Origin of the sequence: Nocardia vulneris (genome assembly GCF_001613425.1) — a bacterium.
Taxonomy (GTDB): Bacteria; Actinomycetota; Actinomycetes; order Mycobacteriales; family Mycobacteriaceae; genus Nocardia; species Nocardia vulneris.
Window position 1 is genome coordinate 1 of record NZ_BDCI01000010.1, and the last position, 55877, is coordinate 55877.

52 protein-coding genes and 2 pseudogenes (1 of these 54 running past the window's edge) are annotated in these 55877 nt (G+C 69.2%); 22 read left to right on the forward strand and 32 right to left on the reverse strand.

From position 1 onward, the window contains the following. Positions 1–283: 283 nt before the first annotated feature. Positions 284–721 (forward strand): DUF6968 family protein, encoded by a 438-nt coding sequence (locus NVU01S_RS13360; RefSeq protein ID WP_373864199.1) that lies wholly within the window; start codon positions 284–286, stop codon positions 719–721. Positions 722–1205: 484 nt separating this feature from the next. Further along, on the forward strand, positions 1206–1673 hold the full coding sequence (locus NVU01S_RS44180) for a hypothetical protein (RefSeq protein ID WP_063048116.1): 468 nt from the start codon (positions 1206–1208) through the stop codon (positions 1671–1673). A gap of 383 nt (positions 1674–2056) precedes the next feature. Here NVU01S_RS44180 and NVU01S_RS44815 read toward each other — a convergent pair. Continuing rightward, a pseudogene (locus tag NVU01S_RS44815) lies at positions 2057–2293 on the reverse strand (TetR/AcrR family transcriptional regulator C-terminal domain-containing protein); the annotation flags it as partial. Between NVU01S_RS44815 and NVU01S_RS44820 the strand changes: the two are divergent. Further along, positions 2201–2497, forward strand: coding sequence for a hypothetical protein (locus NVU01S_RS44820; protein ID WP_244896309.1), 297 nt, complete (start codon positions 2201–2203; stop codon positions 2495–2497). The pseudogene NVU01S_RS44815 and the gene NVU01S_RS44820 overlap by 93 nt on opposite strands. Before the next feature lie 79 nt (positions 2498–2576). Continuing rightward, the gene (locus tag NVU01S_RS13380; RefSeq protein WP_043671206.1) at positions 2577–3194 is read left to right on the forward strand and encodes an NAD(P)-dependent oxidoreductase; all 618 of its coding nucleotides are present in this window, start codon (positions 2577–2579) and stop codon (positions 3192–3194) included. Between the two features lie 6 nt (positions 3195–3200). Here NVU01S_RS13380 and NVU01S_RS13385 read toward each other — a convergent pair whose 3' ends face one another. Continuing rightward, complete coding sequence (locus NVU01S_RS13385) at positions 3201–4460, reverse strand: MFS transporter (protein WP_043671209.1); 1260 nt, start codon at positions 4458–4460, stop codon at positions 3201–3203. A 195-nt stretch (positions 4461–4655) separates the two neighbouring features. Between NVU01S_RS13385 and NVU01S_RS13390 the strand changes: the two genes are divergently transcribed. Then, on the forward strand, positions 4656–5459 hold the full coding sequence (locus NVU01S_RS13390) for a VOC family protein (protein ID WP_043671519.1): 804 nt from the start codon (positions 4656–4658) through the stop codon (positions 5457–5459). Here NVU01S_RS13390 and NVU01S_RS13395 read toward each other — a convergent pair. The 3 genes from NVU01S_RS13395 to NVU01S_RS13405 all read right to left on the reverse strand — a co-directional run bounded on the left by NVU01S_RS13395 (position 5456) and on the right by NVU01S_RS13405 (position 7846). Beyond that, a complete protein-coding gene (locus NVU01S_RS13395; RefSeq protein ID WP_043671212.1) occupies positions 5456–5923 on the reverse strand; it encodes a hypothetical protein in 468 nt (155 codons plus the stop codon). The two genes, NVU01S_RS13390 and NVU01S_RS13395, sit on opposite strands and share 4 nt — an antisense overlap. A 100-nt stretch (positions 5924–6023) precedes the next feature. Next, entirely contained in the window at positions 6024–6686 is a 663-nt protein-coding gene (locus NVU01S_RS13400) for a response regulator (protein ID WP_082032068.1), read from the reverse strand. Next, positions 6683–7846 (reverse strand): sensor histidine kinase, encoded by a 1164-nt coding sequence (locus tag NVU01S_RS13405; RefSeq protein WP_244467260.1) that lies wholly within the window; start codon positions 7844–7846, stop codon positions 6683–6685. The genes NVU01S_RS13400 and NVU01S_RS13405 overlap by 4 nt, the downstream gene beginning before the upstream one ends. 246 nt (positions 7847–8092) lie before the next feature. On the opposite strand from NVU01S_RS13405, the gene NVU01S_RS13410 reads away from it, so the two are divergent. Beyond that, the gene (locus NVU01S_RS13410; protein ID WP_307681869.1) at positions 8093–8992 is read left to right on the forward strand and encodes a sterol desaturase family protein; all 900 of its coding nucleotides are present in this window, start codon (positions 8093–8095) and stop codon (positions 8990–8992) included. Between the two features lie 6 nt (positions 8993–8998). On the opposite strand, the gene NVU01S_RS13415 is transcribed toward NVU01S_RS13410, so the two are convergent. Beyond that, positions 8999–9805 carry a nuclear transport factor 2 family protein gene (locus NVU01S_RS13415; protein ID WP_043671218.1) on the reverse strand — a complete coding sequence of 269 codons (807 nt, stop codon included), beginning with the start codon at positions 9803–9805 and terminating at the stop codon, positions 8999–9001. A gap of 240 nt (positions 9806–10045) precedes the next feature. Between NVU01S_RS13415 and NVU01S_RS13420 the strand changes: the two genes are divergently transcribed. After that, positions 10046–11389, forward strand: coding sequence for a TIGR01777 family oxidoreductase (locus NVU01S_RS13420; protein WP_043671221.1), 1344 nt, complete (start codon positions 10046–10048; stop codon positions 11387–11389). Positions 11390–11402: 13 nt separating this feature from the next. Here the strand turns inward: NVU01S_RS13420 and NVU01S_RS13425 are convergent, their stop codons facing one another. The 3 genes from NVU01S_RS13425 to NVU01S_RS13430 all read right to left on the reverse strand — a co-directional run bounded on the left by NVU01S_RS13425 (position 11403) and on the right by NVU01S_RS13430 (position 14145). Continuing rightward, positions 11403–12671, reverse strand: coding sequence for an SAM-dependent methyltransferase (locus tag NVU01S_RS13425; RefSeq protein ID WP_043671223.1), 1269 nt, complete (start codon positions 12669–12671; stop codon positions 11403–11405). Continuing rightward, the gene (locus tag NVU01S_RS45435; RefSeq protein ID WP_373864200.1) at positions 12668–12844 is read right to left on the reverse strand and encodes a hypothetical protein; all 177 of its coding nucleotides are present in this window, start codon (positions 12842–12844) and stop codon (positions 12668–12670) included. The genes NVU01S_RS13425 and NVU01S_RS45435 overlap by 4 nt, the downstream gene beginning before the upstream one ends. A 455-nt stretch (positions 12845–13299) precedes the next feature. Then, on the reverse strand, positions 13300–14145 hold the full coding sequence (locus NVU01S_RS13430) for a MerR family transcriptional regulator (RefSeq protein ID WP_043671226.1): 846 nt from the start codon (positions 14143–14145) through the stop codon (positions 13300–13302). 580 nt (positions 14146–14725) lie between these two features. Here NVU01S_RS13430 and NVU01S_RS13435 point away from each other — a divergent pair. The 3 genes from NVU01S_RS13435 to NVU01S_RS13445 all read left to right on the forward strand — a co-directional run bounded on the left by NVU01S_RS13435 (position 14726) and on the right by NVU01S_RS13445 (position 17748). Continuing rightward, positions 14726–15298, forward strand: a complete 573-nt coding sequence (locus tag NVU01S_RS13435) for a lipocalin family protein (RefSeq protein WP_043671229.1) — start codon at positions 14726–14728, stop codon at positions 15296–15298. Positions 15299–15419: 121 nt separating this feature from the next. After that, complete coding sequence (locus NVU01S_RS13440) at positions 15420–16745, forward strand: cryptochrome/photolyase family protein (protein WP_043671232.1); 1326 nt, start codon at positions 15420–15422, stop codon at positions 16743–16745. A gap of 217 nt (positions 16746–16962) precedes the next feature. Beyond that, entirely contained in the window at positions 16963–17748 is a 786-nt protein-coding gene (locus NVU01S_RS13445; RefSeq protein WP_043671235.1) for a PIG-L deacetylase family protein, read from the forward strand. A gap of 22 nt (positions 17749–17770) precedes the next feature. On the opposite strand, the gene NVU01S_RS13450 is transcribed toward NVU01S_RS13445, so the two are convergent. Then, positions 17771–19279, reverse strand: a complete 1509-nt coding sequence (locus NVU01S_RS13450; protein ID WP_052280657.1) for a sensor histidine kinase — start codon at positions 19277–19279, stop codon at positions 17771–17773. A gap of 197 nt (positions 19280–19476) precedes the next feature. Between NVU01S_RS13450 and NVU01S_RS13455 the strand changes: the two genes are divergently transcribed. Next, positions 19477–20256, forward strand: coding sequence for an alpha/beta fold hydrolase (locus NVU01S_RS13455; RefSeq protein ID WP_043671241.1), 780 nt, complete (start codon positions 19477–19479; stop codon positions 20254–20256). Positions 20257–20375: 119 nt separating this feature from the next. On the opposite strand, the gene NVU01S_RS13460 is transcribed toward NVU01S_RS13455, so the two are convergent. Continuing rightward, positions 20376–20921: a peptide deformylase gene (locus tag NVU01S_RS13460; protein WP_043671244.1), complete on the reverse strand. Its 546-nt coding sequence runs from the start codon at positions 20919–20921 to the stop codon at positions 20376–20378. Between the two features lie 46 nt (positions 20922–20967). Between NVU01S_RS13460 and NVU01S_RS13465 the strand changes: the two genes are divergently transcribed. Beyond that, on the forward strand, positions 20968–21513 hold the full coding sequence (locus NVU01S_RS13465) for a PadR family transcriptional regulator (protein WP_014987692.1): 546 nt from the start codon (positions 20968–20970) through the stop codon (positions 21511–21513). 14 nt (positions 21514–21527) lie between these two features. Here the strand turns inward: NVU01S_RS13465 and NVU01S_RS13470 are convergent, their stop codons facing one another. The 3 genes from NVU01S_RS13470 to NVU01S_RS13480 form a co-directional block, all read right to left on the reverse strand. Beyond that, a complete protein-coding gene (locus NVU01S_RS13470) occupies positions 21528–22187 on the reverse strand; it encodes a class I SAM-dependent methyltransferase (protein ID WP_043671528.1) in 660 nt (219 codons plus the stop codon). 61 nt (positions 22188–22248) lie between these two features. Then, on the reverse strand, positions 22249–24024 hold the full coding sequence (gene ctaD / locus NVU01S_RS13475) for an aa3-type cytochrome oxidase subunit I (RefSeq protein ID WP_209444806.1): 1776 nt from the start codon (positions 24022–24024) through the stop codon (positions 22249–22251). 216 nt (positions 24025–24240) lie between these two features. Beyond that, a complete protein-coding gene (locus tag NVU01S_RS13480) occupies positions 24241–24474 on the reverse strand; it encodes a hypothetical protein (RefSeq protein ID WP_156161591.1) in 234 nt (77 codons plus the stop codon). A gap of 233 nt (positions 24475–24707) precedes the next feature. On the opposite strand from NVU01S_RS13480, the gene NVU01S_RS13485 reads away from it, so the two are divergent. Together NVU01S_RS13485 and NVU01S_RS13490 are read left to right on the forward strand one after the other, a co-directional pair. After that, a complete protein-coding gene (locus NVU01S_RS13485) occupies positions 24708–25538 on the forward strand; it encodes a mycofactocin-coupled SDR family oxidoreductase (RefSeq protein WP_043671249.1) in 831 nt (276 codons plus the stop codon). A gap of 120 nt (positions 25539–25658) precedes the next feature. Further along, positions 25659–27638, forward strand: coding sequence for a bifunctional copper resistance protein CopD/cytochrome c oxidase assembly protein (locus NVU01S_RS13490; protein ID WP_043671251.1), 1980 nt, complete (start codon positions 25659–25661; stop codon positions 27636–27638). Positions 27639–27660: 22 nt separating this feature from the next. On the opposite strand, the gene NVU01S_RS13495 is transcribed toward NVU01S_RS13490, so the two are convergent. Both NVU01S_RS13495 and NVU01S_RS13500 read right to left on the reverse strand, forming a co-directional pair. After that, a complete protein-coding gene (locus NVU01S_RS13495) occupies positions 27661–29943 on the reverse strand; it encodes a heavy metal translocating P-type ATPase (protein ID WP_043671254.1) in 2283 nt (760 codons plus the stop codon). 10 nt (positions 29944–29953) lie between these two features. Then, a complete protein-coding gene (locus tag NVU01S_RS13500) occupies positions 29954–30805 on the reverse strand; it encodes a zf-HC2 domain-containing protein (protein WP_052280644.1) in 852 nt (283 codons plus the stop codon). Positions 30806–30808: 3 nt separating this feature from the next. On the opposite strand from NVU01S_RS13500, the gene sigC reads away from it, so the two are divergent. Together sigC and NVU01S_RS13510 are read left to right on the forward strand one after the other, a co-directional pair. Continuing rightward, positions 30809–31375: an RNA polymerase sigma factor SigC gene (sigC, locus tag NVU01S_RS13505; protein ID WP_014987684.1), complete on the forward strand. Its 567-nt coding sequence runs from the start codon at positions 30809–30811 to the stop codon at positions 31373–31375. A 124-nt stretch (positions 31376–31499) separates the two neighbouring features. Then, positions 31500–32228, forward strand: coding sequence for a DUF1206 domain-containing protein (locus NVU01S_RS13510; RefSeq protein ID WP_043671537.1), 729 nt, complete (start codon positions 31500–31502; stop codon positions 32226–32228). Between the two features lie 18 nt (positions 32229–32246). Here the strand turns inward: NVU01S_RS13510 and NVU01S_RS13515 are convergent, their stop codons facing one another. Next, complete coding sequence (locus tag NVU01S_RS13515; protein ID WP_043671258.1) at positions 32247–33098, reverse strand: helix-turn-helix transcriptional regulator; 852 nt, start codon at positions 33096–33098, stop codon at positions 32247–32249. A gap of 87 nt (positions 33099–33185) precedes the next feature. Between NVU01S_RS13515 and NVU01S_RS13520 the strand changes: the two genes are divergently transcribed. Then, complete coding sequence (locus NVU01S_RS13520; RefSeq protein ID WP_043671261.1) at positions 33186–33968, forward strand: SDR family NAD(P)-dependent oxidoreductase; 783 nt, start codon at positions 33186–33188, stop codon at positions 33966–33968. 13 nt (positions 33969–33981) lie between these two features. On the opposite strand, the gene NVU01S_RS13525 is transcribed toward NVU01S_RS13520, so the two are convergent. The 8 genes from NVU01S_RS13525 to scoE are packed head-to-tail and all read right to left on the reverse strand — an operon-like array spanning position 33982 to position 44451. After that, on the reverse strand, positions 33982–34776 hold the full coding sequence (locus NVU01S_RS13525) for an ABC transporter ATP-binding protein (RefSeq protein ID WP_043671264.1): 795 nt from the start codon (positions 34774–34776) through the stop codon (positions 33982–33984). Next, positions 34773–35819, reverse strand: a complete 1047-nt coding sequence (locus tag NVU01S_RS13530; RefSeq protein ID WP_082032070.1) for a FecCD family ABC transporter permease — start codon at positions 35817–35819, stop codon at positions 34773–34775. Before NVU01S_RS13530 ends, NVU01S_RS13525 begins: the two co-directional genes overlap by 4 nt. Then, entirely contained in the window at positions 35816–36871 is a 1056-nt protein-coding gene (locus NVU01S_RS13535; protein ID WP_043671267.1) for an ABC transporter substrate-binding protein, read from the reverse strand. Before NVU01S_RS13535 ends, NVU01S_RS13530 begins: the two co-directional genes overlap by 4 nt. Further along, entirely contained in the window at positions 36865–41304 is a 4440-nt protein-coding gene (locus NVU01S_RS13540; RefSeq protein WP_052280645.1) for a non-ribosomal peptide synthetase, read from the reverse strand. Before NVU01S_RS13540 ends, NVU01S_RS13535 begins: the two co-directional genes overlap by 7 nt. Continuing rightward, complete coding sequence (locus NVU01S_RS13545) at positions 41268–41504, reverse strand: phosphopantetheine-binding protein (protein ID WP_043671270.1); 237 nt, start codon at positions 41502–41504, stop codon at positions 41268–41270. The genes NVU01S_RS13540 and NVU01S_RS13545 overlap by 37 nt, the downstream gene beginning before the upstream one ends. After that, a complete protein-coding gene (locus NVU01S_RS13550) occupies positions 41505–43043 on the reverse strand; it encodes a long-chain-fatty-acid--CoA ligase (RefSeq protein ID WP_043671273.1) in 1539 nt (512 codons plus the stop codon). Further along, positions 43040–43573: an FcoT family thioesterase gene (locus NVU01S_RS13555; protein ID WP_043671276.1), complete on the reverse strand. Its 534-nt coding sequence runs from the start codon at positions 43571–43573 to the stop codon at positions 43040–43042. The genes NVU01S_RS13550 and NVU01S_RS13555 overlap by 4 nt, the downstream gene beginning before the upstream one ends. After that, positions 43570–44451 carry a (3R)-3-[(carboxymethyl)amino]fatty acid oxygenase/decarboxylase gene (gene scoE, locus NVU01S_RS13560; protein ID WP_244467261.1) on the reverse strand — a complete coding sequence of 294 codons (882 nt, stop codon included), beginning with the start codon at positions 44449–44451 and terminating at the stop codon, positions 43570–43572. The genes NVU01S_RS13555 and scoE overlap by 4 nt, the downstream gene beginning before the upstream one ends. A 296-nt stretch (positions 44452–44747) precedes the next feature. Between scoE and NVU01S_RS13565 the strand changes: the two genes are divergently transcribed. Together NVU01S_RS13565 and NVU01S_RS13570 are read left to right on the forward strand one after the other, a co-directional pair. Then, positions 44748–45425, forward strand: a complete 678-nt coding sequence (locus NVU01S_RS13565) for a DUF8020 domain-containing protein (protein WP_052280646.1) — start codon at positions 44748–44750, stop codon at positions 45423–45425. A gap of 190 nt (positions 45426–45615) precedes the next feature. Beyond that, positions 45616–46044 (forward strand): STAS domain-containing protein, encoded by a 429-nt coding sequence (locus NVU01S_RS13570; RefSeq protein ID WP_052280647.1) that lies wholly within the window; start codon positions 45616–45618, stop codon positions 46042–46044. A 24-nt stretch (positions 46045–46068) separates the two neighbouring features. On the opposite strand, the gene NVU01S_RS13575 is transcribed toward NVU01S_RS13570, so the two are convergent. Beyond that, positions 46069–47100 carry a DoxX family protein gene (locus NVU01S_RS13575; protein WP_043671285.1) on the reverse strand — a complete coding sequence of 344 codons (1032 nt, stop codon included), beginning with the start codon at positions 47098–47100 and terminating at the stop codon, positions 46069–46071. A 202-nt stretch (positions 47101–47302) separates the two neighbouring features. Here NVU01S_RS13575 and NVU01S_RS13580 point away from each other — a divergent pair, with 202 nt between their 5' ends. Continuing rightward, entirely contained in the window at positions 47303–47587 is a 285-nt protein-coding gene (locus NVU01S_RS13580) for a hypothetical protein (protein ID WP_029897507.1), read from the forward strand. 10 nt (positions 47588–47597) lie between these two features. On the opposite strand, the gene NVU01S_RS13585 is transcribed toward NVU01S_RS13580, so the two are convergent. From NVU01S_RS13585 to NVU01S_RS13605, 5 genes and pseudogenes are all read right to left on the reverse strand, one after another. After that, the gene (locus NVU01S_RS13585) at positions 47598–48455 is read right to left on the reverse strand and encodes an alpha/beta fold hydrolase (protein ID WP_063775973.1); all 858 of its coding nucleotides are present in this window, start codon (positions 48453–48455) and stop codon (positions 47598–47600) included. Between the two features lie 122 nt (positions 48456–48577). Beyond that, positions 48578–50227, reverse strand: a complete 1650-nt coding sequence (gene casG / locus NVU01S_RS13590) for a steroid-24-oyl-CoA synthetase (RefSeq protein WP_043671288.1) — start codon at positions 50225–50227, stop codon at positions 48578–48580. 17 nt (positions 50228–50244) lie between these two features. Next, positions 50245–51032, reverse strand: a pseudogene (locus tag NVU01S_RS13595) (alcohol dehydrogenase catalytic domain-containing protein). After that, entirely contained in the window at positions 51032–52201 is a 1170-nt protein-coding gene (locus tag NVU01S_RS13600) for an EstA family serine hydrolase (RefSeq protein ID WP_043671291.1), read from the reverse strand. Before NVU01S_RS13600 ends, NVU01S_RS13595 begins: the two are co-directional and overlap by 1 nt. Continuing rightward, positions 52198–53565, reverse strand: coding sequence for a flavin-containing monooxygenase (locus NVU01S_RS13605; protein WP_043671294.1), 1368 nt, complete (start codon positions 53563–53565; stop codon positions 52198–52200). Before NVU01S_RS13605 ends, NVU01S_RS13600 begins: the two co-directional genes overlap by 4 nt. 232 nt (positions 53566–53797) lie before the next feature. Between NVU01S_RS13605 and NVU01S_RS13610 the strand changes: the two genes are divergently transcribed. Both NVU01S_RS13610 and NVU01S_RS13615 read left to right on the forward strand, forming a co-directional pair. After that, the gene (locus NVU01S_RS13610; RefSeq protein ID WP_043671297.1) at positions 53798–54427 is read left to right on the forward strand and encodes a TetR/AcrR family transcriptional regulator; all 630 of its coding nucleotides are present in this window, start codon (positions 53798–53800) and stop codon (positions 54425–54427) included. A 184-nt stretch (positions 54428–54611) separates the two neighbouring features. Beyond that, a complete protein-coding gene (locus NVU01S_RS13615; RefSeq protein WP_043671300.1) occupies positions 54612–55388 on the forward strand; it encodes a DUF6319 family protein in 777 nt (258 codons plus the stop codon). Positions 55389–55418: 30 nt separating this feature from the next. Here the strand turns inward: NVU01S_RS13615 and NVU01S_RS13620 are convergent, their stop codons facing one another. After that, positions 55419–55877, reverse strand: partial view of a GGDEF domain-containing protein gene (locus tag NVU01S_RS13620; RefSeq protein WP_043671303.1) — the end only. It continues 1020 nt past the right edge of the window; only the last 459 of its 1479 coding nucleotides appear in the window; its start codon lies off the right edge, out of view; it ends in the stop codon at positions 55419–55421.

A 55877-nucleotide genomic window follows, 5' to 3' on the forward strand; every position in this document is an offset into this window, starting at 1 on the left:
ACGCCGAAGCGGGTGCGAGAACATGGAAATGGTGCGGGAAGCCATACGCGGAGCGGGCGGCGCTTGCGTGGTGCGTGACGTCGAGTTGTAAGGAGTTGGTGCAGTGGACTTTCGGGTGCCCGTGCGGCGCCGACGCGCCGCAGTTTTGCTGGACGGGTGATCACCAGGTAATCCTGGCGGCATCGTGCGAGAGGCCTGCAACACCATTACCTGGTGATCAATCGTCCAGTAGTAATCGCGAGTCGGTGTCCGGGACCGGGCCTGGTGCATAGGATCGGTGATCGTGGCGAGTGCTGGATCCGCACCCTCTGCCTTGATCGGTAGCCGCAAGTTCGATGACCGCAACGGGGTGCCCGTGACGGTCGAAGTCGATCAGCCCGTCTACGACGACGTCAACGGATGCTGGCGTTGCGTCTGGCGGATCGGTGGACTGGGGCGCAGCGTCGAACCGTTCGACGGATTCGGCCTGGGCGAGGACTCGATGGAAGCCCTGATGTGCGGGCTGTGGGGTGTGGAAGCGGTTCTGAGCAGCCCGAACAACAACCCGCCGATTACCCGGCACGGCAGTACCGACTTGGGGCTGCCGCGCCACTCGACCCCGCCGCTGTCCGACGAACAACGCAGCCTGTTCGAAGGCCTGCTGCTCCCCGCAAGTGATACGAGGCCGGGTCTTCGGCACCCTCTCTGGCGGAACTCCCGCTCGGTATCTCGGTGTCATTGAGGCAGTGGCAGATTCCGCGGTGACGGCTGCTCTACCCTGGCCGTCAGCCGCAACTACGGACGCAGACCTCGACGCGCCGACGGCGTCCCGCCGCAGTCTTGCTGGACGATTGATCACCAGGTAATCCTGGCGGCATCGTGCGAGAGGCCTGCAACACCATTACCTGGTGATCAATCGTCCAGTCGACCCGAAACTGCTTGGGTGGCAAGGCTATGTGGGCGGAGGAGTGGCGAGCAGGCCGTCGATGATCACGCGGAGTTTCCAGGTGGCGCGGTTGGGGCCGCCGGTGGTGAGGAGGGGGCCAAGGGCGTGGATGGTGGAGTACTCGTCGGCGGGGAGGGCGGCGTAGGTCGCATCGAGATGAGCCCTGGTTTTCTCTTCAGAGCCAGAGCCAGAGCCAGAGCCAGAGCCAGAGCCAGAGCCAGAGCCAGAGCCCGAGCCCGAGCCCGAGCCCGAACCCGAACTTGAGCCGGAGCCCGCGTAGATGTTCGAGCTCGGGCTGGGGCCGGAGTGCATGTCGGCGCTCGAGGCGGAGCCGTTGTCGGAGTTGGAGGCCGGGTCGACGTTTGAGCCGGGGCCGGACATGGAGCTTGCGCCGGAACTCGCGCCCTCGCTCGCGTCTGAGCCCTCCCTCGTGCCTGCGCCGAAGTTTGAGCTCGTGCCGGTGTTCGAGCCGGAGCTCGCGCTGAGTGGGGAGTTTACGCTGGCGCTTGCGCCGGAGCCCTTAACGGACATGGAGCCGGAGTCGGAGTCCCGGCCGGTGTTTGAGCCGGGGCTGGACAATGAGCCCGCGCCGGAACTCGTGTCCTCGCTCGCGTCTGAGCCCGCGCGTGTTCCGGAGCTGGAGTTTGAGCTCGTGCCGGTGTTCGCGCCCGAGTTCGCGCTGAGGGGGGAGTTCGCGCTGGCGCTCGAGGCGGAGCCGTGGTCGGACTTAGAGCCCGAGTCGGAGTAGGAGTCCGGGCCGGTGTTCGAGCCGGGGCTGGACAATGAGCCCGCTCCGGAACTAGCGCCCTCGCTCGCGTCTGAGCCCGCGCGTGTTCCGGAACCGGAGTTTGAGCTCGTGCCGGTGTTCGCGCCCGAGCTCGCGCTGAGGGAGGAGTTCACGCTGGCGCTCGAGCCCGAGCCGTGGTCGGACTTAGAGCCAGAGTCGGAGCCCGGGCCGGAGTCGGGGTCCGGGCCGGAGTCGGGGTTCGGGCCGGGGTTTGAGCCGGGGCCGGGCAGTGGGTCCGCGCCCGAACTCGAACTTGAGTAGGAACTAAAGTCCGAGCCTCCTTCCGTGCGGAACCCTGCTTCCAAAGCGGCGGAGGCTATGTATTGGGCCAGGAGGTCTACCGCCCAGGCGCAGGAGGGGTCGGGGAGGGCTTGGCGGAGTAGGCGGAGCATTTCTTCGATGAGGCGGAGGAAGTGGGGGCCGGTGGGGGCTTCGGTGAAGCCGAGGGCGGCTAGGTCGCGGTGGATGGCGAGGGCGGCGATGGTGCGTTGGACGAGGAGTTCGAGGCGGGCGCGCCAATCGCCGTCGGCTTCGGTGGGGAGTTCGACGGCGGCGACGGCCAGATCGTGGGCGAGCAGCATCAGCTCACGTCGGTCGTGCACGTAGACGTAGAGGGACGCCGACCCGGTGTCGAGGGCTTGCGCGACCCGGCGCATGCTCACGGCGTCGCAACCCGATTCGTCGATCAGCGTGAGGGTGGCCCGCACGACTGCGTCGAGGCTGAGCGGTGCCTTGGCGGGGCTGGTGCGCGGGTTGAGGCGGGGCATGCGCGAATCCTAGCTTGACAAACAGTGCTCGCGACGACCATCGTTCTGAACGATCAGTGATCGTTACGATCGGTGATCGCGATACGAGAGGTCGAACATGAGCAATGTGGTGGTATTCGGCGCCGCTGGCCGGGCGGGACAGCACATCGCGACGGAGGCACACAACGCCGGGCACACGGTGACCGCCGCCGTGCGAAATCCCGCAAAGCTGTCGGGACCGTTCCGGGTGGTGCGCGCCGACATCCGCGACCCGGACAGTGTGCGGGCCGCGGTGGCGGGCAACGACGTCGTGGTCAGCGCGATCGGACCGTCCGGCCGGCACGCCGACGGCTTGTATTCGGCGGGCGCCCGCGCCCTGGTGTCGGCGATGCGCGAGACGGACGTGCACCGCCTCATCGCCATCACCTCCAGCGGTGTCCGCGGTGACGATCTGAACCAACCGCTCTGGTATCGCCTCGTGGCGAGAACCTTGATGCGCGAGCTCTACGGCGACATGCGCCTGATGGAAACGATCGTCCGGGACAGCGGCCTCGACTGGACTTTCGTGCGCCCTGCCCGTCTCACCGATGCTCTGCCGACCGGCACCTGTCGCGTCCAGGATGGCGAAAACCCCAGCGACGGTCGGCAACTCTCGCGCACCGACCTGGCCCGGTTCATCACCGCCGAACTGGACGCACCGCAGTGGATTCGCCGAACCCCTACGCTCGCACAGTGATCGGCGCTAATCGTCCAACGCGTGCCTGCCGGTGAGCGGCCCCCACACCCCGACCAGGGTGACCATCGCGAGCAGGGCCACGGTGATCACCGAGAAGACCAGGCCGGGCCCGCCCGGACGATCGAGCAGCGGCAGCAGCAGGAAAGGCAGCAGCGCCGTGCTGACTTTGGACAGCGAGTAGGTCGCGCCGGATGCGGTGCCGCGCACCGCGGTGGGGAACGATTCGGGTAGGTAGGCGTGGATGGCGTCGGAGAAGACGTTGCTGGTGATGGTGAACAGCGCGCCGGAGAGCAGGATCAGCGGCACGCTGGTGGCGAAGCCGAAGACCAACCCGAACACCGCCATCAGGGTGGCGGTGCCCATCACCAGATGTTTTCGTTCGAATCGCTCCATCAGCGGGATGGCGAGCAGTGAACCCAGCGGATAGCCGAGATAGGTGATGGCCAGGTAGCTCAGCGAGGTCACCACCTCGAATCCCTTGCGGTCCAACACGAGTACGGCCAGCGTGCCGAAACCGTAGTACCCGAAGACCTGCAGGATCATCACCGCCGAAAACAGCGTGGTGCGTGCGCGATACGGCGGCCGCAGGATCGCGCGGAAGGGCAGCGCGCCCTCCTTCTGTTCTTGCCGGGCCAGCCAGCGTGGCGATTCGGGCATGTTCCGGCGCGCGACGACCACCACCGCGGCGCCGAGCCCGCCGATCACGAACAGCCAGCGCCAGCCGTCGACGCCGAAGGGCTGCAACGGAACCAGCCATTTGGCGAGGAATCCGACGGTGGGCACGGCGCAGAAGCCGATGGTGTAGGCCGTGGCGATCATGCGGCCACGCACCTGTGGCGGAACGACTTCGGACAAATAGGTATCGGAGACCGTCATCTCGGCGCCGATACCGAGCCCGGCCAGGAACCGGGTCGCCATCAGGAAGGCGACGTTCGGGCTGAACGCGCCGAGCAGGGTGAAGCCGGAGTACAGCGCGATGTTGATCATGAACATCCGGCGCCGGCCGAACACGTCGGACAACCGGCCGATCACCAGCGCACCCAGGAACTGTCCCGCGAACGCCGACCCGACGATGCCGCTGAGCTGGAAGGTGGACAGATGCAGTTCTTGCTTCAGCACGCCGGTGATGGTCCCCGCGAGGAACAGCTCGTAGAGGTCGAAGAACAACCCCGCGCCGACGAGGACAACCAGTTTGCGATGGATGGGACGAACCGGCAGTTCGTCGAGACGCAGCCGCTCGCGCCCGACATCGGAAGCAGTTGTCATGCCGCCATACTCCTGATCAACCCCCCTTGCGGCAACTAATCCGCGTCATATCAGGGATTTGTGCCGTTTGTACTCCGACAGTGGGTGCACAACAGCGGATTCCGCTGCCCGGCGGGGCGGCCTGGTGGTTGACTTGCCGTGCGCCGGGCCGCCCCGGCCACGTCGCAGCAACCCGAGGTCAAGGAGGCCACGGACATGCCCACTCATGAAGGAAGCTGGCCGCAGGGAACGCCGTGTTGGGTCGACAGTCAGGTCGACGACACCGCAGCCGCCCGCGAATTCTATGGCGATCTGTTCGGCTGGGAAGTCGTGGACAGCCCGCCGGACGCGGGCGGATATCTGATGGCGCTACGTCACGGCAAGCCCGCCGCGGCCATCGGACCCAAGCCTGCGGGCATGGCGATGCCCTCGGTGTGGACCACCTACTTCGCCGCGGACAGCGCCGACGAGATCGCCGAAAAGATCACCGCGGCAGGCGGTTCGGTGGTCATGCCGCCGTTCGATGTGCTGGATGCCGGCCGGATGTGTATCGCCGCGGATCTGGTGGGCGCGGTCTTCGGCGTGTGGGAAGCCAAGGCGCACAACGGCGCCGAGATCTGCAACGAAGACGGCGCCTACTGCTGGAACGAGCTGCACACCGACCGCTATAAGCAGTCGCAGGAGTTCTACGCGGCCGTATTCGGTTGGCATTACACCGAAATCGGTGACGGCAACTTCGTCTACTCCACCTTCGGCCTGACGCCGGAAGGCGATCCGGTCGGTGGGGTCAACGACGCGAGTAAGACGCCCGGTGATGCTCCGTCGTTCTGGCTGACCTGGTTCCAGGTCGACAACACCGACGCGACCCTGGCCAAAGCGACCGAATTGGGCGCCACGGTCCTGATGGGGCCCGATGACAGCCAGTTCGGGCGGATGAGTGTGCTGCAGGGTCCGCAGGGCGAGGCGTTCGGTGTCATCGATCCCGCGACGACGGCGGCCGCACCGCCGACGGGTGCTTAGCGCCGGCGCAATCCGGTCGCCGCGGTCGCGGTGAATTCCGCGGCCGTGGCGGCTCGGGCCAGGTCGACGTCATCGGGTGCGGCGGCCGCCCGCTCCGCCGCGCGCACCGCTCGCTCGGCTTCGAGCACGCCGAGGAGGCTGTCGGTGGCCTTCTCGGCGGCGAGGATGGCGGTGTAGGCGGCCTTGGCGGCGTCCGCCGCGGCGCGCGCCGCTTCGACGGTGGTCGTCGCGGTGTCACTGTGCAGGCCGGGTTTCGCCTTCGGCGCCGCCGCGGCCCCGCCGGGACGGACCGCTCGCTCCCGGGCCTGAGCACTGTCGGTGCGTTGCTGCGCCTGCTCGATCAGGGCGTTGCGGGTGGTCGCGTCGGTGGCACCGCGGTCCTGGGCGAGCGCGACACCGGCTCCCGGCAGGAGCAGCGCGGCACCGATGACCGTGGCGACAATCCGGGCGCGAACACAACGCATTGCGGCTCCATCCATCGAAGTAGACCAAGCAGTCTGCTAAACGGTACTGTCCCCCTGCCTGATTTGCGGAGATCTCGGACGGGCGTGCCGGAAACGGCAGTCACCGCGGGTGCCGCGGGACCAGGCCGTGCTGATGGGCGTAGACCACCGCGTGGATGCGGTCGCGCACCCCGAGCTTGGCCAGCACCCGCGAGACGTGCGTCTTGACCGTCTCGTCGCCGACCCCGAGCGTGCTCGCGATCTCGGCGTTGCTGCGCGCGTCGGCGAGCAAGAGCAGCACCTCGAGCTCGCGCGCGGTCAGCTGCGCCACCTCCGGCGGGGTCTGCGGGGGAGCGATGCTGTGCGCGAACCGGGCGACCAGGCGCTTGGTCATCGAGGGATCGATCAGCGCGTCGCCGCGGGCGGCGATGCGGATGGCCGCGAGGAGTTCTTCCGGCGGCAGGCTCTTCAAGAGAAAGCCACTCGCGCCCGCCTGTAGCGCCCGGTAGAGGTTGGCGTCGCTGTCGTAGGTGGTGAGCACCAAGACGTAGGTGCCGCCCGCCGCCACGATGGCCTCGGTCGCCGCGAGGCCGTCCAGCTTGGGCATCCGGACGTCGAGGATCGCGACATCCGGTCGCAGCCGGGCGGTTTCGGCGATGGCGGTGCGGCCGTCACTCACCTCGGCGACACAGTCGAGGTCGTCCTGGCTGTCGACCACGGCGCGCAGGCCCGAGCGGAACATGCTGTGGTCGTCGGCGATCAACACGCGGATCTGGTTGTTCACGATCCTCCGATCGCCACGGAAACCTCGGTGTGCCAGTGCGTTCCGTCCTGGTCCGGGCCGTACTCCAGTTTGCCGTCGAAAAGCTCCGCGCGCCTGCGCATGCCACCGAGGCCGCGAGGCGCCGCGTTGTCGGAGATCGCAGGCGGGTGCGGCAGCGGGTTGCTCGCGCGGATGGTGACTCGTTTGGGACGGTAGCTCACCTCCAGTCGCGCCTGTGCGCCGTCGCCGTGGCGCAGCGCGTTGGTCAGCATCTCCTGCACGATGCGGTAGAGCGTGATGTCGAGCGAATCCGGTAGTGCGACAACAGGACCGGTCACGCTCACCGCGACGGTCAACCCGGCCGCGCGGACGTGCTCGACGAGCCGGTCGACATCGGCCAGCCCCGGTTGCCGCTGGCCGTCGTCGTCGCGGCCGTGCAGCAGATCCAGTTGGCGGCGCAGGTCCTCCATCGCCGCACGGCTACTCGACTCCACGGCCGTGAGCGAGCGGGTCGCGGCCGTATTCGTGGTGCCCGCCAAGGCCATTCGGGCTGCGCCCGCGTGAATACCGATGGCGCTGACGTGGTGCGAGATCACGTCGTGCAGGTCGCGCGCGATGGCGGCGCGTTCCTCGGTCACCACGCGTTCCAGCGCGACCTGATGCTCCTGCTGACGCAGTTTCGCGCGCTGCTCCAGATCGGCGATATACGCGCCGCGCGCCGCCGTGTACCGGCCGACCAGCCAGGGCACGCACCCGGCCGAAATCGTTCCGGCGAGTAGCAGGAGCCAATCGACGGAAGCGCCGCCGCGCGCCAGCAGGCGTGCGACAGTGACGCCCGCGCACAGGGCGAGCATGGTGAGCACCGATGTCGAACCGGCCAGCCAGGCGCCCGCCCGATACCCGGCGACCAGGAAGCCGACATCGGCGAAGCGCGGTCCGAACCCGTGATGGATCAGCAGCAGCGTGGCGAGCAACCGCACCACGACGTGGACCAGCGCGACCACGCCCGCGGTGCGCGGTGGCGCGGCCAGGGCGAGGTCGGCCGCGACGATGCAGGTCACCGCGGCGGCGGTCTGCCACGGCGCGACCGCGAACACGCCGCCGAACCCGAGCACCGTCGCGTCGACCACCGCGGCCGCCACGGCGACGATGACCGATTGGCGGGCGAGTGACCTGCTCACATCCAACAGTTCGCCACCGCCTTCGTGTTGATCCAGCGTCCGATCGTAGCCAGGCCCGCCGCTGTGCCTACGCAACTGTGCCCGCGAAACGGCCACGTCGCGTCCCCCGCGGGAGGGATCTCGCCTCCCTCGTCGGCGCGATGTTTACGCAGGCCAGCGGTCGTATCGTCGAAAAGCGACAGCAGACGGTGAAGGAGATCTCATGATCGAGCGTCGAGTGTGGCCGAGGGTCGGCGAGGTGGCGTCGTGAATTCTGTGGAGTTGCTCAGCTATGCCATTCCGGCATTCGCGATATTGATGGCGGTGGAGTGGATCGCATATCGCCGTGATCCCGACCGTGCCGAGAACGCCGGGGCGGGCCGGGACACCGTGTCCAACGTGGCGACGTTCACGCTCGGCAGGCTGGTGAAGCCACTGATGCAGTACGTGCTGCCGTTCTCGGCCGTGGTCGGCGCGGCCGCGATCACGCCGCTGCACCTGTCTCCGAAGTCCTGGTGGGTGTGGGTGCTCGGCCTGGTCGTCACCGACTTCTGCTACTACTGGGCGCACCGTGCCGATCACCGGGTCCGAATCATGTGGACCGCGCACAGCGTGCACCATTCCAGCGAGTACTTCAATCTCTCCACGGCGATCCGCCTGCCGTGGCTGCACCCGGCGGCCACCCTGCTGCGCGGATTGGCTTGGGTCCCCGCGGCGTTGCTCGGTTTTCCGGCCTGGATGATCTTCGTGCTGCAGAGCATCGGCCTGCTCTACCAGTTCCCGATCCACACCCAGCGCATCAAGACCCTGCCGCGCCCGATCGAGTTCCTGTTCAACACCCCGGCGCACCACCGCATCCATCACGGCTCCAACCAGCCGTATATCGACAAGAACTACGGCGGCATCCTCATCGTCTGGGACCGCATGTTCGGCAGTTTCGCCGCCGAGTCCGAGCCGATCCGCTACGGCCTCACCAAGAACATCGGCACCGACAATCCGCTGAAGGTCAACTATCACGAGCTGGCCGGGCTGGTTCGTGATGTCCGCGGCGCTCGCACCTGGCGTGGCCGCCTCGGTTACATCTTCGGGCCGCCCGGCTGGACCGAGTTCCCCGCTGCCGCCGAACCCGTTGCGGCGCAACCGGAGAAGTCGATCCAGCTCGCCTGACGCGAGTCAGTGCTGATCGAGGAAGAAGCGCACGGACGCGATATGCGGTGAGCCCGCGGTGAAGTCGACGAACACGACACCGCGGGCTTCGCCGATCCGGACGCTCGCGCTGACGGTGCGGCCCGCCGCGATCAGCTTGCTCCACCGCATGTTTCGCGCCCGGTTCGTGAACTCCTCGAGCGAAACCGGTGTGCCCGCAGGCAATTCGACGACGGCGTAATGGCCGAGCAGACCGCGGACGCGGGCGATATCGGTGCTGCCCGCGGCGGCGAAAAGGCGTGCCGCCGTGCGCTTGCCCGCCGTGCCGACGCCGCCGAGTGCCCGCATCATGCCGAGCGCTCCGGTGACTCCCTGGTTGGTGATCAGTTGCGGTCCGAGTTGCAGCCCCGCGCCCACTCCGCGCGGCCCGGTGCGCAGGAGTTGCCCGATCATCGGGCCGAGTTCCCAGTGCGCGGCGAGGTGCGCGATCTTCCACTCGCCGTGCTGCTCGGTGAGCTGGTAGCGCAGGTGCATCGGCACCGACACCCGGGCGCCGGTCGCCATCGTGGTCTGGATGGTCAGATCGCGGACCACCGTCGGCGGCGCCACGATATCGCGATCGACAAGGAAGGCAATGGAATTCGGCCCGATGAAGGTGTCGTAGAACCGTTCGATGGCAGGCCGGCCGACATGTGGACTCGACCCGACGGGATCGTTGACCTCGGCGTCGTCCGCGAAAAGCGCGACCCACCCGGACTTGTCGTGCGCGGCCACCGCGCGCGGTGACGCCTGCACGGCCGTCAACAGCTCCGCGGCCGCGGGTTCCAACGGCATGGCGATTCCTCCGATGTCGGCATTGACTCGACCCATGGTAGAACAAGTTCCAATTCTGGCGCCCGGTTCCGGCCGGGCGGTCGAACCGGGCGCCGCCGAAGCCGGGGTTCGAGGCCGCCGGCGCCGCAGTGCTCCCGACCGATCGCATCGGTCATGGCGCGATTGTTCTGTCTGCTCGAAAGTTTGCGATCAACGATGCATGAACGTTGCAATGCGGCAGGACCTCGTTAGAGTCGAGGCATGGGCATCGAGTGTTCGACCGTCGTTGCGGCACCCCGCTCCGAAGTCTTCGCGTGGCATGCCCGACCAGGTGCGTTCGCCCGGCTGGCACCGCCGTGGCAGCCGGCCTCGGTGCTGACCGAGGCCGATTCGCTGGCGAGCGGCCAGGCCGTGCTCGGCTTGCCGGGCGGATTGCGCTGGGTGGCCCGGCACGACCCGGACGGCTATGACCCACCGCAGCGGTTCGTCGACCGGATCGCCGTCGCCGGGATCGCGTCCTGGCCGGCGGGCCTGCTGCTGCGCTGGCGGCACACGCACGATTTCGAGGTCGTCGACGAGACGCACACCAGGGTGGTGGACCGTGTCGCGACGCCGGTCCCGGCCTTCGCGCTGCGGCCGATGTTCGACTACCGCTACCGGCAGCTGACCGACGACCTGGCCGCGCACGGCGAGGCGGCGCGCGCGGGATTCACGGCCCGCACGATCGCGGTGACCGGCGCCTCCGGCCTGGTCGGTACGGCGCTCACCGCCTTCTTGTCCACCGGCGGTCATACCGTGGTGCGTTTGGTCCGGCACTCACCCGGGCCGGGTGAAAGGCAATGGGAACCGGACGATCCCGCGCCGGATCTGCTCGACGGTGTGGATGCGGTGATCCATCTGGCGGGCGCCTCGATCGCGGGCCGGTTCACCGACGAGCACAAGAAGGCCATCGTCGAAAGCCGCATCGGGCCCACCGAGCGGCTGGCGGCGCTGGCGGCTCGGGCCGGCGTCCCGGCCTTCGTCAGCGCGTCCGCGATCGGCTACTACGGCTACGACCGCGGAGACGAGCGATTGACCGAAACCGCCTCGCGCGGTGGCGGTTTCCTCGCCGACGTGGTCGAGAACTGGGAGGCGGCCACGCGCGCCGCGAGCGAGGGCGGGGTCCGCGTCGTCACCGTGCGCACCGGGATCGTGCAGTCGCCGCGCGGCGGGACGCTGCGGCTGCTGCGGCCCCTGTTCGCGACCGGCCTCGGCGGCCGGATCGGCGACGGTGAACAGTGGTTGTCCTGGATCGGCATCGACGACCTGGTGGACATCTACCACCGCGCCCTCTGGGACGACACCTTGTCCGGGCCGGTGAATGCCGTTGCGCCACAGCCGGTGCGCAACAGTGAATACACCCACGTGCTGGCGGCGGTACTGCACCGGCCCGCGTTGCTCCCGGTACCCGAGTTCGGCCCGGCGCTGCTGCTCGGTGAGCAGGGTGCGCGCGAACTGGCCGCCGCGAGTCAGCGCGTGCTGCCCGCCGCGCTGGAGCGGGCCGGACATCGCTTCCGCACACCGGATCTCGGGACCGCGCTGCGACATCTACTCGGCCGTAGCTGAATTCGCCCGCGCGTCACACCGCGGCGTCGCGGGTCAGCAGGATCTGGTGCACATCGAGGTAGCCGCAGCGGAACCCGGCCTCGGCATGCGCCAGATACAGCCGCCACATCCGCCGGAAGACCGGATCGAAGCCCAATTCGGCGACCCGCTCGGTGCGTGCGTTGAACCGCTGCTGCCACAGCCGCAACGTGTGCGCGTAGTGCTCGCCCATCGAGAGTTGTTCGCGCACAACCAGTGTGGTGCGGCGAGCGGCGACGTCGGCGAGCAGCCGGGTGGACGGCAGGAAGCCGCCGGGAAAGATGTACTTCTGCACCCAGGTGTAGGTGTGACGGGTGGCGAGCATGCGGTGGTGCGGCATGGTGATCGCCTGGATCACCGCGCGTCCGTGCGGCGCGAGCACCCGGTCGATGGCCTCGAAGAAGGTTTCCAGGTATTCGTAGCCGACGGCCTCGATCATCTCGACCGACACCACCGCGTCGTATTCGCCGTGCACCCGGCGGTAGTCGAGCAGATCGATGGTGACGCGCTCGGAAAGCCCCGCGGCCGCGATCCGGTCCAGTGCGAGCGCGCGCTGCTCGGTCGAGAGGGTCACCGAGCGCACCGTCGCCCCGCGGGCGGCCGCGCGCAGCGCCAATTCGCCCCAGCCGGTGCCGATTTCGAGCAGCCGGGTGCCCGGGCCGACTCCGGCGCAATCGAGGATCCGATCGATCTTGGCGCGTTGAGCGGCGGCGAGATCGGCCCAGCGTGGTGGTGGCGCGGTGGCCGGGAACAGCGCGCTGGAGTAGGTCAGGGTCTCGTCGAGGAACAGTTCGAAGAGATTGTTCGACAGGTCGTAGTGCCTGGCGATGTTGCCGCGGGTGTTCGACTCGCTGTTGCGTTCGGCGGCCGGAGGTCTGGCCACGTAGCAGCGGCGTAACGCGCGCAGCGGCGCCGGGACGAGGGTGTCGATGTGCGCGGCGAACACTGCCAGCGTCGCGGCCGGATCGGGCGCGGACCAGTCGCCGGCCATATAGGCCTCGCCGAAACCGATCAGGCCGCCGACACCGAGCCGCGTGGCGAAATCATCGGGGCGGTGCAGGATCAGCCGGGGCGCGTCCGGGCCGCCCCGGCCGAGCGTGCGCCCGTCCGGATACTCGACAAGGAGCGGCAGCGCGCGCACTGCGCGCCGGAACAGCTTGTCCGCCACCGCCGCGGCGAGCGCGGCGCGGGTGCCGGCGGGTACCCGCTCGATATCGGGCCATGCGGTCGCGGGGAGTGCCGCGACGTGGGATCGGATGCTCACCGCGAATACTCCTCGAGGTGCTCGGCGGGCTGAGGGACGAGTGGCAGGCCACGTGCCCAGAGCTGCACGCCGTGCCTACGCATGCGCACCGAGACCACAAGTGCGGCAAAGGGTATTGCCACTGTCGCGCGCAGGATGATACGGACGGTGGCCGAATGGCAACGCCCGGTCATCGAGGCGGCGAAGATCGGCCGGTTACCAGCAGCTGAATTCGTGACGCCGCGGGAACCGGCGAACGCCGTGAATCCGGGTGCGGACAACCTGCGCGGTCATCTTGTCCGCGTCGCCAGGGTGGGTCCGGAGCCTGCGCCGTTCGGCGCCGCAGAACGGACAAAATGGACGCGAGGATGTATCGCGGCCGGGGGTTGCCTGCAGTTGTCCACCGCATGTCGCGGCAATCGTATTTGCGTCGTTTATGCATCGTTTAGTCCGACGTGCACCCCAGGGCTCAGTGGATGAAGCGCCAGCGCGGCACGCGCGGTCGGGGCATGGGCGCACCCGAAGGATTCGCTTCGGAGCGCCCCGCGGATGGGTGGTGAGTTCGGCACGGGTCGCGCCGCCCAGTCAGTCCCGTTGTTCGGCGGCGCGGCACGCGCGGTCGACGGGTTGGCGAGGGCGCGGCGGCCGCTCAGCTCAGTTTTTCGACGGCGTCGAGGAGGCTGGCGACGCGGTGGGCGGAGTCGGGCAGGATTACGGCGTCCCAGCCGGGGCCGCCGACGAAGACTCGGGCGCCGGCCTCGCGGCAGGCTCGGACCGCCGAGGTCAGTGCGGTCGATTCCTGTTGGGACCAGAGCACCACGGCGGCGGGGTGGGTGTGCCTGGCGAGGCTGTCGACCAGTGCGCCGGTGGGTACGTCCGCGCCGAGCATGTGGGCGCCGATTTCGCGTTCGGCCAGTGCCGCGCGCAGCACCTCGAGCGGGAGCGCGTGTGTTTCGCCGCTGGTGCAGGCCAGCACCACCGGCGTGGTAGCGGGCGCGACCGGCGGCGGGTTGGTGCGATGCAGCACCGAGGTGATGCACCAGGAGAGCAGGTGCTCGACATCGATGCAGCGCTCGCCCGCGCCCTGCCGGTCGACGATGTCGGCGAAAGCGGGCCGGCACAAGCGATCCCAGGTATCGGCGACGCCGTAGGCGCGGAAGTGGGCCTCCAGGTGATCCGATACCGCGCGGGTCTCGAGCATGAAGGCTGCGGCGAGCAACGGATAGCGATCGCCCAGGCGCGGGGCCGGACCGCGCACCGCCGCGGCCGCCCCCGCCGGAGTCGCGCCGTCCTGGATGAGCGTCAGCATGCGGCCGAGCTGGGCGATATCGGCTTCGGTGTAGAGGCGGTGCTTGCCCGGCCGGTGTTGCGGCGGGCCGATGTTGTAGCGCCGGTTCCAGCTCCGCAAGGTCGCCGTCGGGATGCCGAGTCGCTCGGCTACCGCGCGGACCGTGTAGCCGGCCGCGTCGGAAGCGTGAGCAGAACCGGCGGTCATCGCCTCATTCTGCCTCCCCCGCCGCACCCGATTCACCACGCCCGGCCGTCGCGCCGTCGCGCGGAGTGTCCGGCGGCTCGCCCACCGTGCTCACCGCCATACGGCGGCGACGGTCGCCACCCCCGCAGCCCCAGCTCGCGGCACTCGCGACGGCTTCGTCACGCTGCGCCTGCCCAACGCTGCCAAGGGGGTGTTGCCGGTTAGATCGGCGAACACTCGAGCGGCGCGGCCCAGGCTCTGATAGACCTCGGCGAGGGAACACTCGACAACGGACCCGGCGTCTCGCCGGGGGTTCATCCTGGCGACAGCCCGCGGGCTCGATCGCCGACTGCCGCACACCCCGCCCATCACGGCGGGACCTCGCGGCCGCCACGCCGTATCCGGCCGTCGGGCCGGAGGCGGCAGCGGACCGGCACGTCCGCGTGGACCTGCCGCGGGACAGGCGAGCACGACCCCTCTCGACGCGATCGGGGGATAGTGAATCGGTTTTGCATCGTTATGCGATAGGATGGCGGATATCGTCGATAACCGAGGAGTTCGTGTGACATCTCGAAGTAAGCGGCATTCGGTACGTCTTTCCATGGTTCTGGCCGGTTTCGCGGCCGCGGTTCTTTCGGTGGGTAGTGCGCAGGCCGCGCCGGTCGCGGGGCCGGCGCCGGTGCCTTCGCTGGATCTGAATCAGTACCTCGGTACCTGGCATCAACTCGCGGCGGTCCCGCAGTACTTCAATCTCGCCTGCGCCCGCGACACCAAGGCGAACTATTCGCTCGACGCGCAAGGCAACGTCGCGGTGCGCAACACGTGCACCACCTGGACGAACGGGAACAACGAGATCGCGGGCACCGCGACGGTCAACGACCGTGCCACCAACGCGCAACTGCACGTGAGCTTTCCGGGCGTGCCCACCCAGGATCGGCTCGACGGACCCACCAACTATATCGTGACGGCGCTCGCCTCGGACTACTCGTGGGCGGTGGTCACCGACCCGAGCCGGCTGTCCGGCTTCGTGCTCGCGCGTGACACCCGGCTCGACCCCGCGGCTTGGTCCGGGGTGCGCGCGGGAATCGTTGCGGCAGGCCAGGATCCGTGCCTATACCTGACCTCGCCGAGCACCGGTGGTTTCACCGGAATCGTTCCGCTCTGCACAGTGTGACCTCCGGTCCGGCGCTCGTGAGGGTCGCGTCGAGGGTCGCAGGCCTGAGCCGCCCGTCGCACCGCGGCGCCACCCTTCCGGGCGCCGGACCGCATTCGTTTCAGCACTCGAAGAGGAGCAGATGACCGTCACCATCGCTTTGTTCACGCGCGACCTGCGGGTGCGCGACAACCCGGTGCTCACCGCGGCACATCGCGAAGGTGCCTCGGTGGTACCGCTTTTCGTGATTGACGAGGCGATCGCCGGCGGCCGGTTCGCGGCCCCGAATCGGGCGCGTTTCCTGGCCGCCGCGCTGGGCGAACTGGACGCCGAATTGCGGGCGATCGGCGGCAAGCTGGTGGTGCGGCGCGGTGATGTCGTCGAACAGGTGGCCGCGGTGGCCGAGGAGGTGCATGCCGACAGCGTGCACATCGCCGCCGATGTCAGCGGTTACAGCCGCAGGCGGGAACAGGCGCTGCGGGATCGGTTGGCGCAGCGCAGTTGTCTGTTGCACAGCCACGCCGCCTCGATCACCGCCGCCGATCCCGAGGTGCTCGTCCCGTCCACCGGGCGCGACCACTTCGCCGTCTTCACACCGTATTTCCGCCGCTGGACCGAGGCACACCAGCGCAAACCGCTCGGCAAGCCGCGCGAACTCACCATGCCGCCGGTGCGCAGCGATCCGCTGCCCGAACCCGAGGACCTCTGCGCGGGCCCGACCTCCCCGCAGCTCGCCGTCGGCGGCGAGACGACGGGGCGAAAGATCGTGCGGGACTGGCTGTCCGGTCCGATCGAGAACTACGAGGAGCGCAACGACGACCTCGCCGCCGATGCCACCTCCCGGCTCTCGCCGTATCTGCACTTCGGCTGCGTCTCGCCGGTCGAGCTGGTGCACCGGGTCGATATGTCCACCCCGGGCGGCCACGCCTTCGCCAGGCAGCTGTCCTGGCGCGACTTCCATCACCAATTGCTCGCGGCCAGGCCGGATATCGCGTGGTCGGACTATCGGCCCCGCCCGGGCGAGTGGCGTGAGGATCCGCAGGCCGCCGCGGCGTGGCGGGACGGCCGCACCGGGTTCCCGATCGTCGACGCACCCATGCGCCAGTTGCAGGCCGAAGGCTGGATGCCCGGCCGGGCCAGGCTCATCACCGCCAGCTTCCTGGCCAAATCGCTGCGCATCGACTGGCGCGTCGGCGCCGCACACTTCCTGCACTGGCTGGTGGACGCGGATCTGGCGAACAACCAGCTCAACTGGCAGTGGGTCGCCGGTACCGGCACCGACACCAGGCCCAATCGCGTGCTCAACCCCCTCCGGCAGGCCAAACGCTACGACGAGAACGGTGATTACGTCCGGCGTTGGCTGCCTGAACTCGCCCATCTTTCCGGTGCCGCGATCCACACTCCGTGGCGCGAGAACATCGATCCCGCCGACTATCCCGCGCCGATCATCGAGTGTGTCGGCATGTAGCGCACCGATTCCGCGGCAGATACACCCGTACCCCTTCCTAATTCGCGACGCCAGGTCTTGAATTGGTACATCGAGGCTTGTTCGTCCCTGCGGAAAGGGAGCCTGTGATGATGGGTACCGTCGATATCGCGATCACCGTCGCCCGGATCTTCGACACGGTGCAGAAGGCGCTGTTGCTGCTCATCCTGCGCTGACCGATTGCTGCCAGACTGGTCCGATGGCGACCGTCGTGGCATTGCACGCACACCCGGATGACGAAACCCTGCTCACCGGAGGCACACTGGCGAAGCTGGCCGCGGCGGGGCACCGCACCGTGCTCGTCGTCGCGACCGATGGACATCTGGCCACGCTCGACGGACCCGCGCCGCGGCTGGCCGAATTGTCCGCCAGCGCAGCCGTATTGGGGGTCGAGCGGGTCGTGCACCTGGGTTACGCCGACAGCGGGCACGGCGCGGTGCTCTACGCGGACCCGGCCGACCGAACCCGCTTCGTCCGAGCCGATCCCGAGGAGGCCGCCGCGCGGCTTGCCGCGATCCTGCGCGAAGAAGCGGCGGAGGTCCTGTTCAGCTACGACCGCAACGGTGGCTACGGCCACCGAGATCATGTGCGGGTGAGCGAGGTAGGCAGCCGGGCGGCGGAACTGGCGGGCGTGCGGGTGTTGCAAGCCACCATGCCGCGCGAAAACGCGCTGCGGATAGCGCGTTTGCTCACCGCACTGCGCATCCGGAGCAACCTCGGCCGATGGGGTGCCGTGTACAGTCCGGCCGCCGAGATCACCCACCGCATCGATGTGCGCCGCTTCGCGGGGCAGCGCCAGACCGCGCTCGCGGCGCACCGCTCGGTGCTCGCGGGCACGAGTGGTTTCGCCACCATCGCCAAGCTGCTGCTGCGGATGCCGACCTGGATGCTGGGCCGGATCATGCGGTGGGAGTGGTTCATCGAGGAGGGCGCGGTGCCGCAGAGCCCGCCGCTCGACGACGTGCTCGTCGCGGCTCGGCGATGAAACCCATTGTGCGCGGGCCGATCTAGGGGGCCGACGGCCTGCGCGGTAAGAACACGGTGAACGTGGCCCCTTCTCCCGGACTGCTGTCCAAGCTCACGCGCCCGCCGTGCGCGGCGACCAGCGCATGCACGATCGATAAACCGAGACCGGTGCCCCCGCTCGCTCGCGTCCGGGAGGCGTCGGTGCGATAGAAGCGCTCGAACACCCGCGCGGCCGCCTCGGGGGAAAGGCCGGGCCCGGAATCGATCACGTCGAGACGCACCTCGTCGATGCAAGGCGTGAGCCGGACGACGACGGCGGCGGCGGGCGGGGTGTGGGTCAGGGCGTTGCCGAGCAGATTGGCCAGCACCTGGCGTAGTCGCGGCTCGTCGCCCAGCACATCGAGGGTGCCCTCGCCCGGTTCGATCACCAGGCCGATGCGGCGCTGCGGTGTGTCCGGCGCGTGCTGGCGGGCAGCCATGGCCTGCGCGCTGTGCACCGCGTCGCCCGCGAGCGCGAGCAGATCCACCGGTTGGCGCGCCAGCGGCCGTTTCTCGTCGAGCCGAGCCAGCAGGAGCAGGTCCTCCACCAGCAGCCCCATCCGCTCGGCCTCCGATTCGATCCGGCCGACCACCATGGTGGCGTCCTTGCTCGCGCCCTGCCGATACAGTTCGGCGAAGCCGCGGATGGTGGTCAGCGGCGTGCGCAGCTCGTGACTCGCGTCTGCGATGAAGCGGCGCATCCTGGCCTCGGAGCGCCGCGCCGCCTCCTCCGACGCCTCGGTGGCGGCGACGCCGTACTGGATCTGTGCCAGCATCTCGTTCAACGAGCGCGCCAGATGATCGACCTCGGTGTCCACGTTCTGCACCGGAACCCGCCGGTGCAGGTCGCCGCCCGCGATCGCCGCGGCCGTGTCCTCCACCGCGCGCAGCGGCCGCAGGCTGCGCTGGATCACCAGGTAGCCGAGCACGCCGAGCGCGACCAAAGCCGTTGTCCCGATGGCCAGTTCGAAGAAGATCAGTCGGGAAACGGTCTCCTGGTTGTCAGTCAGCGGCAAGGCGATGATGGTCGAGCCGTATTCGTTCGAAACGGACAGGACCCGCCAACGCACCGACGACCCACCGGTCGATCCCACGGTGGTCGGCGTGTCACCGAGCTGAGTCGGCAGCTCCGGCGCGCCGGAATTGGTCCCGCCGCCATCGGGTTTCGTGTAAATCTGTCCCCCGGCGCCCTTGCGCAACTCGAAGAACCGGCGCGGCTGATCGCCGATCGAGCGGGGCGCCGGCAGTTGCGCCGGCGCGTCGGCCGGAATCCATTGCACCGCACCTTGATCGGAGAGCACCACCTTCATCGGCCGTGGCTCGGCCCAGGAATGCGCCGCGTCGAGCAGTTGCTCGTCGGTGCGCTCGGTCAACGAGCGGCTCAGCCCCGAGGTCACCGCCACACCGGAGGCGAGCAACGCGGTGGTCGTCAGCAGCAGCACCGCGACTACCAAGCCGATCCGCAACGGTACGGCGGACAGCCGCCGGGTCAGGTGCGCGCGCAGCTTCACGAGTGCCACGCCGAGCGCTGCGCCCGCGTGCTCCGGGCACGGGTATCACCCATCATGGCCACCAGGATGACCGCCGAAATCCAGTCCGAGCTGCGAGCTCGCTGAGTATCTGCTGTGTACCGCGGACTGAGCGGCCCGCCGGGTACCTGCCTGATTGCCGGTTCCCCGCAGGCGCGCCGTCCGTGCGAGACTCGCTCATGGCCTCCAGCAAGTCACCGCTCGTCCTGCTTCACGGCGTCACCATGTCGGCGCGGGTGTGGGACGAGGTCATCCCGCTGGTCACACCCCACCACGAGGTCTTCGCGCTGACGGCGCTCGGGCACCGGGGCGGCCCACCCGCGCGGCGGCGGCCCGCCACCGTCGCCGATCTCGTCGACGGCGCCGAGCGCATGCTGGACGAGTTCGGGTTGGACCGGCCGCACCTGGCCGGGAACTCGCTCGGCGGCTGGATGGCGATCGAACTCGCCCGGCGTGGCCGGGCGGCCAGTGTGTGCGCGTTGTCGCCGGCCGGGTTCTGGACGGCGGGCACGCACGCGCAATCCGCGGGCGTGACGAAGTTGCGCAGGCTGGCCGCGCTCACCCGGCTCACCCGCACGGTGCAACCACTGGCTTTCCAGGTGCCGCTGGTCCGCCGCTTGGGGATGCGCGACATCGCTTGCCGCGCAGACCGTTTGACGCCGAGTGCGGCCGTGCAGACGGCCCGTGACCTGCTCGACTGCGCGGTCACCGACGATCTGCTGGGCACGGGCGAGCAGGTCGCCCCGCTGGATCCGCTGCCGTGCCCGGTCACCCTGGCGTGGTCGAGCCGCGACGTCATCCTGCCGCCCGAGGTCAACGGCAAGATCGCCCGGGAACGCCTGCCCCAGGCCGACTTCGAGCTGCTCCCCGCGGTCGGCCACGTCCCGATGATCGACGACCCGGCCCTGGTCGCCCGGACGATTCTCGCCACCACGCGAACCCACGCGCCCGACGCCTAGGCCTGACTCGAAGTCGCCTCCGGCGCCGCCACGGCCCAGCTCGCCGCCGGGCTCCTGCTCCGCCTTGCCAGGCGACGAGCTGAACCGCGGAGGCATCCGACCGGATTGCGAGCCAGGACCTATCCCGGCAGCCAACTCCGTCCAGGCCGAACCCACTTGCGGTCCTTGATCATTCGTCGCGCCGCCCGCTGATTCCGGCCGATGAGCCGGTCGAGGTAGAGGTGTCCGGCGAGGTGGTCGGTCTCGTGCTGGAGGCACCGTGCCAGGTAGCCGGTCGCCTCGACGGTGACCGGTGCGCCGTCGATATCCGCTCCGGTGACGCGAGCCCAGTGCGCCCGCCCGGTCGGAAACCATTCGCCGGGCACGGAGAGGCAACCCTCCAGATCGTCGTCGGGATCGGGCATCGTCTCCGGGATCGCCGAGGTCTCCAGCACCGGATTCACGACGCACCCTCGATACCGCGTCGAGCCGTCCACCAGGTCGTAGACGAATACCGCCCGGGGATCGCCGACCTGATTCGCGGCCAGCCCCGCGCCGTTGGCGGCGGTATTGGTCGCGAACAGGTCGTCGACGAAGGCGGCAAGTTCCGCGTCGAAGGTGGCCACCGGCCGGGCCGGTGTGGTCAGTCGCGGGTCACCGGCAATCAGGATCGGTCGAACAGCCATGTCGATCAGAGTACTCAAATACGAGTAGTCGTGACAGACTAGAAGGGTGAACGAGACTCGTCTGTTCGTGCTTGCCGCGCTGGCCAAGAGCGGCCCGATGCACGGTCATCAGTTGCGCCGCGATGCCCGGCTGGATCGCGCGGAACTGTGGTCGCGGGTCAAGCCGGGCTCGCTGTATGGGGCGCTGCATCGAATGGCGGACGAGAACCTGATCCGTCCGCTGCGGACCGAGCAACCCGGCGCACTGCCTGCTCGGACCGTCTACGAGATCACCGACGAGGGCCTGCGGGAGTTGCGCGCACTACGTGACGAAGCGCTCACCGAGGTCGATATCCGGCCCGACCCGGTCGATCTCGCACTGGCGGTCAGTGCCGACCTCGATCGGAAGCTGTTGCGCGGCTACCTCGAAGACCGCATTGCCGCGCTCCGCGCGCACGGCTCCCGGATCGCGCATCACCTGGAGCGGCGCTGGCCCGAGCAGAGCGTGGTCGACGATCTCGTCGTCGACCACGCCGTCATGCGCATCCAGGCCGAGATCGATTGGCACGAAAAGATTCTCGCCAATATCGACGAACTCGGCGACGCCTCCTGACTGGTTGTCCGGGCTCAGTGGCGGCGGATGAGCAGGACGTTGTCCTGGCGGGTACCGGGTACGCCCTCGGGGCTCGGCTGGTCGCGCTCGGCGAGGTCGTCGCGTTCGACGGTCCACTCGGCGGGGTCGAGGCGCAGACCGGCGAGTACCTCAGCGGTGGTGGGGAAGTGGATATCGGCCGGGGGTTCGGTCACCCAGCTCGGCCAATGCGCGTGGCCGACGATGAGCAGTAGGCCGCCGGGGGCCACGGCGCCCGCCGCGCGGGACAGGATGCGCTCGCGCTCGTCGGCCTGCGCGACGGGCGAGTGCAGGTACTGGGCGGAGACGAGGTCGAAGGTCCCGGCCGGGAAGGAGTGCGCGAGATCGACCTGCTGCCAGGTGATTCCGGTGATGCCGAGCTCGGCCGCGTGCGCGCGGGCCCGGCCGAGCGCGGTCTCGGACACGTCGACGCCGGTGACCTGCCAGCCCCGCTGGGCCAACCAGATCGCGTCCGCGCCTTCGGCGCAGCCGAGATCCAGCGCGGTGCCCGCGGGTACCCCGGTGATCTCGCGGACCAGCAAGAAATTGGGATTGCCGGACCAGACGCGCTCGCGCTCCTGGTAGAAGTTCTCCCAGAATTCGACGGTGTCACCGGCCTGATGTGCGCCGACGCCGTGGCTGTGTGTCTCGGTCATGTCCACCACGATCCCCGCGCGGGGCGCTATTGGCAAACTCCTGTTGCCGTTCTGGCAACGATCAATCGGCCCCGCTGCCTGGTTCGCGCTTGGTCAACTCGACTTTCTGGGTGACCGCACGATCTTCGACGAGTGCGGTGCTGCGATGCCCGCCGCTCCATCCGACACTCGCCTCGGTGCGCATCCGCTCGACCATGTGCGGGTAGTGCAGCTCGAAGGCGGGACGCTCGGACCGGATCCGCGGCAGCTCGTAGAAGTTGTGCCGCGGCGGCGGGCAGGTGGTGGCCCACTCCAGCGAGTTGCCGTAGCCCCACGGATCGTCCACGGTGACCACCTCGCCGTACCGATAACTCTTGAACACATTCCAGATGAACGGCAGCATCGACGCCCCGAGCACGAACGCGCCGATCGTGGAAATCATGTTGAGCGTGGTGAATCCGTCGCTGGGCAGGTAATCGGCGTAGCGCCGCGGCATGCCCTCGGCCCCTACCCAGTGCTGCACCAGGAAGGTCAGGTGGAACCCGACGAAGGTGGTCCAGAAATGCCACTTGCCCAGGCGCTCGTCCATCATCCGGCCGGTCATCTTCGGGAACCAGAAGTAGATCCCCGCGAATGTCGCGAACACGATGGTGCCGAACAGCACGTAATGGAAGTGCGCCACCACGAAATACGAGTCGGTGACATGGAAGTCCAGCGGCGGCGACGCGAGGATGACCCCGGACAGACCGCCGAAGAGGAAGGTCACCAGGAACCCGAGCGACCACAGCATCGGTGTCTCGAAGGTCAACTGACCGCGCCACATCGTGAAGATCCAGTTGAAGAACTTCACCCCCGTCGGTACCGCGATCAAGAAGGTCATCAGCGAAAAGAACGGCAGCAGTACCGATCCCGTGGCGTACATGTGGTGCGCCCACACCGCCACCGAGAGCGCGCCGATCGAGATCGTCGCGTAGATCAGCGCGGTATAGCCGAACAGCGGTTTACGGCTGAACACCGGGAAGATCTCGGTGACGATGCCGAAGAACGGCAGCGCGACGATGTACACCTCGGGATGGCCGAAGAACCAGAACAGGTGCTGCCACAGCAGCACGCCGCCGGTGGCGGTGTCGTAGATGTGCCCGCCGAGGTGCCGATCGATCGCGAGCGCGAACAGCGCCGCGGTGAGGATCGGAAAGGCAAGCAGCACAAGGATGCTGGTGATCAGGATGTTCCAGGTGAAGATCGGCATCCGGAACATGATCATGCCGGGCGCGCGCAGGCAGATGATCGTGGTGATCATGTTGACGCCGCCGAGGATGGTGCCGAGGCCGGACAGGATCAACCCCATGATCCACAGGTCGCCGCCCGCGCCGGGCGCGTGCTCGAAGGTGCTGAGTGGCGTGTAACCGGTCCAGCCGAAATCGGCGGGCCCGCCCGGCGTGAGGAAACCCGCCGTCGCGATGCTCGCGCCGAACAGATACAGCCAGTAGCTGAACGCGTTGAGGCGGGGGAAGGCGACGTCGGGCGCGCCGATCTGCAAGGGCAGCACGGCATTTGCGAAACCGAACACGATCGGCGTCGCGTAGAACAGCAGCATGATCGTGCCGTGCATGGTGAACAGCTGGTTGTACTGCTCGGTCGAGAGGAACTGCAACCCGGGCCGGGCCAGCTCGCCGCGCATCAGCAGTGCCATCAGGCCGCCGAGGAAGAAGAAGGTCATCGCGGTGACCAGGTACATGACCCCGAGCACCTTGGGATCGGTGGTCGTGATCATCTTCCAGAGGTAGGAACCCTTCGGCCCGGTGCGGGCCGGATACGGTCGAGTCGCCTGAAGTTGTTCGGTCTGCGTCACACTCACGGCCGCCGCCACCTCCCGAACCGGGGTTCACCTACGGCCGGCGGGACCGGCCTGAGTCAACGTAACCATGTGACGGCGGTCTCACGCCACCTCTTGATCGACTTTGCCGAAGGTTAGCGGCAGGAGTGCGAATAGCGGGCTCTTGCTTGGTATTTGCTGTCAAGGGGAGCGATCGGCGGGACGCGGTGGCGATAGGCCATCGGCATCGACGAGCGGTCAGAGCTCGAGTGGGTCGCGGATGATGATGCCTTCGACGGCGCGCAGCCGATCGGTCATCGTGGCCAGCAGATCGATCGAGTCGGTCGAGAGACCGACCGCGGTGTGGATCAATCTGCGCAGCAGCGGGCTGGCCAGCGCGCTGGCCACGCTGATGTCGTGGTCGATCGGTGTGGTGCCGAGTGGTCGAACGAGCTGGTCGAGATCCACGGTGCAGTACTCACAATCGGTCATCTGGCCCCCTGGGACCATTGTGGGCGCGCTGGGCCGCGCGCCGAAGCGTTGTGCGGTCGGCGAGTTCGATCGCCTGATGCTGCTGCGCACAACGCACTCCCTTCGTCGCTGCATCGACCCAGAACGTTTCGTCCGGTTTTCCGGACGACGGACGGAAAACGACAACGATGCCCCGGGCGGACGTGCAACGATGAGGGGCGGCCGAACAATACCGATCTGGTGAGGGGCCCGGCATGGGGACACTGGACGACAGGGTAGCGGTGATCACGGGCGGTGCCCGAGGTCAGGGCCGGGCGCACGCGCTGGCGCTGGCCACGGCGGGCGCGGACATCGTGATCTGCGATATCGCCGAACAGATCGCCGGCCTGCACTATCCGCTCGCCACCCCCGACGACCTGGCCGAAACCGCGAAGCTGGTGGAGGAGACCGGGCGGCGCTGTGTGCCGCTGCGGGCCGATGTGCGCAGCCAGGCCGAGATGAACGCGGTCGCCCAGCGCGCCATCGATGATTTCGGTCACATCGACATCCTGATCGCGAACGCGGGCATCGCCTCCAACTCGCCGCTCGCGGAGATGGGAGAGCAGATGTGGCAGGACATGATCGAGGTCAACCTCGGCGGCGTCTTCCACAGCTGCCGCGCGGTGGTGCCGCACATGATCGAGCGCCGCTGGGGTCGCGTCGTCGCCACCTCGTCCATAGTGGCGCGGATGGGCGTGCGCAACGCCGGCCATTACGCGGCGGCGAAGTGGGGCGTGCTCGGTCTGGTGAAGTCGCTGGCGCTGGAGGTGGCCGAGCACGGCATCACCGTCAACGCGATACTGCCCGCCGGAGTGGACACCGACATGATCCAGAACCCGGCCACATACCAAATGATGTTGCCGGACAAAGAGAATCCCACCCGCGAGGACGTGATGGAGATGTTCGCCTCGGGTCCGCCCAACGGTGATCTGATCGCACCCGCCGAGGTCGCGGACGCGGTCCTGCTGCTGGTGTCCGACCACGGCAGGCACTTCAACGGCGAAGCGCTGACCATCTCCGGCGGCATGAGCGCCGGCACCGTCTGACGGGCCGCCCGCGGGGCGATTCGTGAGCTGGCTCATACTTGGCGCGCTGCCGGAACTTTCCCTTCCTCGTATCCGACCGGTCCAGCGAGACCTGTTGTGGGTGCGTGGACTTTTCAGAGGATGGTGGACTTCAACGTGCAGGTGAAACGCTCGACAGTCCACCTGGTCCGGTTCGTCACCGCGGTCGTGCTGCTCGCCGTCGTCATCGGCTCGGTGGTCGAGGCGGGCGAACTGCCCTATCGCGCGGCGGGTACCGCCTATCCCGGATTCGCCGACGTCCTCGGGTACGTGCTGTTGCGCGTCGCCGCCGCGCTGGCCGGCGCGACCGCACTCGGCGCGCTGGTCTACGCGGTGTGCTGTACCGCGGTCACCGGACGCGGACGCCTCGATGTCGACGGGTACGCCGGCCTCCGGCTGGCCGAGCGGGCGGGGGTGGTGTGGCTGCTGTCGGCGCTGGCGCTCATCCCGGTGACCGCGGCGAATATCGGCGGCATGACGGTGTCGGGTGTCTTCCGGCTCGGCGCGCTCGGCGCGCTGATCGACGCCGGCGAAAAGCCGAAAGCGTGGATCGTGGTCGCGGTGCTCGCCGCGGTGGTGACGCTCGGCGCGCGAATCATGTTGTCCTGGAACGGCGCGGCGGTGCTGCTGCTGGTGGCGGCGATCGCCGTGCTGCCGCCCGCGATGGTCGGCAACGCGGGGGAGGGCCCCAACCACGACTACGGCACCGGCGCGATGATCATCTTCCAATTGGCGGTCTCGGTGCTGCCCGGTCTGCTGTGGTGCGTCGCGGAACACGGACGCAGGCAAGGCGACAACGTGGGTACGGCGGTGCGCCGGGGCGCGATCATCGGCCTGCTGTGCGTGCTCGCCGCCGCGCTCAGCGGACTGGTGCTGTGGCTGATCCTGCTGCCCTGGTCCGCGGTGTTCAGCACCGGTTACGGCAGGCTGGCGCTGCTGGTCGGCGCGGCCGGTGGGGGGCTCGCGGTCGTGCTGCGGTTCGCGTTCGCGCGCCGCACCGCGCCGGCCGACCGCCGGACGACGCTGCTGATCGCCTGCGGCGCAGCGCTTTCCACGGTGGCGCTGGGCGCGACCGTGGCGATGGCGGTGCAGCCCGCACCCGCCTTCGCCGATCGGTCGTTCACCGCGCAGGAGGTGTTCCTCGGCTTCGACCTGTTCGATCCGCCGAATGTCGCACGGCTGCTGACCCTCTGGCGGTTCGACCTGGTGATCGGCACCGCGGCGGTGGCCGGCATCGTGCTCTACGTGATCGGCGTGGTACGCCTGCGCCGGCGTGGTGACGCCTGGTCGCGGTGGCGGACGCTGTCCTGGGTAAGTGGTTGTGCCGCACTGCTCATCGCGACCTCGTCGGGCATCGGCACCTACGGCTTCGCCATGTTCAGCATGCACATGATCACGCATATGGCGTTGAACATGTTCGTGCCGGTGCTGCTGGTGCTCGGCGCGCCCGTGACCCTGCTGCTGCGCGCCGTCCCCGCGGCGAAGCGCGGCGAGGTGCACGGAGTCCGGGAATGGGTACTGGCCCTGCTGCATTCGCGCCCGACCGCGATCATCGCGCACCCCGCGACCGCGCTGACCCTGTTCGTGATCTCGCTCTACGGGCTGTATTTCACGCCGCTGTTCGAGAGCCTGATCCGCTACCACTGGGGGCACGTGCTGATGAACGTGCACTTCCTGATCGTCGGCTACCTGTACTACTGGGGCATCATCGGCATCGATCCGGGCCCGCGCCGTCTGCCGCATCTGGGCAGGCTCGGGGTGTTGTTCGCGGTCATGCCTTTTCACGCGTTCTTCGGTGTCGCGGTGATGTCGATGAATACGGTCATCGGGTCGCGTTTCTACACCAACCTGCAGTTGCCGTGGAACATCGACCTGCTGGCCGATCAGCGGATGGGCGGTGGCATCGCGTGGGTCTCCGGCGAGGTCCCGGTGCTGCTCGTGGTCGGCGCGCTGCTGACCCAGTGGGCGGCGCAGGACCGCCGCACGGCGGTCCGCACCGACCGCAAGGACGACGAGTACCGCGACTCGGACCTCGAGGCCTACAACGCCATGCTGGAGAAACTGGCCCAGACCCGGCGCTGAGCCCGGCGAAACCGGTTCGGGCTCACCGCGCGAAGCGCACCTTGCGCAGTCGCAAGCTGTTCGACACCACGAAGAACGACGAGAAGGCCATGGCCGCACCGGCGATCAGCGGATTCAGGAAGCCCAGTGCGGCAACCGGAATGGCGAGCACGTTGTAGCCGAACGCCCACACCAGGTTGCCCTTGATGGTGCGCAATGTGGCGTGCGCCAACTCGATCGCGTCGGCGACCGCGCCCAGATCCTCGCGGACCAGGATGACGTCGGCGGCCGCGATCGCGACATCGGTGCCCGCGCCGATCGCCATGCCGAGGTCGGCGGTGGCCAGCGCCGCGCCGTCGTTGATGCCGTCGCCGACCATCACCACCCGGTGCCCCTGCTCCTGCATGCGGGCGATCAGCTCGACCTTGCCCTCCGGCAGCAGTTCGGCGACCACCTCATCGATGCCGATCTCGTCGGCCACCGCCTGCGCGGCGAAGGCGTTGTCGCCGGTGAACATCAGGACGCGCAGCCCGAGCCGGTGCAGCCGGGCGATCGCCGCCGCCGCGGTGTCCTTGACGGTGTCGGCCACCGCGACGACCGCGACGACCGCACCGTCCACCGCGACGAGCACCACGGTGCGCCCGGACTTCTCCTGCCTGCGCACCGCGCGCTGGGCTTCCTGCGGGATCTCGATGCCCTGATCGTCGAACAGCCGTGCCCGGCCGACCAGCACGGTGCGTCCGTCGACGACGCCGCGCGCGCCCAAACCCGGTAGCGCTTCGAAGGATTCGACAGCGGGCAGGTCGTCGTCGAGCTGCTCGCGGGCGTAGCGGGTGAGCGCGGCCGCGACCGCGTGCTCGGAGGCCGCCTCCACCGCGCCGGCCCACCGCAGCACCTCGGCGACTGCGTACGGCGCGTGTTCGGTCACCGCGACGACGCTCATCGCGCCGTTGGTCACGGTGCCGGTCTTGTCCAGCACCACGGTGTCCACGTCGCGGGTGGCCTCCAGGGCCTGGTGGCCTTTGATGAAAATGCCCAGCTGCGCACCACGCCCGGACGCCACCATCAGCGCGGTCGGAATGGCCAGCCCCAGCGCGCACGGGCAGGCCACCACCAGCACCGCCAGCGCGGCCGCGCCCGCGCGATCGGCGCCGGCGCCCGCGATCAGCCAGATCACGAACGTCGCCGCGGTGATCAGGAAGACGAACGGCACGAACACCGCCGACACCCGGTCGGCGATGCGCTGCATGCGCGCCTTGCCGGTCTGCGCCTCTTCGACGAGCCGGATCATGCCCGACAGTTTCGTATCCGCGCCCACCGCTGCGGCTTCCACGATCAGCCGTCCGGTGAGCGCGGTGGTGCCGCCGATCACGGCCGTGCCCGCATGCACGTCGACCGGGATCGACTCACCCGTCATCGCACTGGCGTCGACACTCGATTCACCCGACACGACCAGCCCGTCGGTGGCGATGGTCTCGCCCGGACGCACCACGAAACGCTGCCCCTCGACGAGTTCGCCGATGGGAACCCGCATTTCGCGACCGTCCCGGGTCAGCACGGTCACCTCGCGCGCACCCAGCGCGGCCAGTGCCCGCAGCGCGCTGCCCGCCGACCGTTTGGCCTTGGCCTCGAAATACCGTCCGGCCAAGACAAATGCGGTGACGCCCGCCGCGACCTCCAGGTAGATCGCGTCGCTCGCCCAGATCGCCGCCCAGACGCCGTCGGGCGCGGGGCCGGATCTGTTCGGGTGCAAGAACATGGTGTCCAGCGACCACAGCGTCGCGGTGAGCACACCGACCGAGACCAGCGTGTCCATGCTGGCCGCACCGGCTTTCGCGTTGGCCAGCGCCTTGCGATGGAACGGCGCCGCTGACCAGACCACCACGGGTAGCGCCAGCACCGTGAGCACCACCTGCCAGCCGGTGAAGCGGGTCGAGGGGATGGTGGCGAACATCACCGACAGATCGGCCAGCGGGAAGAACACCATCAGCGCGACCACCAGCCGCCGCAGCAGGCTGCTGACCTCCGCGTCCTCCGGGGCGGCGCTGATCGCCTCGGCCCGGTCGGTCACCGGCGCCGCACCGAAGCCGATCGCGTCGACCTCGGCGCAGAGTTGTTCGGCGGCGATGCCCGCGGCGGCGTCGATGGTGGCGATGCCGGTGGCGTAGTTCACCGAGGCGGTCACGCCGTCGACCTTGTTGAGTTTGCGCTCGATCCGATTCGCGCACGCCGCGCAGCTCATGCCGGTGACGGCGAGCGAGATGCGGGTCGGTTCGGTGGCTGCGGCAGGCTGATCGGGTCGAAGCTGGTCGAGCTCGATGGTCATGAAAGTCCGTTCACGCGGCGGGATCTTGGGTGGAACGCAGGTGGCCGAGGCGACGGCCGAACTGGGCGCCCGGCGGCAACACCAGATCGGCGGGTGCCCGATCGCTGGCCGGTGGCGAGGTTTCGGGGCGGCGGGTGCGATGCACCACCACGACCAGCGCCAGCGCGACGACGAGCACGCCGTGCGAGAGCACCCGCGAGATCGGCACCACGCCGGAGTACAGATCCGCGACGACGAACGCACTCAACGCCGCGACCAGCACGCCGAGTACCGGAAGCACCCCGGAGGCGGCGTGCGGGCGCACCGCGCAGTAGAGGAATCCGATGCCGATGGCCAGGCTCCACGCGGTGCTCTCGTTGAGCAGATGGCGGGTCATCTCGGCGCCGTGGTGATGGCTCATGCCGAAGTCGATCCCGGCGAGCTGCGCCAGGCCCAGCACGCATTGCAGGACACCGAGCGCGCCGAGCGCGACACGCGCCCAGCCGGCGCCTGTGGCGAACGCGACACCGCGCACCCCGGGCACGGCCGCGCGCCATCGCGACAGTCGCGCGCGATCCGGCCGTTCCAGCTCGGCGGCGGCGAAGATCGCATCGGTCAGATCGGGCGCGTACGACGAGGTGTCGCGCAGCCGTTTCGAGGTCTCGACGGCGGCGATGTACCAGGAACAGCACTCGCCGCACTGCTCGAGATGCTCGTCCACGCGCGCCGCGGGAACGGTCTCCCGTTCGCCGTCGATCCGGGCGGACAGAGCCGTCCGGCACTCTTTGCACTCCACGTCCAGATTGTCGTCTACGGAGCCGTCGAAGTTCCCCGGGGTCGCTCGCCGGTTGTCGAGGCCGCCGTGGCGGCGGTTATTGTTCACCTCATGCCCACCCCCGCCGACGACGACGAGACCACCCGCCTGGCGTTGGCGGCGGCTCGCGGCGACCGGCGGGCGTTGGAGAGCTTCATCCGCGCCACGCAGAAGGACGTGTGGCGGCTGCTCGCCCACCTGACCGAGGTCGGCCGGGCCGACGACCTGACCCAGGAGACCTACCTGCGCGCGCTCGGCAGCATCAAGCGTTTCGAGGGCCGCGCCAGCGCGCGCACCTGGCTGCTGTCCATTGCGCGCCGCGTCGTGGTCGATCAGGTGCGGATGGCGGTGGCGCGGCCGAAGATCGCGCACGGGGTGGACTGGGCGGCCGCGGCCGACCGTCAGGTCTCGCGCCGCGACGGCCTCGCCGAGATCGTCGAACTGAACCTGCTGCTCGACGACCTCGCCCCCGAACGCCGGGAGGCGCTCGTGCTCACCCAGGTGCTCGGCCTGTCCTACGCCGAGGCCGCCACCGTGTGCGGCTGCCCGGTCGGCACGGTCCGTTCGCGCGTCGCGCGCGGTCGTGAAGATCTGGTCGCCGCAACCCGATTCGGCATCCGGCGCAGCGCCAACGGCTGAGCCGCCCGGCCGCTACCTCGCCCTTCTCGCCCAGGATCTGTTGGCCGGGAACAACCTTCGCCTCGCGCGCGATGACTCCTGGTGGCCCGCACCGGCTCCGGCCGCCCAAAATTCGCACCGCACCGTGTCAATTCCGGCGAAGTGGGCATTACCGGCGATCGGCACGGCTGAACACGAGCCGGACGGCGGCGGTGTGCTGGCGGCGATCGCGAGCAAACCACTCGGGTATCTGCTGCTGTGGATTCTCGTCTTCGGGTTCGCCGCCTTGGTGGCGTGGCGGGTCACCCAGGTGGCCAGTGCCCGGCGGACCTATTCGGGCGGACACCGGCTCTATGCCGCACTCTCCGGAATCGTCTATGCCCTGGCCTTTTTGGGCACACTGCGGTACGTCGTACACGGCCGGACGCCGAAGCCGAGCGATGCCATCGCCCGTGACCTGACCGCCCGGATCCTGAGCTGGGACGGCGGCCAGGTGGTCGTGCTGCTGCTCGGCCTGGCCGTCATCGCCTTCGGGATCTGGCAGACCGTGCGCGGCCTGCGCCTGGAATTCGTCGACGACCTGCGCATGGGCTGGATGACGCACGGCGCGCGTCAGGCCGCGATCTGGCTCGGCCGCATCGGTTACGTCGCGCGCGGTGTCGTCGTGCTCGGTATCGGGCTCGCCGCCGTCGTCGCGGCGTTGAACTATGACCCGGCCGAGGCCAAGGGCGTCGACGCGGTCCTGCGCGATTTCGCCGAAATGCCTTTCGGCCCTTGGTTGCTCATCCTGGTCGCGCTCGGCCTGATGGCGTTCGGCGCGCTGTCCTTCCTGGAGGCCAAGCACCGCCGCACCTACGGCGGCGTCCCGGTCTGAGCATCGGACCGGTACGGCTCAGCGGGTGGCGTCCATCCGCTGCGTCCCGATCACGGACAGCAGACGCAGCGCCTCTTCGGCGGAGGATCCCGGTGCGGCGGTATAGATCACGACGCGCTGGTCCCGGTCCGAGATGTCGAGGACGTCGCAGTTGACGGCGACCGGGCCGACCAGGGGATGGTCGAAGATCTTGCAGAGCGTGGGTTTCGCGCAGACGTCATGATCGGTCCACAGCGCCTCGAATTCCGCACTGCCCGTGCGGAGTTCGTGCACCAGCTCGACCACCTCGGGATCGTCGGGGTAACGGGCCGCAGTGGCGCGCAGGACGTGGGCCGCGCTGCGCGCGAATTCGTCGGCGTCGGACACTCCGTACAACCGCCGCCCCGCCACCTGCGGGCCGAGGAAGGCGCGCCGGACCAGGTTGCGGTCGCGGCGCGAGAGCGCGGAGAAGTCCTCCAGCAGAGCGGCGGCCAGATCGTTCCACGCGATCACCTCGTAGGTGGCCGACAGCACGACCGCGGCCGCCTGCGGCAGCCGCTGCAGCAGATCGAGGATGCTCTGCCGTACCTCGCGCGACGGACCGGCGGCAGGGCCGGGCGGTGCGCCCGCCAGGTGGTGCAGGTGGTCGCGCTCGGCGTCCGAAAGCCGTAACGCCCGGGCCAGCCCCGCCAGCACCTCGCGCGACGGACGTGGACCGCGAGCCTGTTCCAGGCGCGTGTAGTACTCAGTGGAGATGAAGGCCAGCTGCGCGGCCTCCTCGCGGCGCAGGCCGGGCGTGCGACGGCGGGAGCCCGCGGGCAGCCCCACGTCGGCCGGGGTGATCCGCTCCCGTCTGCTGCGCAGGAAGTCCGCGAGTTCTCGTCTGTCCACGCCTCCAGTGTGCTCGAGCGCCGCCGTACCGAGCCAGGTACACCCGGTACCTGGCTCGGCCGCGGGCCCGGCCCGAGGGTTGACGCCATGGACAACACACAGATCGCCGGAGCGGATCTCCTGGCCGACAAGGTCGCCTTCGTCACCGGTGCCGGACGCGGGATCGGCGCCGCCGCGGCGCGGCTGTTCGCCAGGGAAGGGGCCCGGGTGCTGCTCGCGGCGCGGACGGAGACACAGCTCGAAGCGGTGACCGAGGACATCGCCGCGGCGGGCGGCACCGCCGACTACGTGGTGTGCGACCTCGCCGATCCGGCCGCCGTACGGGCCGCCGTCGCGCATGCCGTCGATCGGTACGGGCGACTCGACGTCGCCTTCAACAACGGCGCGGCCGGCGTGCCGCCCGGCCCGATGGACCAGGCGCGGGAAGCCGACTTCGACCATGTCTACGACGTGAACCTGAAGGGCACGTGGGTGGCCATGGTCGCCGAGATCGAAGCCATCCGGGCCACCGCGGGGACGGGCGCGATCGTCAACACCTCGAGCGTCGGCAGCCTGATGGGCAACCCCGAACTTCCGGCCTACGGTGCCACGAAGGCGGGCGTCAACAGCCTCACCGTGAGCGCGGCCGTCACGTACGGCCCGGAAGGCATCCGCGTCAACGCCATCGCGCCGGGCACCACCTCGACGGAGATGCTGCACGACTGGGATGCGCAGTCCCCAGGCGTCATCGAGCGGCTCAACGCCGTCACGCCGCTGCGCCGGGCCGCCGACCCCGACGAAATCGCCCAGGCCGCAGCCTGGTTGCTCAGTGACCGGGCCTCCTACGTCACCGGCACGGTGCTGCGCGTCGACGGCGGCATGCGCGCCTGACCCGCCACGGGTCTCATGAGTCGGCCAAAGGCTTTGCCGCGTAGTGCAATCGAATGACGCCGTCCTCGTGCCGGGCGGTGGTGGCGAGCACGCCGAAGACCTTGCGGAGCAGGGCGGGGGTCATCACGTCGAGCACCTCGCCCGCGGCGACGACCGCGCCGCGGTCGAGCACGACCAGCTGATCACAGTGGCGGACCGCGAGATCCAGCTCGTGCAGGACGGCGAGGGTGGTGATGCCGGTCGAGCGGATCAGGTCGAGCAGCTCGAATCGGGCACGGACGTCGAGGTGGTTGGTCAGTTCGTCGAGCACCAGCAGCCGGGGCTGCTGCGCCAGCGCCCGGGCGAGCAGCACGCGCTGGCGTTCACCGCCGGAGAGAGAACCGATGGTGCGCTCGGCGTAGGCGGTGACGCCGGTGCGCGCCATCGCGTCCGTGACGGCCGACTGGTCGCCCGCGGTGTCCCTGCTGAACAGCGAGTGGTGCGGATTGCGGCCGAGCCGCACCACCTCGTGCACGGTGAGTTCGGTTGCCCCGGAGCCGTTCTGCAGCACCGCCGCGGTGGTGCGGGCCGCCGCCCGGATCGACATCGCGCCGATATCGGCACCGTCGACGGCGACGACGCCGCTGCTGGGTGCCAGCGATCGATAGATCGTGCGCAGCAGGGTGGTCTTGCCGCTGCCGTTCGGCCCGACGATGCCCACCACCGCCCCGGGCGCTGCGTGCAACGTCACCCCGTCGAGCACCGCGGCCTCGCCGAAGGTGACCCGCACGCCGGTCACCGACAATTCGGCGGCCGGTCGCGCGCTCATTGCAGACCGCCGTTGCGACGCAGCAGCCACAGGAAGAACGGCGCGCCGAACGCCGCCGTGAAGATGCCGAGCGGCAGCTCGTTGGGGGCGTCGACCGTGCGCGAAAGCAGGTCCACCGCAACCAGATACGCGGCTCCGATCAGCGCGGAGAGGGGAAGTACCCGCCGGTGGTCCAGGCCGAACGCCAGCCGCACCACATGCGGGATCACCAGGCCGACGAAGCCGATCCCGCCCGCGGCGGCGATCAGGACGCCGGTCAACAGCGCGGAGAGCACGAGCAGCAGGATCCGCAGCGTCCGCACGTCGACGCCCAGCGCGGTCGCCTGCTCGTCACCGGTGCCGAGCACGTTGAGCCGGCGCCCGAACGCCAGCACCACCGCGACGGTCACCAGCACGACCACGGTGACCGGGCCGAGCCGATCCCACCGCGCCCCCGCCACGCTGCCCATCGTCCAGAACATCACCGTGCGCAGCTCGTTCGGCGTCGCGCGCAGTTGCAGATAGTTCGTGGCCGCCAGCAGCAGATAGCCCACCGCCACACCCGCGAGGACCAGTCGAGTGGGCGCCAGCCTGCCGCGCTGCTGGCCGAGCAGGAACACCACCGCGATGGTGGCGATCGCGCCACAGAACGCCGCGGTGGACACCCCGACGCCGCCGAGCGCGCCGCCGGCGGTGACGATCACGATGACCGCGCCGAGCGAAGCCCCGGACGACAGGCCGAGCACGTACGGGTCCGCCAGCGGATTGTTCACCAGCGCTTGCAGTATCACCCCCGCCACCGCGAGTCCGCAGCCGCACAGCGCGGCCAGCAGCACCCGCGGCAGCCGGTAGCTCCAGACGATCTGATCGACGGTGAAGCCGACATCGGCTGTCCCTCCGGACAAATGGGCGACGATCACGCGGCCGGTGTCGGCCGCGGACACGGTCACCGACCCCACCGCGATCGACAGCACCGTCACCGCGAGCAATACCGCGGCCGCGCCGCCCAGCGCGATCGGCAGCGGCACCCTGGCCAGTGGCGGCCGGGGGCTGGTTCGCGTCACCGGAACTGCTCGGGGTGCACCAGTTTCGCGATGCGCCCCACCGCCACGTCGTTGCTCGGGCCGAGGTAGATCGAATCCGCCAGTACCGCATAGCTTCCGGTCGCGGCAGCCGGCCACTGCGGGAACTGCGCGAGAATCCGTTTCGCGACCGCGTCGATATCGGGGCTGCGGTAGTTCACCACGACCAGCCCGTCGATGGGCGTCGCGGCGAGCTGCTCCTTGCTGATCGTCACGAACGTGGTGCCGTCGGTCCGCTCGAACGGATTCACCCCACCCGCTTTACCGATGACGTCGTTCCAGATGCCGCCCGCCGCGATCGCCGAGAAGTCGGAATCGTCGCCGCCCATGCCCATCCCGGCGAAGACGAGCAGGACGTTTTTCTTCGGCTGCCCGGCCACCCGGGCGGTGGTCGCCGCGACGGCGCGCTGCGAATCGGTGATGAGCCGATCGGCCCGGCCCGGCACGTCGAAGATGGCCCCGAGGTCGCGCAGCAGGGCGTAGCTGTCCTCGATCGTCGGCGTGCCGGTGACCGCCCCCGTGACGCCGCAGTTGGCCCTGGGCACATAGGTATTCGCACCGGCGGCGGCCAGCTCGTCCCTGGTGGCGAAGCCCTGGTCGGCGGCGAAACCGCCGCCGCCGGTGGAGATCACGAGATCGGGCCGCTGGTTCAGCATGGCCTCCCGGGGAATGTCCTGCAGGCTGTTCGGGGTGATGTTCCCGGTGGGGAGCGCATCGATCGCGGCGGCGCGGCCGGGCACGTCGGAATTGCCGTAGGACTGGGCGTTGGCCACTACCCGGTCGGCCACGCCGAGCGCGAGCAGCGCCGACACCTCGCCGACCGAACCGCCGTTCATCACCACGACGCGTTTCGGGGCCGCGGTGAATGTGTAGCTCTTTCCACAGTTCTCCAGGGACAGCGGGTATTTCGTGACGCCTTCGGTCGCCGCGGACGCGGGCCGGGTATCGGTGGCATCGGTCACCGACGTGGTGCAGGCGGTCGCGGCGAGCACGCTCGCCGCGAGTACCGGCAGCAGTGCGTGTTTGATCAGCATGGGTGCCTCTTCGATGGTTGCGCGCCGACCGGGACCGCGGGCGGCGGGAGGAAACGGGTCCGAATCAGGTAGTCGACGCCGGCCCGCACCGCGGACAGCGAATCCGGTTGCGGTAGGGCGGCATCCGCCAGGGCGGCGCGAGTATTCGTGCGGCTGTAGCGGACGGCGGCACCCGGCCGTGCCAGATGTGCGGCGTGTGCGCGGGCGATGGTCAGGGCGTGATCGCCCTGCGCCGAAGCCTGATCCGCCAGTGCGGTCAAACGGTTGTGCCAGTCTGTCGCGGGGACGGTGGCGATCGGATAGCCGGATTCGCGCAGCACCGCGACGATCGCCGCGAAGGGCAGCGGCTGCTCGCTGGTCAGATGGAATGTCCGACCGGTGGGCCGGTGCGTCACCAAATGGGCGATGGCAGCGGCCGCCCAATCCACCGGGACCACGTCTACCGTGCCCGTCCGGTACAGCTCGTCGGGCACCGCCTCGAGCACGACCATCGCGCGCAGCAGACTCCAGAAGGCGTCGTCCGGGCCGGACGCGCCGGACCCGGAGTGTCCGCCGATCCGGCCCGGCCGGGTCACCGTCACCGGCACACCGCGCGCGGCGGCGGCATACAGCAGCCCCTCCGCCACCCACTTGCTCGCGACATAGCCGTTGGGCGGCAACGACGTCGCGGTCACCCGGCGGTCCTCGCTCAGCACCGCCGGATTTCCGTCCACCGCGAAGGCGGTGTCGACGGAGGAGACGAAATGCACCGAGGTGGCGGTGCCGGTGCAGGCCAGCCGCAGAATGCGTGCGGTCCCTTCGACATTCGCCGGACGCAGCCTGGCGTAGGGCTCGAAGTGATGGACACGAGCGCCGTTGTGCACGATGGTGTCCACGGTGTCGGCCAGCTCCCGGTAGCGCGCGGGGGACAGGCCGAGCAGCGGCTCGGCGAGATCGCCTGCGAGCGGGACGATCCGGGATTCGCGCCGGGCAGATCCCGGGCGCGACAGATCTGCCGGGCGCGGTGCCTCCGCCCGGTCGCGAAGTCCGTAGCGCGCGAGGGTGTCCCGGAGCCGGGTCGTCGCGGCGGCGTCGTCCTGCGCTCGGACGAGGCAGTACACCCGCAGGTCGGTGTGTTCCAGCAGCGCTGCGAGCAGGAACGCACCGAGGAACCCGGTCGCACCGGTGAGCAGTGCGACCCGAGGCGGTGTCGACGCCTCGCCGATCGCGACGAGGTCGTCGACCAGGTGCACGTCCTCTTCTAGATCGGCGGTGCTCCAGGGCAATTCATCGGCTGATCGGCCCGACTCGAGCCGCTCGGCCAATCCGGCGACGGTCGGTGTGTCGAACATGGTGCGCAGATCCCAGCGCACACCGAAGGCGGCCCGCACCCCGTTGAGCACCCGGGCCGCGCGCAGCGAATGCCCACCGCGCGCGAAGAAGTCGTCCTCGATGCCGATCGAATCGAGCTCCAGCGCCTCGGCGAACAACCGCACCAGCGTCTGCTCCGCGGGCGTGCGGGCGGGCCGTTCGGCGGCAGCGGCGGCCGGCGGTGCGGGCAGCGCCGCCCGGTCCAGCTTGCCGTTGGCGGTGTGCGGCAGGCGCGGCAGCTCGAGATATATCGACGGCACCATGTAGTCGGGCAGCCGTGCCGCGAGGTACAGCCGCAGCGTGCGCGGGTCCGGCAGCGCCGCGCCCGCCGTGGGCACCACATAGGCGACGAGCACCTCCGCGTGTACCCGCACCGCCGCGCCGCCGACGCCGGGGTGGGCGGCCACTGCGGCTTCGACCTCGCCGACCTCGATTCGATAGCCGCGCAACGACATCTGGGTATCGCCGCGTCCGAGGTAAGCCAAGCCCCCGCTGGGCTGCCGGCGCACCAGATCGCCGGTGCGATAAAGCCGCCCGCCCTTCGGCTCGAACGGGTCCGCGACGAATCTCGCGGCGGTCGTGCCGGATTCGCCGAGATAGCCCTGCCCGACAGGTAGGCCGCCGACATACAGTTCGCCCACCACCCCGGGCGGTACCGGCCGCAGCATCGGATCGAGCACGTGACACCGCCCGTTGCTGACCGGCCCGCCGATGGACGGCGCGGCGTGCGCGGCGATCGTGGTCCAGCTGGCGTCGACGGTGCACTCGGTCGGTCCGTAGAGGTTGTAGACCGAGATCTCCGGCTCGGCGCGCAATTCGGACCACAGGGCCGCGTCGGTCGCCTCGCCGCCGAGCGCGAGCACTGCGGGCCGGTGCGGCCCGGTGAGCAGTCCCGCCGCGAGCAGCTCGCGCGCGAAAGTCGGTGTGATATCGAGGAAGTCGATGCGTTGCGCGCGGATGTAGCGGACCAGCGCGTCGGGGTCGCGCCGCAGCTCGTCATCGATGACGTGCAGTTCGTGGCCCGCCAGCAGCCAGAGCAGGCCCTCCCACGCGGTATCGAAGGTCATCGACGCGGTGAGCGCCGCCCGCATCCGCCTGCCACCGCACGCCGCCACCGCGGGCTCGATCAGGTGCTCGCGATGGTGGTGGTAGAGGTTGCGGACGGATCGGTGCGAGAGCACCGTGGCCTTGGGTGTGCCCGTGGTGCCGGAGGTGTGGATCACCCACGCCGGATGATCGGGATGCAGGAGCGGCGTGACCTTCTCCGCGGTGGCCGCAGCGAGGTCGTCGACCAGCACCGCTCGATCGGCGAGTGTGGCGGGGAGCAGGGAAGTCAGTGCGGTCGTGGTGAGTATCGCGCCGAGTTCGGTTCGGCCGCAAAGCCCGTCGAGCAGCAGGGCGGTGCGGGCGGCGGGTTGTCCCGGGTCCACTGGGACATAGACCGCGCCGCAGGCCAGTACCGCGAAGACCGCGGCGATCGCCTCGCCGGTGCGCGGGAGCAGCACCGCCACGGCGCTGCCGGGACGCGTCCCCGCCGCCGTCAGCGCGGCCTGCAATCGATCTGCCCGCGTGGCGAGTTCGCCGTAGGACAGGGTTTCCCGGCGTCCGTCGCCACCGGTGGCGACGATCGCCGTCGCCGTTGTCGACCGCAGGGTCTGCGCTGCCAGCACTTCGTGCACCAGGTGCTCCGGCCAACGGCGCTCGGGCCCAAAGCTGTCGGCGTGCAGTGCTGCACGTTCGCCCGGCAGGAACAGATCGATCGCGGCGAGCGGGCGGTCGGGCGCGGTCAGCACGCGACGCAGGAACGTGGTGAATCGTCGCAGATGAGTAGCGAGTTCGGCCGCGGTGTAGGAGCCCGGATGACCGTCGAGGTACAGCGTGGGCGGGTGGCCGTCGCCGCGGTCGTAGAGGTTGAACACCAGATCGTCGATCATCCCGGCGGTGACGTTGTGCACCGTGCTCGCGCACGCGCCGAAGCGCAGGTCGTAGTCGAACAGCATGATGTTGACCGAGGGCCCGTACATGCTGCGATCGGTGCCGACCAGGCCCAGGTCGCGACGCACCTGCTCGCTCCGATACCGCTGGTGGCGCCGGCCGCGGATCAGGTCGCGGGCGACCCGGCCGGTGAGCGTGGTCAGCGTGGGTTCGCCCGCGAATTCGGTCCACAGCGCGACGCCGTTGAGCGTCATACACGGCACCCGTAGCGCGGGAGTACCGGTGCGCAGCATGACCGGCAGCGCGAGGCATACCTCGGCCGCTCCGGTCATCCGGTGGACGTAGGCGGCGATGGCCGTGGTGAGCACGTCGGTCCAGTTCGCGCGGGCGGTCTCGGCGACCCGGCGCAACAGCGCGACCGTCTCCTCGTCCAGCGCGGTGAACTCCCGCAGTGTCCGGCCCGCGCTGCTCGGCGCGTGCGGTGTGGCCCCGGACAGCGTCACCGGGGCCGGGCGGTCGCCGAGATAGTCGAGCCAGTACGCCCGGTCGCGCTCGATCTCCGGTGATTCGGCATACGCCGCGTCCGCCGCGATCACCGCGTCCCAGGATCCGAAAGCATAGGGCGGCGTGGGCGTTCCGGCGAGCCGCGCAGTGTACAGTTCCGCGACGCGGCGCGCGATCAACGCCATGCCGTAGCCGTCGAGCAGGATGTGGTGCACGCGGTGATACCAGAGGGTGCGGTGCGGCCCGAGCCGGAAGATGATGTGCGCGAACAACTCGTCGCCGGTGAGGTCGCGCGGCTCGGCCACGTCGCGGTCCATCAGCGCGCGGGCGGCCGCCAGCGGGTCCGGCGCGTCCGAGACGTCCACCACCTGCACCGCCTGATCCGGTGTGTGCTCGAGTTGACGCGGGCCGTCGGCCACGAAGCGAGTCCGCAGTACTTCGGTCTCGGCTACCGCGGCGCGGATGGCGGCCACCAGTGCGTCCAGCGCTAGCGGGCCGGAAATGTCCACGTACTCGGCGATATTGAACGCCGACGACGCCGGGTCCAGCTGTTGGCCGAGCCAGACGCCGAGCTGGGCGGCGGTGAGCGGCCGCCCTTGCGGCGAGCTCACCGCATCGGCCGCGGTGCGAGCAACGGCCACCACGCGCCGAGGGTGGGGTGCTCGGCCAGATCGACGAATGCCGGTGCGGCGCCGCGCTTCTTCCACCGTTCGATGAGTCCCATCAGCCGTACGGAGTCCAGCCCGGCGGCGAACAAATCCTCGGTGTCGGTGAGCTCGTCCGGTTCGAGATAGAGCACGTCGGCGATGTCCGCACGCACCGCGGCGTAGGTCAGTGGTTCCATTCAATTCACCTGTCTGTCCCGCTCGGCCCAGAACCGATCGCGCAGCTGCCAGCGCATGATCTTGCCGCTGGGATTGCGGGGCACGGCGGGGATCATTTCGAAGCGGGTCGGAATCTTGAACCACGCCAGGTGTTCCCGGCAGAACGTCATCAGCTCACGCACCCGTACCTCGGTGCCGGGCCGGCACGCGACGAACGCGTGCACCGATTCGCCGAACACGTCGTCGGGCACGCCGATCACCGCCGAGTCCGCCACGGCCGGATGTCGGGCGAGGACGTTCTCGATCTCGGCGGGATAGATGTTCTCACCACCCACGATGATCATGTCCTTCAACCGATCTCGGATATAGAGGTAGCCGTCGGCGTCGACATATCCGGCGTCGCCGGTGTGGATCCAGCCGTCGATCAACGTCTGGCTCGTGGCCTCGGGCAGTTGCCAATAGCCGAGCATGGCGGCGGGGGAGCGCAGGCAGATCTCGCCGACTTCCCCGGGCGGTCGCGCGGTCCCGGCGGCATCGATGATCCGCACGGACACACCGGGATACGGCCGTCCCGCGGCGGCCAGCCGGGGATTGCCCGGCACATGATCCCGCGGCGGCAGGCAGATCGCGGTGTTCCCGGTTTCGGTCAGGCCGTAGATCTGTGCGAACTCGGCGTCGAAGAGCTCGAGCGCCTCGCGCAACAGGGTCTCGGAAATCGGTGATCCCCCATAGACCACCTTGCGCACCGACTCGACCGCCGCCGGGCTGATCGCGGGCTCGGACATGATCAGCCGCAGCATCGACGGGACGACACACATGGTGGTGATCCCGGTCTGCGCGATCAGTGCCAGCGCGGTGCCGCTGTCGAACCGCGGCATCGCGACATTGGTGACGCCCGCCGCGAAACCCTGCATGGCCCACCAGATTCCGCCGACGTGGAAGCCCGGAATGCCGATCAGGCTGCGGTCGCCCGCGCGGAAGTCGATCCAGTCCAGCCCCGCGTCGGCCAGCGCGTCGGCGATGGCGAAGAAGCTGCGCTGCGCCAGCACAACGCCTTTGGGCAGGCCGGTGGTGCCGCTGGTATAGAGCTGGATCACCGCATCGTCGCGGCCGCCGACCGCGGCGCCCGGTGCCGGCTCGGCGGGACCGGCCAGCCAGCTCGCGAACTCGTCGCCACCCAGGTCGACGATGTGGGCGTGCGGCGCGGCGGCCCGCGCGATCTCCGCGGTGTCGGCGTCGACCAGCACCACCGTGCTGCCCGAGTCGCCGATGATGTGCTCGACCTCCGGCGCGGTCAACCGGAAATTGATCGGGACCAGCACCGCCGCGAGTCGCGCGCAGGCGAAGAACAGCGCGTAGTAGTCGACGGATTCCTTACCCAGGTAGGCCACCCTGTCGTCCGCGCCGATGCCGGCGGTACTCAGCGCGCGGGCGAGCCGGATGCTGTCGGCGCGCAGCTGTGCATAGTCGAGTTCTCTTCCAGCACAGGAGATCGCGACCGTTTCGGGGCGGTGCGCCGCGTGTTCTTCGAGAATCGACGTCACCGTGCGGACACTCATCGCGCGGCTCCCAGTGCACGGGCCGCGTCGACGACCGCCAACCGGACGACGCCCGCACAGTGGCCGCCGTGGTCGTCCCAGCAGCGGAACGAGGTGTCCAACGCGGTGAACGGCGCGCCGTCGAGCGAGCTCGTGCGCTCCCGGCTGTCGTCGAGGGTGAACTCACCGGAGAAGCGGCGTGGGTCGATCGGCCTGCGGAAATCGCTGTGGAAGCGGGTGATCAGAATGTCCGGCAGCTGGCGGCGCCAGAAATCGTCCATCGTCCACCCGGCGAAAACGCCGAGCTGCTCGCGCACCATGACCGCGATGGTCTGATAGAGCATCTGGTTGTAGCAGATGTTCACCTCGACCGAGTTGAGGTGGCCGGTCGCGTCGATATAGCAGGATTCGGGGATCTCGAAAGTGCCGGTGGCGGTGACCTTCTCGCCCGACCGGACCTCGAGCGCACGCAGATAACGGCAGTGCGGCTTGTAACAGTGCAGGACCTGCGCCAGCAGCAACGGATCGTCCGGGAACACCCGATCGGTCATGCCGGCACACCCGGTTCGTCGTCGTACACCGTGACCCGATGCGAGACCGCGGGCTCGGCGGTGGCGTTGTGCAGTGCCCGGTGCACCATGGCGCGGTTGTCCCAGATCAGCAGATCACCCCGCTCGAAGGTCTGCAGCCGGATCGCCGGATGCGTGCCGGTCTCGTCGAGTTGGCCGGTGACGCTGAGTAATTCGCGCAGCAGGTCGGGGCGGTCGGTCCCGTCCCGGTCGGTGATCGAGGTCGTGAAGCCCTCGCTGATGTAGAGCACCGGCTCCCCGGTGTGGGGGTGCGGATGCACGGTGGGCAGGTGCACCGGCGGTGTTTTGGCCTCGATTTCGGCGAGCACCTCGGAAATGGGCCGATAGACATCGCTCGGCCGGATCTTGAAGTAGCGGGCGACGCTGTGGGTGGCGACCGTGCCCGTGAGCGCGCGCTGCAACTCGGGGCTGAGCCCGCGATAGGCGGCTACCAGATCGAGAAAGTAGGTGCCCCGGCTGTGCTGGGGCACCACCTGGGGCAGGATGAAGGTCAGGTCGAACGGGCGGGGCATGAACCCGTAGTCCGAATGCCAGAACTTCCCGGTCTTGGGCACGCCGACGCGCTGCGGACCGGTACCGACATTGGACGATACGAATACCTCGGGCACCTCGGGGTGGTGGTAGATCGGCTCGTAGTACCGCACCGGTTCGCCGAAACCGCGTGCCAGCGCGAGGAATTGGTGCGGGTCGAGGTTGTCGATGCCCTTGAGCACGGCGATGCGCTCGCGGTACACCGCCCGCTTGACCGCACGGATGTCTTCCTGCGATGCGGGATCGAAGTCCTCGATCACCACACCGAAATCTCCCTGCGGGCTGATCCGCATGGCTGTTCGCTGCATGACCACTTAGTCGGCCCACTACAGCCGGTAGTTCCCGGCAATTTCGACCGATTCGTCCCATCGTGTGCGGTTGCTGTGACCTGGCCGACACTCGCTGAGCAACGGTTGCGCGGCCCGCCCGGCTGCCGCTAGCGTCCTTCCGCGGTGGGCGGCCACCGCTCGCACGGCGAACCGACAGCTCTCGGTTGAATCGCCAATATTGCTTCTCTGCAACATCTTTCGATTACACGGGCGCGCCTCGGCTGCGCCGGATCCGCCGTCGGTGTGCACCGACGCGAGACGATGAGGGGACTCCCATGGGTAGAACGACATTCGCCGCGGTGGCTGTCTGTGTGGTTGCCACACTGGCCGGTTCGGCCGCCACCGCGCACGCACAGGCCGAGCCGACCGAAATGCACTACACGGCAAGCGCGGTCGACAAATCGGTGGTGCTCACCACTGATATCGGCGCGCTGCGCGCGGTCGACGGCCACTTCGAGGTGCGCGATCCGGCCGGCCGTCTGGTGGTTTCGATGCCGCTCAGCTATCAAAGCGACAATAAAGTATGGCCGATCACAGCGCGGATCGACGGGCGCACCGCCACCCTCACTCCCGGTACCGACCCCGCGACCGCCCGGCCCGCTCCGGCCGAACTGCGGGATATCGCCATCGACCCGCAGTCCACCGACTTCAACACCGCGGTGATGAACTTCGCCACGGTCGCGGGCCTCGGCGTCGCGCTCGGCACGCTGATCGGCACGACCATCGGCGCCGCCCTCGGCTGTGTCGCGGGCGGTGCGCTGGTCGGTGCCGCAGCCGCGGTGCCGACGATCGGCGTGCTCGCGGTGCCCGGATTCCTCGGTGGTTGCCTGGTGACCGGTGCCGCCGCCGCCCCGATCGGCGCGATCATCGGCACCATCGTGCTGGGCGTCCCGGCCGCGGTGATCGGCGGCCTGCTCTTCGCGGGAGCGCTCGGCAAGCAAGCCGCGAGCTGACGAGCGCTGTGCAGTTCGAAAGCCGCTGTGTCGCTGTGTTGCCTGAAGTGCGCCGGGTTGTACGAGGGTATGCGCTGTTCGAAGGGTGCCGCGTTGTCGAAAGGCTGCTGTGCTGTACAGGCCCGAGACGCCGTGCTTCACTTGGTAGACAGGTCCGTCCCGCCACCGAGACGGGCCGAGGAGTCGTCCAATGTCCAGCAACGACGATGCGCGGTACGCCGCTGTTCCGCCGGACAGGTCGGCCGAAGTCGCTGACCTGCTTCGTTTTTCGGTGTTCCGCCCACGGCACGATATCGCGATGATGATGGTGTACGGCCAGATAGATCTCTGGACCGCGCCGAGCTTCCGCGATCAGCTGAGCCGGGTCATCGGTGCCCGATCCGCGGTGATCGTCATAGATCTCTCGCCGGTCACCTTTCTGTCCGCCGCCGGCCTGCGTGTGCTGTTCGACGCCCAGACGCATCTCGAAAAGACTTGTCGGCGAATGGTTTTGATCACCAAGACGCGGTGCGTCGATCGTCCGATCGAGGTAACCGGCTTGGCGCCCAGCTTCCGCCGGATGCGGTCGCTGGACGCCGTGCTGGCCGATCGTGGTGTGGGATACGAAGAGTCGGCCTAGTTTTTCGATCCCTGGTATTCGACCTCAGTGCAGCCGCTGCTCCACCCGGTGCCGGGCGGTGTCCGCGAACCGGTTGCCCCGCTTGCGGGCGGTCTCGGCGAGCTCGGGTCCGCGGTCGCGGGCGGTGTCGGCGAGGTCGGCGCCGCGCTCGCGCGCGGTCTCGGCCAGCTCGGCGCCGCGTTCCTTGGCGACCTCGGCCCATTCGGCGCCGCGGTGCTTGGCGACATCGGCGAGTTCGGCGCCGCGTTCCTTGGCCAGCTCGGCGAGTTCGGCACTGCGCTCCTTGGCCAGTTCGGCCCATTTGGGTCCGCGGGTCCTGGCGCGCTCGGCGAGTTCGGCGCCGCGGTGCTTGGCCACGTCGGCGAGTTCGGCGCCGCGTTCCTTCGCGGTCTCGACCAGCGGTGCCGCGTGTTCCTTTGCGGCGGCGGCCCATTCGGGGCCGTGCTGCTGCACGGTGTCGGCGAGTTCGGAGCCCTTGGTGGCCGCAGTGCTACCGAGAGCGCCTGCCGCCGAAGCGACTTCGTGCGCCCGGCGGCGCAGCCCCTCGGTCGCTGCGCTGTCGGAGGAGCCGGTGAACGGCAGCGCGGCGCTGACCGTCGCGGCCGCGCCACGGGCGGCACGCCGGCCGCGCCAGCCCAGCGACGGTTTGCCCTCGGTATCGGCGGCCGCGATCATCAACCCGCCGAGCAGCCCGAGATCCTTGAGGAACGCGTTGCGTTTGGCCGCCTTCTGCGCGGGATCGGGCTCGTTCCAGAAGTCCTGTTCGGTGACCGTGGCCGGGACCACGGTCGCCGCGAGCACCAGCGCGGCCAGGCGTGGCGCCTTGCCGAGCGCGAGGAGCACACCGCCAGCTACCTGGGCGGCGGCATTGACCTGGACGACGGTCCCCGGATCGTTGGGCAATTTTGCGGCGTACTGCTCGGGCAGCTGACGCTGGCCGCGCTGCACCAGTTCGGTGGCCGCCTTCACGCGTGACTCCGGGTGCCGCAGCGTATCGACACCCTCCACGACGAAGACAGTGGCAAGTAGTGGGCGGGCAAGTCGGCGCAACAACATGACGGATCCCTTTCCTCGACGGCTCTATTCGACCGGGTTCCCGGAAGGTGTCTCATCAAACCCGGTGGACGGGCAGTAGCGGACGTATCGGACGTCGAATCTACACCGAGTAACGGCAATTATTGAGCAAACGATCTGCCAGGTGTGGGTACGCACCGACCCACCGCGGTCTCCCGCTCTGCCCTGCCGGAAGGTACCACCGATGAACTCCGAAACGGTCCCAACGACTTTCGAGGCGATCGTCGCTCAGCTCCCCGCCGCACCGGCCTGCACCCTCCGCTTCGACACCGTCCCCTGCCGGCATCGCGCCGAGTGGTTCATCCGCAAACGGCCGTGCTGCCATCCCGAGGGGGTGGACTTCATGTGCGATACCTGTCACACCCGGATCACCTGGATGCTGACCCTCGGCATCGAATTCGAGTGCGCCGGTTGCGGTGTGCGCTCGGACAGCTTCGCCGAGCTGTACCCGACCTCGGCGCCGCTCTGAGCCGGTCGACTCAGAGACCACCCGCGGCCTCGGGAACCGTGGCTCCGTGCGCGGTCGCAAGGAAGTCGGTGATGATCGCGCTGACTCCGGCCGGGTCCTCCACCATCGGCAGGTGACCGCAATCGGGCAATTCCACCGCGGTATGCGCTCGCAACGTGCGGCTGAGCCGGGCGCCGGCGTGGGCCGACAGGATGCGGTTCTGCTTACCCCAGATCGTGCAGATCGGCGGGAAGGCGGCGGGCGGGGTGAACTCGTCGAAGGCCGCGAAGGCGGGGAAGTCCTGCACCAAGCCGTGCAGAGCTTGCAGGCGGCCGCGATCGGACCAGTGCGCGCGCAGCCGAGGCGAGTTCTGCAACTGCTGGGCCCGGCCACGAGCGCCGAGCTGGTTGCCGATGATCAGCGACACCGCCGGGCCGGGCAACGCCAGCCTGCGGGCCAGCGGGCCCAGCGGGAGTCGTGCGTCCGCCCAGGCCAGGCCCGCCGACTGACCGGAACGGACGGTGTCCCAGGTGAGCGGGTTGATCAGCACGAGCGCGCGCACTCGCTCCGGACGGTCCATCGCGTAGCGCAGGGCGGTGGCGCTGCCGAGGCAATTGCCGACGAGCGTCACGCTCGCGAGCCGATGCGCGTCGAGGAAGGCGCCGAGCATCCGCACGTAATCGGCGAGGCGATAGCCCGCCGCGGGCTGCTCGGATTGCCCGTAGCCGGGCAGGTCGATCGCGAACACCTCGTGCTCGTCGCGCAGTGCCGCCACCTGGTCGTCCCAGATGTGGCGCTGGGTGCCCGCGTTGTGCAGGAAGACGACCGGCGTCCCGCTGCCCACCCGGTCGTAGGCCACAGCCCTGCCCTGATGCTCGAAAACGTCCACGTCGACTCCTCGCGAGCGGCCGGGCGAACAAAGTCACCCGTTCTAGTGCCTTGTCCAGGAACTTCGGCACGTTTCTCGTGGACGAGGCACCAGCAATTTTACGGTGCTGTCAACCGTGTCCGTCAGACCTCGATTCCCGTGCGCACCACTTTGCCGGTGGCGTTGCGCGGCAGTTCGGTGGTGGTGAGGCGCCAGCGCGCGGGCACCTTGTAGTAGGCGAGCCGTTCCGCGGTGAACGCGCGCAACTCCGCTTCGGTTGTCGCCGCGAGGTTTTCGAGCACGATCACGGCGGCGACCTGCTGGCCGAGATCCGGGTCGGGGATGCCGACGACGGCGCACTCGCGGACCGCGGGATGCTCCTCGAGGCACTGCTCGATCTCGACGGGATAGACGTTCTCGCCGCCGCGCAGGATGAGATCCGAACGCCGCCCGGACAATCGCAGCCGGCCGTCGGTGAGCACCCCGATATCGCCGGTGCGCAGCCAGCGGTCGGCGGTGATCGCCGCCGCGGTGGCCGCGTCGTCGTTCCAGTACCCGAGCATCACATACGGGCTGCGCACACAGATCTCACCCTCGGTGCCGTCCGGCACGGCCTGCCCGGCACTGTCGCGGATCTGCACCTCGGCCCCGATCACGGGGCGGCCCACGGTATCCGGGAACGCGGCGAGTTCGGCCGGGGTGGCGATGGTGGCCGCCGTGCTGGACTCGGTGAGTCCGTAACTGGTGACCAGCGCGGTCCGCGCGACCGGAAGCCGTTCGCGCAGTTGATGTTGTAGCGCCGCCGAGGACGGCGCGGAGTTCAGCGAGAAGGACACCAGCGAGGACAGGTCGTAGCCGGACAGGTCGCGTTCGAGCAGCCGGGTCGCCATGGTGGGCATGGCGCCCCAGTTGGTGACGCGTTCGCGTTCGATGAGCCGCAGCACCCGGTCGGCGTCGAAGCCACCCTGATAGAGCACCGCGGTGTCACCGGTCACCAGCCGGGGCACCACGAGGTTGTGCAGGCTGGCGATGTGGAACAGCGGCGAGGTGAGCAGAAACCTGCGGCCGCTCGGTATCGCACCGGCGCCCGCGAACTCGGCCGCGAGCGCGTCGTTGAACTGGTGATAGCCGATGACCGACACCAGGTTTCGATGCGAGTGCACCGCGCCTTTCGGCCGCCCGCTCGTGCCGCTGGTGTAGAGCACCACGGCCGGGTCGTCCTCGTCCACCGGCGCGAGTGCCGGTGTCGCACCGGCGAATTCGGCGAGCAATGCGGGCAGGTCGTGTTCCATGGTGAGCACGGGCACCCGGATATCCAGTTCCGCGACCAGGGCCGCGCGTTTCGCGTCGACGATGAGCACGGCGGGGGCGGTGTGCGCGACGCCGTAGGCGATCTCTCGCGGCGTCCACCACGCGTTGTAACCCACCGCGATCGCGCCGAGCTGCTGCGCGGCCCAGAATGCGCAGACCCATTCCGGGGTGTTGGCGGCCAGGATGCCGATGCGATCGCCCCGGCCGACGCCGTACCGGTCTCGTAGCGCCCCGGCCAGCGCGCCGACCGCGCCCGCGTGCTCGGTGAACGAGATCCGGCGGTCCTCGGTCACCAGGTAGTCGCGCGCGCCCCAGTCCGCCGCGCTGGCCAGGACCTCGCCCAGCGAGCGGGCTCGGTTGCGCAGCAACGGTATCGGCGCGCCGAGCACGTCCTCGATCGCCATCTCGAAACGGCCACCGGGGCCGGTCAAACGGGCCACGGCCGCCGCGGCGAACGCCTGTGCATCGAACGGCTTCGTCATCTACCGCACTCCCTCATTCATGGAACCACTACCGCGCGACCGGTGACCAGCCCACGCTCGAGCCGGTCGAGCGCCGCGCGCCCGTCGGCCAGTGCGTACTGCTCGACCGCGAGCTCGAGCTTGCCCGACCGAGCCAGCGCGACGGACTCGATCAGATCGGATTTGGTGCCGCCGTAGGACTTTCGGATCGAGGCGCCCCACGGCCAGCCCGGGCCGCCCGCGGGCGCCGCGGTGATCTCCGGCGTGCCGCCGCCGAGGCCGATCATCCGGTAGGCGCCGTTCGGCGCGACCGTGGCGACGGCGAGCGCGCAGGTCTGGTCGTTGCCGACGAAGTCGAATACCGCGTCGGCGCCGCATCCGCGAGCGGAGCGGCCTGCCGGAAATCGAGATCGCCGATCGGCACGAACGCGTCGGCCGGCATGCGGAGGTACTCGGCCATGCCGCCGTCCGGACCGAGCCCGGGGCACGGCGGCATCGCACTGCGGCCCGCGGCCAGGCAGACATTCTCGTTGCCGGACGCGCACTCCCGGCACCGGCCGCACGACCAGCACAGGTAGACGACGCCGCGCTCGCCGGCGCTGCGGCCCTCGACCGCCGCGCCGACCGCCTCGATGGTTCCCGCGACCTCGTGTCCGAGCGTCAGCGGCTGCGCGCGCAGCTGGAACGGGAGGTGCAGCACATGGAGATCGGAATGGCAGATCCCGGCCGCGCCGACGCGCAGCAGCAGCTCGTCGGGCCCGATCTCGGGGACCGGCACCTCGCGCAGCTCGAGCACGCCGGGCTCGGTGAGCTGCAGGGCGCGCATCATGCCGATGCTCCCTGCTCGGCGCGGACCGCGTTGAACACCGCACGCAGGTAGGCGTCGGCGCGCGGGGAACCGATCAGACCGGGCGCCATCTTGTTCATGGTGTATGCGACGGTGATGCGCCGGTCCAGGTCGTTGACCACCATCGCGCCGCCGTAGCCCGCCCACCAGCAGACCCGGCCGTCCGGTACCGCGGGCGCGGTCTGCGCCTGCGGCAGCCCGTAGCCGAGGCCGAAGCGCAGCGGCACCAGCAGTGCCAGATCGATACCGTCGGACTGCTGGTCGAAGATCAGCTCGATGGTCCGCTCCGACAGGAAGCGCCGGCCGTCGAGCACGCCGCCGCAGGACACCAGCGATTGCACCTGCGCCACCGAGCGAGCGTTGCCGTGCCCGTTCACCGCGCCGATCTCGGCCTCGCGCCACCCGGTGCTCGCGGTCTCGGCGAGGTCGAGCAGCGGGCTGGTGAGCGTTTTGACCAGCACGCTGTCCTGATCCAGTGCGGCCAGGTCGAATTCGAGCTGCGGCGGCGGCACGAGGGGCGCGATGCGCTCGTGATGTGCTGCGGGCGTGCCGATGTGGAAGTCCGCGCCGAGCGGCTCGGCGAGTTCGGCGGCGAAGAATCGGCCCAGCGTCTGTCCGGTGATGCGCCGCACCAGCTCGCCGATCAGGTGCCCGTAGTTCAGCGCGTGATAGCCCGAGGCGGTGCCCGGCTCCCACCACGGCGGCTGAGCGGCGAGGCGAGCGCAGGCGGACTCGGCGTCGTAGATATCGCGCAATGCGATCGGCGGCGCCCAGCCCGAGACACCGGAGGTGTGGCCGAGCAGGTGCCGAATCTCGATGTCGCCCTTGCCGTTCGCGGCGAATTCGGGCCAGTAGTGCGCCACTCGCTGGTGCACGTCGAGCTCGCCCCGGTCGACCAGCAGCAGCGCGCTGAGCGCGGTCATCGTCTTGCTGATCGAGAACACGTTGACCAGGGTGTCCGCCGTCCACGGCCGGGTGCGTTCGACATCGCGGTAGCCGCCCCACAGGTCGACCTCCGCGACGCCGTCCACCGTGACGCAGACGGCCGCGCCGAGCTCTTCGCCGGCGGCGAGGCGGTTCTCCAATTCCGTGCGCACCTCCGCGAACCGGTCCGCGCAGTATCCCGCGGTCCGCGGCTCGCCGGTCACGCGCGCTCCAGCGCTCGGGCCGGCACCGGCAACGGGTTACCCGCTGCCGCAGCGCGTTTCGCGCCCTCGGTCATTTCCCGCCGCATCGCCCGCACGTACGGTTCGAACTCCACCTGGATGGTGTGCCTGGGCGAGTCGTAGTAGCGGCCGGTCCGGGCGGCCTCGGCCGCGCGCACGGCCGCGTGCATCTCCGGTACCGCGGGCGGCAGATAGTTGCCGGTGAGATAGGCGGCGACGAACTTGCTCTGCTGTTCGGCGAAGTTCACCAGGGTCGGCAGCGGCTGGGCCAGCCCGAGGAAGAACAGGTCGGGCACACCGGGTTTCATCATGTGCTGGAACAGCGGGAACCGATTTCGGGCGTCCGGCAACAGGTCCGGGTCGGCGAAGAACGGGAAGGCGATCCGATAGCCGGTGGCGCAGACGATCACGTCCACCGCTTCGGTGCTGCCGTCGGCGAAACGCACCCGCGGACCTTCCAGCGCGGTGATCGCCGGTTTGAAGGCGATATCGCCGCAGCCGGCCCGGTGCAAGAACTCCTCGCTGGCCGAGGGATGCGCCTCGAACGGGCGGTGGTCGGGTCTGGGCAGGCCGTAGAACTCCATGTCGCCCCGGAACTTCCGGACGAACCGCTGCTTGAGCCGTAGCGACACCTTGCGCGGCATCCAGCTCGGCACCGACTGTTTGTCGCCGACCTTGCCGTGCACGTACTTCGGCAGCACCCAGACGCCGCGCCGGGCCGAGACGGTGAGTTTCGCGGCGAGGAAGCGCTGGGACAGCTCGGAGGCGATATCGAGTCCGGAGTTGCCCATCCCGACGACCACGACCCGTTTGCCGCGCATGTCCACCGGATCGAACGGATCGTTGTAGGCGTGGCTGTGCAGCAGCACGCCGTCGAATTCCCCGGGATAGTCGGGCAGATTCGGATCCCAGTGGTGCCCATTGCACACGATCAACACGTCGTAGCGGCGGGTGTGGCCGTCATTGCTCGTCACCAGCCAGCTGCCGTCGGGCGCCCGTTCGGCGGCGGTCACCACGGTGTCGAAAAGTATCTTGTCGCGCAGCCCGAAATGATCGACATAGTCCTTGAAGTACTGGAACAACTGCGAATGGTGCGGGAAATCCGGCCAATCCGCGGGCACCGGGAAATCTTCGAAGGCGAGCCGGAATTTGCTCGTATCTATGTGCAGCGATTGATAACACGCCGACATGCCGTTCGGGTTCTTGAAATACCAATTGCCGCCGACCTCGTCGGAGGCCTCGAAGCAATCGAACGGGATGCCGTGGTCCTGCAATCGTTTGGCGGCGGTGATCCCGGACGGGCCCGCACCGATCACGCCGACGCGGGGGAGTTCGGTTGGAGTCATTCAGTGTCCTCGTGCTGAGCGGGGACGTCACCCACCTGCGGTGGCGCCGCGGCGCCGGAACCGTCCGGTGCCGTGGCGACCGGAGTGACGTAGGCAACAAGGTAACACTCGCTAGACACTGCGTCTAGTGAATGACGTATTGTCTAGTGAGACGCGGTGCACCTCCGCTTCAGTACACTCGAGCAGCGAAAGTCGCACGTCAGCACAGCATTCGACCGACATGGGGTAGCCGTTGCGCACCAACCCGAGCCCGGCGGGCAGCAACCTGCGGGACGAACAGAAGCAGCAGACCAGGGCTCGCCTGCTGGCCTGCGCCAAGGAGCTGTTCACCGACCGGGGCTACGCCGCGGTGCGGGTGGACGACATCGCCGCCGCCGTCGGTTGCAGTCGCGCCACCTTCTACCTGCACTTCAACTCGAAACAGGAGGTGCTGCGCGCGATCGCCGCACAGGGCACGGCCCCGAGCGCGCTGCATTTCTACGAGGATCTGGACCGGGTGCTCGACACCGGTTCGCGGGCCGAGTTCGTCGCCTGGGTGACCCGGGCGATCGCCTGGTTCCACGAGCACAAGGACCTGCTGCCCGCCTGGGACGAGGCCACCGCGCTGGAGTCGGAGTTCCGCGAGATCGCGCGCAACGGGATCCTGGCGCTGCCCAACGCGATGACCTCCTACCTCGCCCGCTGGCCCGCCGATCGCGCGGACGAGGCGCGGCTGCGGGTGGAACTGCTTGTCGCCCAACTCGAACGCTTCTTCACCCGCTGGGCCGTCCAGGGCACCATCAACGTGTCCGCGGAGCGGGCCGCGGAGGTGCTCGCCGATATCTGGTTCCCGGCGCTGCAGGCGCCGCCCGACCGGAACTGACGCCCGCCGAAAACACTGAGCGGTAAGGCGATCCGACCGGCGCGCCGCGGTGTAGCTCCGGGTTCGCTGACCCGGCGGTTCGTCGTGTTCTCGGCCTCGATTTCCCGGTGGCCTGCAAATCTGTCGGTGCGGTGCGGCATCATCTGTGCACGCAGCCATCCACGAATATTGCTCGGAGTCATCAATGCCGTCGACCAGAACCAAGCCCAAGCCATTGTCGGACAGCGAGATTCAGCGGATTGCCACCGAAATCGCCGGCGGCAAGCCGCCCATGGTGTGGTTCACCGCCGCCGCGGTGGGCGTGCCGGAAGGACGGTCGGGAAAGGTGATCGCGCTCGGCGATCCAGCCGACGGAGACTTCCTGCAGGTCCGGCCCACCGGCTCGAAGGATGTACTGTCCTTTTCTCCGACAGAAGTGACGTTGACCAAGCCGCAGCGAGGTGCGGCGCCTGTTTCCACCGCCCAGCCGAAGTCGACAACCAGGAAGGAAACACCCGTGACCCAGCCGTCGACCTTGACGAGCACCGCGACACCCACCCCCGCCAGTTCCGTCACCCCGCCCCCGGCGGTCCCGAAACCCGTTGCGAGCACGCCGGAATCGGAGGAACAGGACAGCGGCGCGAGCAAGGCGCCCGCGCCCAAGCCGAGCCCGGCCGGCGCGAAGCCCGCCAAGGCGGCGGCCCGGCCGAAGGCGAAGACGCCCGAGGTCACGGTCACGCTGACCGGTACCGCCGACGGCGAATGGTCCGTCGACGTGGTCAGCGGCAAGAAGCGCGCGGTGCGCGGCCTCGCGGTGCCCAGTTCCGCGGTGGCGCAGGCCGCCAAGATCCTGCACCCGGAGGTGGCCGACGTGGTGGCCGGCATTCTCGACGCCGCGCGGGAAGCCCAGGAGGCCAAGGTGCAAGCGCTGCAGGCCGAGCTGGAGGCGGCCCGGCGGCTGCTCGAGGAACTGGCCGACTAGACCGCCCGGTGCTGTCGACGGTGTAGACCGTCAGACCGCGGTGCTGGTGGATCTGGTGCTCGCGTGCCAGATCCGCCGCCCGCTCTCGGCGTGCCGCACGGTATCGGCCCCAGCGTGCCGCACGGTATCGGGCGCGTGCCGCGCGTCGTCGTGGAACGCGTAGCCGAGCGCGTATTCCTTTGCGTGGTACATGGCCGAATCGGCGTCCCGGATGAGGTCGTAGATGGTGGAGTCGGTGCTGCGCGGCGAACCACAGGCGATGCCGATGCTCGCGGTGATCGGGATTTCGCCCGCGCTCAGCTCGAACGGCCGCACGAACGCGCCGAGCAGTCGTTCGGCCAGGGTCGCGGCCTCCTGCCGGCCGAGCGGGGAGAGCACCACGAATTCGTCGCCGCCGTAGCGGGCGACCACATCGTCGCGCAGCACCACGCGCCGGATGCGCGAGGCGGCGTTCGCGATCAGCTCGTCGCCCACCGCGTGCCCGTAGCT

Bases quoted from the DNA above. Each gene is read 5' to 3' on its own strand.
- NVU01S_RS44180 (WP_063048116.1), top strand. From the start codon at position 1,206: ATGTTCGAGCTCGGGCTGGGGCCGGAGTGCATGTCGGCGCTCGAGGCG.
- NVU01S_RS13380 (WP_043671206.1), top strand. From the start codon at position 2,577: ATGAGCAATGTGGTGGTATTCGGCGCCGCTGGCCGGGCGGGACAGCAC.
- NVU01S_RS13385 (WP_043671209.1), bottom strand. From the start codon at position 4,460: ATGACAACTGCTTCCGATGTCGGGCGCGAGCGGCTGCGTCTCGACGAA.
- NVU01S_RS13390 (WP_043671519.1), top strand. From the start codon at position 4,656: ATGCCCACTCATGAAGGAAGCTGGCCGCAGGGAACGCCGTGTTGGGTC.
- NVU01S_RS13395 (WP_043671212.1), bottom strand. From the start codon at position 5,923: ATGCGTTGTGTTCGCGCCCGGATTGTCGCCACGGTCATCGGTGCCGCG.
- NVU01S_RS13415 (WP_043671218.1), bottom strand. From the start codon at position 9,805: ATGCCGTTGGAACCCGCGGCCGCGGAGCTGTTGACGGCCGTGCAGGCG.
- NVU01S_RS13420 (WP_043671221.1), top strand. From the start codon at position 10,046: ATGGGCATCGAGTGTTCGACCGTCGTTGCGGCACCCCGCTCCGAAGTC.
- NVU01S_RS45435 (WP_373864200.1), bottom strand. From the start codon at position 12,844: ATGACCGGGCGTTGCCATTCGGCCACCGTCCGTATCATCCTGCGCGCG.
- NVU01S_RS13430 (WP_043671226.1), bottom strand. From the start codon at position 14,145: ATGACCGCCGGTTCTGCTCACGCTTCCGACGCGGCCGGCTACACGGTC.
- NVU01S_RS13435 (WP_043671229.1), top strand. From the start codon at position 14,726: ATGGTTCTGGCCGGTTTCGCGGCCGCGGTTCTTTCGGTGGGTAGTGCG.
- NVU01S_RS13440 (WP_043671232.1), top strand. From the start codon at position 15,420: ATGACCGTCACCATCGCTTTGTTCACGCGCGACCTGCGGGTGCGCGAC.
- NVU01S_RS13445 (WP_043671235.1), top strand. From the start codon at position 16,963: ATGGCGACCGTCGTGGCATTGCACGCACACCCGGATGACGAAACCCTG.
- NVU01S_RS13455 (WP_043671241.1), top strand. From the start codon at position 19,477: ATGGCCTCCAGCAAGTCACCGCTCGTCCTGCTTCACGGCGTCACCATG.
- NVU01S_RS13460 (WP_043671244.1), bottom strand. From the start codon at position 20,921: ATGGCTGTTCGACCGATCCTGATTGCCGGTGACCCGCGACTGACCACA.
- NVU01S_RS13470 (WP_043671528.1), bottom strand. From the start codon at position 22,187: ATGACCGAGACACACAGCCACGGCGTCGGCGCACATCAGGCCGGTGAC.
- NVU01S_RS13480 (WP_156161591.1), bottom strand. From the start codon at position 24,474: ATGACCGATTGTGAGTACTGCACCGTGGATCTCGACCAGCTCGTTCGA.
- NVU01S_RS13485 (WP_043671249.1), top strand. From the start codon at position 24,708: ATGGGGACACTGGACGACAGGGTAGCGGTGATCACGGGCGGTGCCCGA.
- NVU01S_RS13490 (WP_043671251.1), top strand. From the start codon at position 25,659: ATGGTGGACTTCAACGTGCAGGTGAAACGCTCGACAGTCCACCTGGTC.
- NVU01S_RS13495 (WP_043671254.1), bottom strand. From the start codon at position 29,943: ATGACCATCGAGCTCGACCAGCTTCGACCCGATCAGCCTGCCGCAGCC.
- sigC (WP_014987684.1), top strand. From the start codon at position 30,809: ATGCCCACCCCCGCCGACGACGACGAGACCACCCGCCTGGCGTTGGCG.
- NVU01S_RS13520 (WP_043671261.1), top strand. From the start codon at position 33,186: ATGGACAACACACAGATCGCCGGAGCGGATCTCCTGGCCGACAAGGTC.
- NVU01S_RS13525 (WP_043671264.1), bottom strand. From the start codon at position 34,776: ATGAGCGCGCGACCGGCCGCCGAATTGTCGGTGACCGGCGTGCGGGTC.
- NVU01S_RS13535 (WP_043671267.1), bottom strand. From the start codon at position 36,871: ATGCTGATCAAACACGCACTGCTGCCGGTACTCGCGGCGAGCGTGCTC.
- NVU01S_RS13545 (WP_043671270.1), bottom strand. From the start codon at position 41,504: ATGGAACCACTGACCTACGCCGCGGTGCGTGCGGACATCGCCGACGTG.
- NVU01S_RS13550 (WP_043671273.1), bottom strand. From the start codon at position 43,043: ATGAGTGTCCGCACGGTGACGTCGATTCTCGAAGAACACGCGGCGCAC.
- NVU01S_RS13555 (WP_043671276.1), bottom strand. From the start codon at position 43,573: ATGACCGATCGGGTGTTCCCGGACGATCCGTTGCTGCTGGCGCAGGTC.
- scoE (WP_244467261.1), bottom strand. From the start codon at position 44,451: ATGCAGCGAACAGCCATGCGGATCAGCCCGCAGGGAGATTTCGGTGTG.
- NVU01S_RS13565 (WP_052280646.1), top strand. From the start codon at position 44,748: ATGGGTAGAACGACATTCGCCGCGGTGGCTGTCTGTGTGGTTGCCACA.
- NVU01S_RS13570 (WP_052280647.1), top strand. From the start codon at position 45,616: ATGTCCAGCAACGACGATGCGCGGTACGCCGCTGTTCCGCCGGACAGG.
- NVU01S_RS13575 (WP_043671285.1), bottom strand. From the start codon at position 47,100: ATGTTGTTGCGCCGACTTGCCCGCCCACTACTTGCCACTGTCTTCGTC.
- NVU01S_RS13580 (WP_029897507.1), top strand. From the start codon at position 47,303: ATGAACTCCGAAACGGTCCCAACGACTTTCGAGGCGATCGTCGCTCAG.
- casG (WP_043671288.1), bottom strand. From the start codon at position 50,227: ATGACGAAGCCGTTCGATGCACAGGCGTTCGCCGCGGCGGCCGTGGCC.
- NVU01S_RS13605 (WP_043671294.1), bottom strand. From the start codon at position 53,565: ATGACTCCAACCGAACTCCCCCGCGTCGGCGTGATCGGTGCGGGCCCG.
- NVU01S_RS13615 (WP_043671300.1), top strand. From the start codon at position 54,612: ATGCCGTCGACCAGAACCAAGCCCAAGCCATTGTCGGACAGCGAGATT.